The sequence below is a fragment of the Candidatus Diapherotrites archaeon genome, assembly GCA_040755695.1.
Lineage (GTDB): Archaea > Iainarchaeota > Iainarchaeia > Iainarchaeales > 1-14-0-10-31-34 > JBFMAK01.
In genome coordinates, this window is the sequence record JBFMAK010000001.1 from 502793 (window position 1) to 556933 (window position 54141).

General features: G+C 38.5%; 72 protein-coding genes, 2 tRNA genes and 1 pseudogene (2 of these 75 only partly in view). 55 read left to right on the top strand and 20 right to left on the bottom strand.

Annotation, left to right across the window (positions count from 1 at the left end; translation table 11 throughout):
• From AB1467_02940 to AB1467_03040, 21 genes are all read left to right on the top strand, one after another.
• A protein-coding gene (locus AB1467_02940) for an ABC transporter permease (GenBank protein MEW6295229.1) crosses the window boundary here: on the top strand, nt 1-114 show its 3' end. Its footprint begins 1113 nt before the window's first position; only the last 114 of its 1227 coding nucleotides appear in the window; its start codon lies off the left edge, out of view; the stop codon is at nt 112-114.
• Nucleotides 115-181: 67 nt separating this feature from the next.
• On the top strand, nt 182-766 hold the full coding sequence (gene rbr / locus AB1467_02945) for a rubrerythrin (protein MEW6295230.1): 585 nt from the start codon (nt 182-184) through the stop codon (nt 764-766).
• 83 nt (nt 767-849) lie between these two features.
• Entirely contained in the window at nt 850-990 is a 141-nt protein-coding gene (locus AB1467_02950) for a hypothetical protein (protein ID MEW6295231.1), read from the top strand.
• Between the two features lie 13 nt (nt 991-1003).
• On the top strand, nt 1004-1516 hold the full coding sequence (locus AB1467_02955) for a MarR family transcriptional regulator (protein ID MEW6295232.1): 513 nt from the start codon (nt 1004-1006) through the stop codon (nt 1514-1516).
• Between the two features lie 11 nt (nt 1517-1527).
• A complete protein-coding gene (locus tag AB1467_02960) occupies nt 1528-1881 on the top strand; it encodes a cupredoxin family copper-binding protein (protein ID MEW6295233.1) in 354 nt (117 codons plus the stop codon).
• A 7-nt stretch (nt 1882-1888) separates the two neighbouring features.
• Nucleotides 1889-2107: a hypothetical protein gene (locus AB1467_02965; GenBank protein ID MEW6295234.1), complete on the top strand. Its 219-nt coding sequence runs from the start codon at nt 1889-1891 to the stop codon at nt 2105-2107.
• Nucleotides 2108-2310: 203 nt separating this feature from the next.
• Nucleotides 2311-3078, top strand: a complete 768-nt coding sequence (locus tag AB1467_02970; protein ID MEW6295235.1) for a hypothetical protein — start codon at nt 2311-2313, stop codon at nt 3076-3078.
• A 1-nt stretch (nt 3079) separates the two neighbouring features.
• Nucleotides 3080-3328 (top strand): hypothetical protein, encoded by a 249-nt coding sequence (locus AB1467_02975; protein ID MEW6295236.1) that lies wholly within the window; start codon nt 3080-3082, stop codon nt 3326-3328.
• 28 nt (nt 3329-3356) lie between these two features.
• Nucleotides 3357-3683, top strand: a complete 327-nt coding sequence (locus AB1467_02980) for a hypothetical protein (GenBank protein ID MEW6295237.1) — start codon at nt 3357-3359, stop codon at nt 3681-3683.
• Nucleotides 3684-3798: 115 nt separating this feature from the next.
• On the top strand, nt 3799-4200 hold the full coding sequence (locus AB1467_02985; GenBank protein MEW6295238.1) for a PCYCGC motif-containing (lipo)protein: 402 nt from the start codon (nt 3799-3801) through the stop codon (nt 4198-4200).
• 12 nt (nt 4201-4212) lie between these two features.
• The gene (locus AB1467_02990) at nt 4213-4374 is read left to right on the top strand and encodes a hypothetical protein (GenBank protein MEW6295239.1); all 162 of its coding nucleotides are present in this window, start codon (nt 4213-4215) and stop codon (nt 4372-4374) included.
• Between the two features lie 15 nt (nt 4375-4389).
• Complete coding sequence (locus tag AB1467_02995) at nt 4390-4887, top strand: hypothetical protein (protein ID MEW6295240.1); 498 nt, start codon at nt 4390-4392, stop codon at nt 4885-4887.
• A gap of 7 nt (nt 4888-4894) precedes the next feature.
• Nucleotides 4895-5839 carry a hypothetical protein gene (locus AB1467_03000; GenBank protein ID MEW6295241.1) on the top strand — a complete coding sequence of 315 codons (945 nt, stop codon included), beginning with the start codon at nt 4895-4897 and terminating at the stop codon, nt 5837-5839.
• Nucleotides 5840-5849: 10 nt separating this feature from the next.
• A complete protein-coding gene (locus tag AB1467_03005) occupies nt 5850-6350 on the top strand; it encodes a hypothetical protein (protein ID MEW6295242.1) in 501 nt (166 codons plus the stop codon).
• A gap of 30 nt (nt 6351-6380) precedes the next feature.
• On the top strand, nt 6381-7001 hold the full coding sequence (locus tag AB1467_03010) for a hypothetical protein (protein MEW6295243.1): 621 nt from the start codon (nt 6381-6383) through the stop codon (nt 6999-7001).
• 36 nt (nt 7002-7037) lie between these two features.
• On the top strand, nt 7038-9479 hold the full coding sequence (locus AB1467_03015) for a copper-translocating P-type ATPase (protein MEW6295244.1): 2442 nt from the start codon (nt 7038-7040) through the stop codon (nt 9477-9479).
• Between the two features lie 25 nt (nt 9480-9504).
• On the top strand, nt 9505-10119 hold the full coding sequence (locus tag AB1467_03020) for a superoxide dismutase (protein MEW6295245.1): 615 nt from the start codon (nt 9505-9507) through the stop codon (nt 10117-10119).
• 14 nt (nt 10120-10133) lie between these two features.
• On the top strand, nt 10134-10448 hold the full coding sequence (locus AB1467_03025) for a cupin domain-containing protein (GenBank protein MEW6295246.1): 315 nt from the start codon (nt 10134-10136) through the stop codon (nt 10446-10448).
• A gap of 6 nt (nt 10449-10454) precedes the next feature.
• Entirely contained in the window at nt 10455-10670 is a 216-nt protein-coding gene (locus AB1467_03030) for an NUDIX domain-containing protein (protein MEW6295247.1), read from the top strand.
• Nucleotides 10671-10884: 214 nt separating this feature from the next.
• Nucleotides 10885-11559 (top strand): DNA alkylation repair protein, encoded by a 675-nt coding sequence (locus AB1467_03035; protein ID MEW6295248.1) that lies wholly within the window; start codon nt 10885-10887, stop codon nt 11557-11559.
• A 5-nt stretch (nt 11560-11564) separates the two neighbouring features.
• Nucleotides 11565-11747, top strand: a complete 183-nt coding sequence (locus tag AB1467_03040) for a hypothetical protein (protein ID MEW6295249.1) — start codon at nt 11565-11567, stop codon at nt 11745-11747.
• Nucleotides 11748-11771: 24 nt separating this feature from the next.
• Here the strand turns inward: AB1467_03040 and carB are convergent, their stop codons facing one another.
• The 4 genes from carB to AB1467_03060 form a co-directional block, all read right to left on the bottom strand.
• Nucleotides 11772-15137: a carbamoyl-phosphate synthase (glutamine-hydrolyzing) large subunit gene (carB, locus tag AB1467_03045; GenBank protein ID MEW6295250.1), complete on the bottom strand. Its 3366-nt coding sequence runs from the start codon at nt 15135-15137 to the stop codon at nt 11772-11774.
• Nucleotides 15134-16555, bottom strand: coding sequence for a hypothetical protein (locus tag AB1467_03050; GenBank protein MEW6295251.1), 1422 nt, complete (start codon nt 16553-16555; stop codon nt 15134-15136). Before AB1467_03050 ends, carB begins: the two co-directional genes overlap by 4 nt.
• Nucleotides 16556-16562: 7 nt before the next feature.
• Nucleotides 16563-17687, bottom strand: coding sequence for a glutamine-hydrolyzing carbamoyl-phosphate synthase small subunit (carA, locus tag AB1467_03055; GenBank protein MEW6295252.1), 1125 nt, complete (start codon nt 17685-17687; stop codon nt 16563-16565).
• 35 nt (nt 17688-17722) lie between these two features.
• Nucleotides 17723-17874, bottom strand: a tRNA-Leu gene (locus AB1467_03060).
• A gap of 61 nt (nt 17875-17935) precedes the next feature.
• Between AB1467_03060 and AB1467_03065 the strand changes: the two genes are divergently transcribed.
• A complete protein-coding gene (locus AB1467_03065) occupies nt 17936-18073 on the top strand; it encodes a hypothetical protein (GenBank protein MEW6295253.1) in 138 nt (45 codons plus the stop codon).
• Here AB1467_03065 and AB1467_03070 read toward each other — a convergent pair whose 3' ends face one another.
• The 4 genes from AB1467_03070 to AB1467_03085 form a co-directional block, all read right to left on the bottom strand.
• Entirely contained in the window at nt 18074-18631 is a 558-nt protein-coding gene (locus AB1467_03070; protein ID MEW6295254.1) for a peptidylprolyl isomerase, read from the bottom strand. It lies immediately after the preceding gene.
• A 216-nt stretch (nt 18632-18847) separates the two neighbouring features.
• Nucleotides 18848-19312 (bottom strand): hypothetical protein, encoded by a 465-nt coding sequence (locus AB1467_03075; GenBank protein MEW6295255.1) that lies wholly within the window; start codon nt 19310-19312, stop codon nt 18848-18850.
• Between the two features lie 217 nt (nt 19313-19529).
• Nucleotides 19530-19709: transfer RNA gene (locus AB1467_03080), tRNA-Ser, on the bottom strand.
• A gap of 121 nt (nt 19710-19830) precedes the next feature.
• Nucleotides 19831-20544, bottom strand: a complete 714-nt coding sequence (locus tag AB1467_03085; protein ID MEW6295256.1) for a DUF6498-containing protein — start codon at nt 20542-20544, stop codon at nt 19831-19833.
• A 54-nt stretch (nt 20545-20598) separates the two neighbouring features.
• Between AB1467_03085 and AB1467_03090 the strand changes: the two genes are divergently transcribed.
• Nucleotides 20599-20973, top strand: coding sequence for a hypothetical protein (locus AB1467_03090; protein ID MEW6295257.1), 375 nt, complete (start codon nt 20599-20601; stop codon nt 20971-20973).
• Here the strand turns inward: AB1467_03090 and thrC are convergent.
• The 4 genes from thrC to AB1467_03110 all read right to left on the bottom strand — a co-directional run bounded on the left by thrC (nt 20970) and on the right by AB1467_03110 (nt 23348).
• The gene (gene thrC, locus AB1467_03095; protein ID MEW6295258.1) at nt 20970-22085 is read right to left on the bottom strand and encodes a threonine synthase; all 1116 of its coding nucleotides are present in this window, start codon (nt 22083-22085) and stop codon (nt 20970-20972) included. The two genes, AB1467_03090 and thrC, sit on opposite strands and share 4 nt — an antisense overlap.
• Before the next feature lie 6 nt (nt 22086-22091).
• Complete coding sequence (locus tag AB1467_03100) at nt 22092-22346, bottom strand: hypothetical protein (protein ID MEW6295259.1); 255 nt, start codon at nt 22344-22346, stop codon at nt 22092-22094.
• The gene (gene tmk / locus AB1467_03105; GenBank protein ID MEW6295260.1) at nt 22343-23014 is read right to left on the bottom strand and encodes a dTMP kinase; all 672 of its coding nucleotides are present in this window, start codon (nt 23012-23014) and stop codon (nt 22343-22345) included. Before tmk ends, AB1467_03100 begins: the two co-directional genes overlap by 4 nt.
• 190 nt (nt 23015-23204) lie before the next feature.
• Nucleotides 23205-23348: a hypothetical protein gene (locus tag AB1467_03110; GenBank protein ID MEW6295261.1), complete on the bottom strand. Its 144-nt coding sequence runs from the start codon at nt 23346-23348 to the stop codon at nt 23205-23207.
• 40 nt (nt 23349-23388) lie between these two features.
• On the opposite strand from AB1467_03110, the gene AB1467_03115 reads away from it, so the two are divergent.
• The 7 genes from AB1467_03115 (at nt 23389) to AB1467_03145 (ending at nt 28340) form a co-directional block, all read left to right on the top strand.
• Nucleotides 23389-23904, top strand: a complete 516-nt coding sequence (locus AB1467_03115) for a hypothetical protein (GenBank protein MEW6295262.1) — start codon at nt 23389-23391, stop codon at nt 23902-23904.
• Between the two features lie 19 nt (nt 23905-23923).
• Entirely contained in the window at nt 23924-24634 is a 711-nt protein-coding gene (gene thyX / locus AB1467_03120; GenBank protein MEW6295263.1) for an FAD-dependent thymidylate synthase, read from the top strand.
• A 25-nt stretch (nt 24635-24659) separates the two neighbouring features.
• Entirely contained in the window at nt 24660-25958 is a 1299-nt protein-coding gene (locus AB1467_03125) for a folylpolyglutamate synthase/dihydrofolate synthase family protein (protein ID MEW6295264.1), read from the top strand.
• 69 nt (nt 25959-26027) lie between these two features.
• On the top strand, nt 26028-26972 hold the full coding sequence (locus AB1467_03130) for a sodium:calcium antiporter (protein MEW6295265.1): 945 nt from the start codon (nt 26028-26030) through the stop codon (nt 26970-26972).
• Nucleotides 26973-27040: 68 nt separating this feature from the next.
• Nucleotides 27041-27757 carry a hypothetical protein gene (locus tag AB1467_03135; GenBank protein MEW6295266.1) on the top strand — a complete coding sequence of 239 codons (717 nt, stop codon included), beginning with the start codon at nt 27041-27043 and terminating at the stop codon, nt 27755-27757.
• Between the two features lie 48 nt (nt 27758-27805).
• Nucleotides 27806-28009, top strand: coding sequence for a hypothetical protein (locus AB1467_03140; GenBank protein MEW6295267.1), 204 nt, complete (start codon nt 27806-27808; stop codon nt 28007-28009).
• Nucleotides 27990-28340, top strand: coding sequence for a type II toxin-antitoxin system PemK/MazF family toxin (locus tag AB1467_03145; GenBank protein MEW6295268.1), 351 nt, complete (start codon nt 27990-27992; stop codon nt 28338-28340). The genes AB1467_03140 and AB1467_03145 overlap by 20 nt, the downstream gene beginning before the upstream one ends.
• Before the next feature lie 12 nt (nt 28341-28352).
• Here the strand turns inward: AB1467_03145 and AB1467_03150 are convergent, their stop codons facing one another.
• A complete protein-coding gene (locus AB1467_03150) occupies nt 28353-29129 on the bottom strand; it encodes a glycosyltransferase (GenBank protein MEW6295269.1) in 777 nt (258 codons plus the stop codon).
• Between the two features lie 55 nt (nt 29130-29184).
• Here AB1467_03150 and AB1467_03155 point away from each other — a divergent pair, with 55 nt between their 5' ends.
• Nucleotides 29185-31815, top strand: coding sequence for a calcium-translocating P-type ATPase, PMCA-type (locus tag AB1467_03155; GenBank protein MEW6295270.1), 2631 nt, complete (start codon nt 29185-29187; stop codon nt 31813-31815).
• Here AB1467_03155 and AB1467_03160 read toward each other — a convergent pair.
• The gene (locus AB1467_03160) at nt 31807-32085 is read right to left on the bottom strand and encodes a hypothetical protein (GenBank protein MEW6295271.1); all 279 of its coding nucleotides are present in this window, start codon (nt 32083-32085) and stop codon (nt 31807-31809) included. The two genes, AB1467_03155 and AB1467_03160, sit on opposite strands and share 9 nt — an antisense overlap.
• A 32-nt stretch (nt 32086-32117) precedes the next feature.
• Nucleotides 32118-32345, bottom strand: coding sequence for a hypothetical protein (locus tag AB1467_03165; protein MEW6295272.1), 228 nt, complete (start codon nt 32343-32345; stop codon nt 32118-32120).
• Nucleotides 32346-32465: 120 nt separating this feature from the next.
• Between AB1467_03165 and glyA the strand changes: the two genes are divergently transcribed.
• The 13 genes and pseudogenes from glyA to AB1467_03230 all read left to right on the top strand — a co-directional run bounded on the left by glyA (nt 32466) and on the right by AB1467_03230 (nt 40156).
• Nucleotides 32466-33695: a serine hydroxymethyltransferase gene (gene glyA, locus AB1467_03170; protein ID MEW6295273.1), complete on the top strand. Its 1230-nt coding sequence runs from the start codon at nt 32466-32468 to the stop codon at nt 33693-33695.
• A gap of 61 nt (nt 33696-33756) precedes the next feature.
• Nucleotides 33757-33975 carry a DUF4258 domain-containing protein gene (locus tag AB1467_03175; GenBank protein ID MEW6295274.1) on the top strand — a complete coding sequence of 73 codons (219 nt, stop codon included), beginning with the start codon at nt 33757-33759 and terminating at the stop codon, nt 33973-33975.
• Nucleotides 33976-33981: 6 nt separating this feature from the next.
• Nucleotides 33982-34305, top strand: coding sequence for an AbrB/MazE/SpoVT family DNA-binding domain-containing protein (locus AB1467_03180; GenBank protein MEW6295275.1), 324 nt, complete (start codon nt 33982-33984; stop codon nt 34303-34305).
• 30 nt (nt 34306-34335) lie between these two features.
• Nucleotides 34336-35190: a bifunctional methylenetetrahydrofolate dehydrogenase/methenyltetrahydrofolate cyclohydrolase FolD gene (gene folD / locus AB1467_03185; protein MEW6295276.1), complete on the top strand. Its 855-nt coding sequence runs from the start codon at nt 34336-34338 to the stop codon at nt 35188-35190.
• Nucleotides 35191-35216: 26 nt separating this feature from the next.
• Nucleotides 35217-36062 carry a nucleotidyltransferase domain-containing protein gene (locus AB1467_03190; GenBank protein ID MEW6295277.1) on the top strand — a complete coding sequence of 282 codons (846 nt, stop codon included), beginning with the start codon at nt 35217-35219 and terminating at the stop codon, nt 36060-36062.
• Nucleotides 36028-36213 carry a hypothetical protein gene (locus AB1467_03195; protein MEW6295278.1) on the top strand — a complete coding sequence of 62 codons (186 nt, stop codon included), beginning with the start codon at nt 36028-36030 and terminating at the stop codon, nt 36211-36213. The genes AB1467_03190 and AB1467_03195 overlap by 35 nt, the downstream gene beginning before the upstream one ends.
• Before the next feature lie 54 nt (nt 36214-36267).
• Nucleotides 36268-36525, top strand: a complete 258-nt coding sequence (locus AB1467_03200; GenBank protein ID MEW6295279.1) for a type II toxin-antitoxin system HicB family antitoxin — start codon at nt 36268-36270, stop codon at nt 36523-36525.
• A 3-nt stretch (nt 36526-36528) separates the two neighbouring features.
• Nucleotides 36529-36756 carry a type II toxin-antitoxin system HicA family toxin gene (locus AB1467_03205; GenBank protein MEW6295280.1) on the top strand — a complete coding sequence of 76 codons (228 nt, stop codon included), beginning with the start codon at nt 36529-36531 and terminating at the stop codon, nt 36754-36756.
• Between the two features lie 4 nt (nt 36757-36760).
• Complete coding sequence (gene purN / locus AB1467_03210) at nt 36761-37381, top strand: phosphoribosylglycinamide formyltransferase (GenBank protein MEW6295281.1); 621 nt, start codon at nt 36761-36763, stop codon at nt 37379-37381.
• 4 nt (nt 37382-37385) lie between these two features.
• The gene (locus AB1467_03215; GenBank protein MEW6295282.1) at nt 37386-37901 is read left to right on the top strand and encodes a hypothetical protein; all 516 of its coding nucleotides are present in this window, start codon (nt 37386-37388) and stop codon (nt 37899-37901) included.
• Between the two features lie 21 nt (nt 37902-37922).
• On the top strand, nt 37923-39455 hold the full coding sequence (purH, locus tag AB1467_03220; protein MEW6295283.1) for a bifunctional phosphoribosylaminoimidazolecarboxamide formyltransferase/IMP cyclohydrolase: 1533 nt from the start codon (nt 37923-37925) through the stop codon (nt 39453-39455).
• Between the two features lie 55 nt (nt 39456-39510).
• Nucleotides 39511-39747, top strand: a complete 237-nt coding sequence (locus AB1467_03225) for a hypothetical protein (GenBank protein ID MEW6295284.1) — start codon at nt 39511-39513, stop codon at nt 39745-39747.
• Nucleotides 39747-40156 (top strand): annotated as a pseudogene (locus AB1467_03230) (PIN domain-containing protein). Before AB1467_03225 ends, AB1467_03230 begins: the two are co-directional and overlap by 1 nt.
• 44 nt (nt 40157-40200) lie before the next feature.
• Here the strand turns inward: AB1467_03230 and AB1467_03235 are convergent.
• Nucleotides 40201-40491, bottom strand: coding sequence for a hypothetical protein (locus AB1467_03235; GenBank protein MEW6295285.1), 291 nt, complete (start codon nt 40489-40491; stop codon nt 40201-40203).
• A 168-nt stretch (nt 40492-40659) separates the two neighbouring features.
• On the opposite strand from AB1467_03235, the gene AB1467_03240 reads away from it, so the two are divergent.
• The 5 genes from AB1467_03240 (at nt 40660) to AB1467_03260 (ending at nt 48347) form a co-directional block, all read left to right on the top strand.
• Entirely contained in the window at nt 40660-40908 is a 249-nt protein-coding gene (locus AB1467_03240; protein ID MEW6295286.1) for an AbrB/MazE/SpoVT family DNA-binding domain-containing protein, read from the top strand.
• On the top strand, nt 40909-41256 hold the full coding sequence (locus AB1467_03245) for a type II toxin-antitoxin system PemK/MazF family toxin (protein MEW6295287.1): 348 nt from the start codon (nt 40909-40911) through the stop codon (nt 41254-41256).
• A gap of 86 nt (nt 41257-41342) precedes the next feature.
• Nucleotides 41343-42344: an ATP-binding protein gene (locus AB1467_03250; GenBank protein MEW6295288.1), complete on the top strand. Its 1002-nt coding sequence runs from the start codon at nt 41343-41345 to the stop codon at nt 42342-42344.
• Between the two features lie 283 nt (nt 42345-42627).
• Nucleotides 42628-47346: a hypothetical protein gene (locus AB1467_03255; protein MEW6295289.1), complete on the top strand. Its 4719-nt coding sequence runs from the start codon at nt 42628-42630 to the stop codon at nt 47344-47346.
• Between the two features lie 134 nt (nt 47347-47480).
• On the top strand, nt 47481-48347 hold the full coding sequence (locus tag AB1467_03260) for a hypothetical protein (protein ID MEW6295290.1): 867 nt from the start codon (nt 47481-47483) through the stop codon (nt 48345-48347).
• 27 nt (nt 48348-48374) lie between these two features.
• Here AB1467_03260 and AB1467_03265 read toward each other — a convergent pair whose 3' ends face one another.
• Nucleotides 48375-48992, bottom strand: coding sequence for a hypothetical protein (locus AB1467_03265; protein MEW6295291.1), 618 nt, complete (start codon nt 48990-48992; stop codon nt 48375-48377).
• Entirely contained in the window at nt 48983-49552 is a 570-nt protein-coding gene (locus AB1467_03270; protein MEW6295292.1) for a 5-formyltetrahydrofolate cyclo-ligase, read from the bottom strand. The genes AB1467_03265 and AB1467_03270 overlap by 10 nt, the downstream gene beginning before the upstream one ends.
• 113 nt (nt 49553-49665) lie before the next feature.
• On the opposite strand from AB1467_03270, the gene AB1467_03275 reads away from it, so the two are divergent.
• Both AB1467_03275 and AB1467_03280 read left to right on the top strand, forming a co-directional pair.
• Nucleotides 49666-50256, top strand: coding sequence for a hypothetical protein (locus tag AB1467_03275; GenBank protein MEW6295293.1), 591 nt, complete (start codon nt 49666-49668; stop codon nt 50254-50256).
• 6 nt (nt 50257-50262) lie between these two features.
• On the top strand, nt 50263-51456 hold the full coding sequence (locus tag AB1467_03280) for a hypothetical protein (GenBank protein MEW6295294.1): 1194 nt from the start codon (nt 50263-50265) through the stop codon (nt 51454-51456).
• Here AB1467_03280 and AB1467_03285 read toward each other — a convergent pair whose 3' ends face one another.
• Nucleotides 51457-51987 carry a hypothetical protein gene (locus AB1467_03285; protein MEW6295295.1) on the bottom strand — a complete coding sequence of 177 codons (531 nt, stop codon included), beginning with the start codon at nt 51985-51987 and terminating at the stop codon, nt 51457-51459.
• Between the two features lie 99 nt (nt 51988-52086).
• Here AB1467_03285 and AB1467_03290 point away from each other — a divergent pair, with 99 nt between their 5' ends.
• Entirely contained in the window at nt 52087-52380 is a 294-nt protein-coding gene (locus AB1467_03290; protein MEW6295296.1) for a hypothetical protein, read from the top strand.
• Here the strand turns inward: AB1467_03290 and AB1467_03295 are convergent.
• On the bottom strand, nt 52372-53460 hold the full coding sequence (locus AB1467_03295) for a DHH family phosphoesterase (GenBank protein MEW6295297.1): 1089 nt from the start codon (nt 53458-53460) through the stop codon (nt 52372-52374). The genes AB1467_03290 and AB1467_03295 overlap by 9 nt on opposite strands.
• Nucleotides 53461-53542: 82 nt before the next feature.
• On the opposite strand from AB1467_03295, the gene AB1467_03300 reads away from it, so the two are divergent.
• The 3 genes in view from AB1467_03300 to AB1467_03310 are tightly spaced (at most 33 nt apart) and all read left to right on the top strand, a layout consistent with a single transcriptional unit that may run on beyond the window.
• Nucleotides 53543-53821, top strand: a complete 279-nt coding sequence (locus tag AB1467_03300; GenBank protein MEW6295298.1) for a hypothetical protein — start codon at nt 53543-53545, stop codon at nt 53819-53821.
• 33 nt (nt 53822-53854) lie between these two features.
• A complete protein-coding gene (locus AB1467_03305) occupies nt 53855-54019 on the top strand; it encodes a hypothetical protein (protein MEW6295299.1) in 165 nt (54 codons plus the stop codon).
• A 4-nt stretch (nt 54020-54023) separates the two neighbouring features.
• A protein-coding gene (locus AB1467_03310) for a Xaa-Pro peptidase family protein (GenBank protein ID MEW6295300.1) crosses the window boundary here: on the top strand, nt 54024-54141 show its 5' portion. The gene runs 968 nt beyond the window's last position; only the first 118 of its 1086 coding nucleotides appear in the window; it begins with the start codon at nt 54024-54026; its stop codon lies beyond the right edge, outside the window.

The following is a 54141-nucleotide window of genomic DNA, read 5'->3' on the forward strand; positions in this document are numbered from 1 at the left end:
GCACTTGCAATTGGGGCTTTAGCCTTTGCAATGCTTGTGGGGATGGCCTCAGGCTTGTATCCAGCCCGCAGGGCAGCAAGGCTTGATCCAGTAGAAGCATTAAGATACGAATAAAAAAGGAACGCAATTTAATTTTTAGTTCATAATAATTAATTATAATTTTCTAGGAGAGGATAAAAAAATGAATAAAACAATCCAAAACCTTACTAAGGCATTCATTGGAGAAAGCATGGCAAGAAACAGGTACAGCTTTTACTCAAAGGCTGCAAGAAATGAAGGATTCGAGCAGATAGCAGAAATATTCCTTTTAACAGCAGACAACGAGAGAGAGCACGCCAAAAGACTGTTTGAGGCAATAAACGAATTAAAGAAAGGGAGCAAAGAGGAATTAAATGAAATAAAAGTTGAAGCTTCAGCTCCAACAATTCTTGGCACAACAGCAGAAAACCTTAAGGCAGCAATAGCAGGCGAAAACTATGAGAACACAAAAATGTATCCAGAGTTTGCCGAGACAGCACAAAAAGAAGGCTTTCCTGCAATTACAGCAAGGCTTAAATCCATTGCAATAGCAGAAAAGCATCACGAAGAAAGATACAGGAAGCTCTTAAAAGAAGTAGAAGCAGGAACAGTATTCAAGAAAGACAAGGAAGCATGGTGGGTGTGCAGGGAATGCGGCTACATGCACTTCGGAAAAGAGCCTCCAGCAAAATGCCCTGCATGCGACCACGCAAAATCCTTCTACCAAATAAAATGCGAAGAATACTGAAAGAAAATTTGGTTGATGAAAGAAATTAATTAATAAACTTATCTGTAAATAATATACTGTGTAGTAATATACTTGGTGGGTTTGTGCATAAGGTTAAAATAATTCAGGAAGGCTTCAAGTGCGAGAGATGCGGTCATAAGTGGGTTCCAAGAATGGAAAAGGAGCTGCCCAGGGTTTGCCCTTACTGCAAGAGCCCTTACTGGGACACGCCAAAGAGGGCTTAAAGGAGATAATTTTATGAGGAACAGGGTTGTGGGAATTATAATAATTGGGATTGCATTGCTTATAGGATTCATTGTTTTTTCCTTTAATCAGGCTATGACCACCATAGTAAATTCTACCTGCGTTCACGGCCCAACATGCCCTATGTGGGGCACAATAGAATTCCAGACCAATGTTGGGATAGGGGTAATGGCTTTCATAATAATAATCGGCTTATACCTGATTTTCTTCGGGCAAGAAGAAAAAATAATCACGAGAACCAAGATCAAGACAATAAAGCAGCAGCTTGAAATGAATAACATAACCAAAGAAAATTACGAGAAGATTTTGAACGGAATGAATGCTGACGAAAAAGGCATACTTGAAAAAATAATTGAAGCCAAAGGTACAATATTCCAGTCAGACCTAGTAGAAAAAACAGGGCTCAATAAAGTAAAGGTCACAAGAGTCCTTGACAAGCTTGAAGGCCAGGGTTTAGTGGAAAGAAAAAGAAGGGGCATGACCAATGTGGTTATACTAAAACACTAAAAGTGAAAAAAATGAAAAAAATAATTTTTATAATTTCACTGCTTTTAATTGCAATTCTTACGATTGGCTGCATTCAACAGCAGGACAACCAGAATCCCCCTCCAACTCCAGCACCAGGAAACCAGGGAAGCAGTGTTTCAATCAAAGACTTTGCTTTTAATCCTTCAACCCTTACTGTTAAGGCAGGAACAACTGTTTCATGGGTTAATGAAGATTCTGTTATACACACAATTAAGTCACATAATTTTAATTCCGGAAATTTGAGTAAGGGGGATAAATTTGAATTTAAATTTAATGACAAAGGAACTTTTGATTACGTCTGTGGGCCCCATCCTTTCATGAAGGGCACAATAATTGTGGGGTAATAAAAAAATGCTTGAAAATATAACCTATTTCCCAATTTTTGGCAAGCCTTTAATAATGTACTCGGGCATTCTCACTTTGCTTTCTTTCTTGTTTACGGCATCAATAGCAATTCTAAACAAAAAAGGCATTAGAAAAATTCCTTTTAACTGGCACCCGAGAATGGCAGTAATTTCAATAATTTTGGTGGTAATCCACGGCACATTAGGAATACTGGCCTATTTTTAATTAGAATAATATAATAAAAAAAGTTTGGTTTGAAACAAACCACTGAAACTATTTCAAAGCAAAGGCTTTGAAAAATTTTAAGCAGGGCTTGAAACTAGTTTCATACCTTCTTATATAAGCTGTTTCAGCAGCATTATGTCTGTCAATTGATTAAGAATAATCAATTTAATCAATTGAAAAAAAAGAGCAGAGAGGTAAAAAAAATGACAGGAGAAAAAACCCGAGAAAAAACAGAAAATAAATCGCAATTTTCTATTTTGCTGGCGGGAATAATTGCAGTAATGCTTGTGGTAATAGTGTTCCAGGCGTTCCAGATCAATTCAATGACCTCAGCAATAACAGGCCTTAAAACCACTCAAGCAACAACAGGCCTTGTGACAGCTGCTTCTTCAACCAGTAATGCGGCAAATAGTACAGCAAACACTACATCAAACAGCACGGCCTTATTGAGCGACGTAATACCAAAAGGGGTTCCGGCAATATACGGAAAAGAATTAGGGGTTTCATTTGATGATGTAAGCGCAAGCAATGCAGCAAAAGCAGATGAAACAATAGGAAAATTAGGCGCCCTTGACAATCAAATACAGCTTTCAGGAGACCTATTGCAAAGATACATTAAAATTACAGGGCAGATATCATGCGAATACTGCTGCGGTGCACAGTCAATTATTTTCACTACAGATTCAGGCAAATACAAGGCAGGGGATGCAGCTTGCGGTTGCGCTCACAGCTTTGCAATGAGAGGCGTAGCAAAATACCTGCTCAAGAACCACGCAAGCCAGTATACTGACGACCAAATACTTGAAGAACTGGGAAAATGGAAGACTTTATTCTTCCCAGGTCAGATAACACAAAAAGCAAAGATATTGCAGGAGAAAGGAATTCAGTTGAATTACATCAATCTGGCTTCAAACAAGTACAGGGGCATTGAAAAAGGGTCTTCAGGCAGCTCAATGGTAGGAGGTTGTTAAAATGGAGAATCTGCAGATAATTCTGGTTGTAGTGCTTGTTGCAACGGCTTTTGTAATAATACTCAATGCGTTTCAAATCAGTGAATTAAACAGCAAAGTATCTTCAGGAGGCCTTGCAACAGCCCAAACATCATTGGCTTCAGCTCCAAGAACGGATAGTACAGCGCAAACCTCAAGCAGCACTTCAAGCACAGGCTCGAATAATTCACAATCTAGTACGCCAGTGCCGACAATGGTTGGAGGCTGCTGAAATTATGCTTTAAAGGAGGTGATTTCTTTTGGCAGAAAAAGAATTTTATTTTGCGGTCCTTGCATTAGGGCTTACATTCTTGCTTGCTTTAGGCATAAGTTCTGCTGCAGCAGCATTAAACAACAGCAGTACACCAAACAATTCCAGTGAAGGCAACAATAAAAATTCAGCGATGATGAATTCAAATAGCATGCCTAAAGCGTGCGGGCAGGCAATGCAGCAGGAGGGCTTAAGTGAAATGCATGAAGAGTGCGAGGAAATGATGGATTCAGGTGAATGCCCAATGCACAACAGCATGATGAATGGAACAATGAATTCAATGATGAACGGGCACATGAAAGGAATGATGGGATGAATGCTTAACCGGCAGAAAGCTGCAGGCCCAATTGTAGTACCCCTACCCTTTAGTCTGCAGCACTGCCTGTTAATTCAGGCAAAAAAATAAAATGAAAAAAATTGGAGTGAAAAAAATGAAAATAAGTAAAATTGTATTGATGGGAATTATTTTATTTTTTGCTTTTCTAATGTTAATGATTTTTTCCTCAAAAAATACTTCAGTTTCAGGTTATCTTCCTGCTTTTGCCGCAAAGAACCAAAAAATACAGGAAGCATACACCTTTGCAAAGAATTCAGGAGAAAAACTTGATGGAGTGCCATGCTTCTGCGGCTGCATGCAGCACATGCACAACGGAAGGATTCACAGCAGAGGCCTCCTGGACTGTTTTATGGAGGAAGACAATAAAACCTTTGAAGACCATGCTTCAAACTGCGATATGTGCATTAATGATGCGCTTGAAGTGAAAACCCTTTCAGCCCAAGGCTTAAGCAAGGATGCCATAAAACAGAAGATTTCTTCAAAATATATAAATTAGGAAGTGAAAAAAATGTTTGGCTTTTCAAAAAAGAAGGACCCGGTATGCGGGATGACACAAGAAAAAGGCAAAGGCATTGAAAAGCAGGGGAAATGGTTTTGCTCTCAGGCCTGCTTGGAAAAATATGGGGCAGGAACAAAAGAATCAGGCCAGAGTGGAAGTTGCTGCGGTTAATTTTAAGGTGGCAAAATGAATAAAGCTTTAATTGCGTTTGCCTCTCTTGTGCTTCTGCTTTCAATTGCGTCCTTTGCTTCTGCTCACTGCCCTTTATGCACTGGGGCAGCAGCTGGTGCAGTAGCAGCCGCAAGATTTTATGGCGTTGATGACGCAATCGTTGGAGTCTGGCTTGGGGCATTCATTATTTCCACAGCCTTGTGGTTTGACAGGATTCTTAAAAAGAGATATATTCCAATGCAGACTTTCTCAATAATAATCTTGGCTTTAGTAATGACTCTTGTCCCATTCTATTTTGCAGGATTGTTTGGTGGAATGCACAAAACATTGTTTGGAATTGACAGGCTCTTTGTAGGAATTGTTTCAGGAAGCATTCTCACTTACCTTGGATTCATTTTAAGCAATGAAATCAAAAAAGAAAACAAGAAGGTTTTGTTTCCATTCCAAAGCATAATCCTGACTTTTGCAATCCTATTGATTGCTTCGCTCATGTTCTGGCTTGTTGCAGTGTGAATTTAAAATGCAAGAAGAAACTTCAAAATCAATAATAATCGGGCTTTCCGCCTCAGTGCTCATGCTTCTGGCTTACATACTCATACTTACAGTTGCAAATTCATTCAGCCATGCAATCGAAGAATTCCTGCTGTTATGGCCTTGGATTATTCCTTTAGTAATAGGATTCGGAATTCAGATAGGATTGTATTCTTTTATTAGAAGTTCATTGCGCGAGAGAAGGCTTACTGCTGCAACAACTGAAGTTGCGGCAACGGGAGGCATTTCTACAGCCTCAATGGTTGCCTGCTGCGCCCACCACCTTACAGAAGTGCTTGTATTGTTCGGGCTTTCTGCTGCTGCATTGTTTTTGTTGAAGTACCAGATTACCTTTATAATTCTCGGAATTTTTTCTAATATTGTGGGCATTACAATAATGCTTGGCATAATCCAGAAAAACAATCTTTTCAGTAAAGAGTTATCAGGAATGCTTTTCAAATTTGACATGAAGACGGCAAGGAATGCCGCTATAGTTCTTTCTGCAATAATTGTTTCTGTGGCATTTCTTGCACCTCCCCCCACGTCAATTCCTCAAAATTTTCCAGTAAATTCAAACAACCAGAATGCATCAGCATCACAATTCAATCTTGGCACAAAAACAAACAATGAGAATGAAGTTTCAGTTGATGTAACCCCAATAGATTTCTCTTTTGGCAGTGAAGTTAGATTCAATATAGGTTTGAACACGCACACGGGCTCTCTTGATTACGACCTAACAAAAATTTCAGTTCTTCAGGACGATAAAGGAAATTCTTTCAATCCGATTAAATGGGAAGGCCCTCCTCCAGGAGGCCACCATAGGACAGGAATACTGACCTTCCCAAAGCTTGGAGAAAAAACTTCTTCCATCAAACTCGTAATAAAAGGGATTTATGATGTGCCTGAAAGGGTTTTTGTCTGGCAATTAATGTGAGGAATAAAGAATGGGAATAGAAAGCGCCGAAGAATTAGTGAGCAAAATCAATGAACTGAAAGAAAAGGAAAAGATAGACCTTTCCTCTGATGAAGACCTAAGCCTTGCGTTGATGAATTTGATTTCAATTGAAGAGCACCTGTATTTTTCCGGGATGAAGACAGAAAAAAAGAAGTATTTTGAGCTCCTGAATTCTGTCCGGGAGTTAAGGAAAAAGCTTTTGAAGGAAATTGTAAGGGAGCCTGAAGGTGAAACATGGTGCATTTCAAAGCATTTGCTTGCATCTTCCATGAGGCTTATAGAGGTAGGCAACAAGCACCTCACAAAAAAAGAGGGGGAGAAAGCGCACCAAAAATTCCAGGACGCGTTTGAGTTGTACACAATGTTCTGGAGCCTTAACTTAAAATTAATAAAAAACGAGGAATTGATTGAAGGGCCAAAAGACGCAAAAAGCTGGAGGGACAAATTCGGTTCAGTAATAAAAAAACTGATTGACTGCTGCAAGGAATAAATTATAAAATGTTTTAGGATTGAAGTTTATATGGACAAAAAAAATAAGACCTTTCTTGAAGGAATAATTTACGGATTGATTCCACACATTGGCTGCATTGCATTCATCATAGGCTCAATTCTTGGAGTGACAGTGCTCATAAATTTATTCAGGCCCCTGCTCTTGAATAAATACTTTTTTTACATTCTTTTCCTTGTTTCCATTTCTTTTGCCACAATCTCTGCATTATTGTATCTCAGAAAAAACGGCATTCTCTCCATGGCAGGAGTGAAAAGGAAATGGAAATATCTTTCAACAATGTATGGCTCAACTATTGGAGTCAACCTACTGCTATTCTTTGTGCTGTTCCCAATGCTTGCAAATGTTTCTGTGGATTCTTCGCCCAACCTTTCCTCAACAGGTGCAATTGCTTTTGCAGAGAACAAAAGCCTTGAGGCTTCACTGATAAAATTGAAGGTGGACATCCCCTGCTCAGGCCATGCAGCATTAATTTCAAGTGAATTAAAGACTTTGGATGGGGTATCAGAAGTAAAATTCTCTTCCCCCAATAACTTCGATGTGAAATGCGATCTTTCAAAGACTTCAAAGGAACAGATTTTGTCCCTTGACGTATTCAAGACTTATCCTGCCACCATTATTGAAGAAAAATAATAAGCTATAAATAATAAAACAGCAGCTAATGATATGATGAAGAAAGTAATTCCTATTTCAGGCATGCACTGCGCTTCCTGCGCTCAAAACATAGAGTCAAGGCTCAAGAAATTAAAGGGGGTGAATTCTGCCAGCGTGAATTTCGCCACAGAGAAAGCAACAGTAGAATTCAATGAAGGCATTACAAGCCAAGAAGAAATAAACAAGGTGATTGAAGAATTGGGCTACAAGCCCATAAGGCAGGAGCCACAGCCTGTTGCAGTGCAGGGAGCCAGCAAGTTAAGGCTCAAAGTAATTGGAATGGACAACCAGCACTGCATTGGCACAGTAAGCAATTCCCTAAAGATTAGGGGCGTTCTGTCCAAAGAACTCTCACAGAACGAGAGGGCAGTAATAAGATATGACCCTAAAATAATCAGCCCTGAAAAAATAAAGAAGGCAATAAAGGACGCAGGCTATGAGCCAATACAAGAAAAAGAAACAGAAGCAGAAGAAGAACTTTTTGACAGGGAGAAAGAGGCAAGAAAAAAAGAAATCAATTTACTGAAGAACTTGTTCCTGCTTTCCTTAATTCTTTCAATTCCAATATTCATCCTCTCCTTTCCTGAATGGTTTAATGTAATTATTCCATACCAGAATATTGTTCTGTTGATTCTTGCAACCCCAGTGCAATTCATTGTTGGCTGGAGATTCTACAAAGGCGCTTTCTCTGCATTAAAGGCAAGGACTGCAAGCATGGACACATTAATAGCAGTAGGAACTTCAGCAGCATACATTTACAGCGCACTCGCAATTCTTCTCCCTTACTTTGGAGATTATATTTACTTTGACACCTCTTCAGTAATAATCACTTTTATTATTTTAGGGAAATGGTTTGAGGCAATAACAAAAGGCCGAGCTTCAGAGGCAATAAAAAAATTGGTTGGCCTTCAACCAAAAATTGCGACAGTAATCAGGAACGGCAAGGAGTTGCAGATTGCAATCAGGGAGGTTGAAGTAGGAGACATTGTGTTAGTTAAGCCTGGCCAGAAAATTCCAGTGGACGGAATTGTAATTGAAGGATTTTCTTCAGTGGACGAATCAATGGTCACAGGGGAAAGCATTCCAGTAGAAAAAAATAAGGGAGACACAGTAATAGGGGCAACAATAAACAAGCATGGAAGCTTCAAGTTCAAGGCAACAAAAGTCGGCAAGGACACAGTTCTGAGCCAGATAATTAAATTAGTGGAAGAAGCCCAAGGAAGCAAGGCTCCAATCCAAAGGCTTGCAGACAAGGTCTCCTCAATCTTTGTTCCAGCAGTAATAATAATTGCAATAATTTCCTTTCTCTTATGGTTTCTTGTTTTCTCCCAGACATTTGTTTTCTCTTTAAGCATCTTTATTGCAGTCCTCATAATCGCCTGCCCGTGCGCCTTAGGCCTTGCGACTCCAACAGCAATAATGGTAGGAACAGGAAAGGCAGCAGAGAATGGAATCCTGATCAAGACTGCTGAGGCATTAGAGAACGCAAAAAGGATTACAACAATTGTATTCGACAAGACAGGCACTCTCACAAAAGGAAGCCCAAGCGTCACAGACATTATCCCAACAGGAAAAATTGAAAGGAAAGAGCTCTTAAGTTATGCTGCAATTGCAGAGAAGAATTCAGAACATCCACTCGCAGAAGCAATTATCTCAAAGGCAAAAGAAGAAAAAATAAAAGTTCCTGAAGCGCAATCATTCCAAGCAATCCCAGGCCACGGAATAATTGCAAAATACAGCAAGAAAGAAATTTTGTTTGGAAACAGGAACTTAATGAAAAAATACAGGATTAATTTCTCGGGCTCAGAAGAAAAAATAATAGCATTAGAGAACGAAGGAAAGACTGTAATGTTTCTTGCATTAAACAAAAAAATTATCGGGCTCATAGCTGTAGCTGACACCCTGAAAGAATTCTCAAAAGAAACTGTCCGGAAACTGCATGAAATGGGAAAAGAGGTAATAATGATTACAGGAGACAATAAAAGGACAGCAAACGCAATAGCAAAGCAATTAGGGCTTAATGATGTCCTTGCTGAAGTCCTGCCTCAGGAGAAAGAGAAAGAGATAGCAAAACTGCAGAAGAAAGGAAGGATTGTTGCAATGATAGGAGACGGAATAAATGATGCTCCTGCCCTCGCAAAGGCAGACATTGGAATTGCAATAGGCGCAGGAACAGATGTTGCACTAGAAACAGGCCAGATTGTCCTGATAAAAAATGATTTAAGGGATGTCATTACAGCAATAGACTTAAGCAATTACACACTCAAGAAAATAAAACAGAACCTCTTCTGGGCTTTCTTCTATAATTCAATTGGCATTCCAGTTGCTGCAGGCGCATTGTATGCTTTTGGCATTCTTCTTAATCCAATGATTGCCGGGGCTGCAATGGCTTTTTCTTCTGTTTCAGTTGTCTCAAACTCTCTTCTAATGAAAAGATATAAAAAAATTAAAATATAATTAATTAACAGGAGGCGATAAAAAAATGGAGCAAAATAAATTATTAGTTCTGCCGAAATTGAATTACGGCTTCAAGGACTTGGAGCCTTACATTTCAGAACAGCAATTGAAAATTCATTACGAGAAACACCACCAAGCTTATGTCAATGCAGCAAACGCAGTATTCGAGAAACTAGATAAAGCAAGAAAGGAAGGCACAGACCTGGACATGAAGGCCACACTCAAAGAGCTTTCATTCAACATTGGAGGGCACTTGCTGCACTCATTATTCTGGGGGAATCTTACACCAGTGGGAAAAGGAGGAGAAAAACCAACAGGCACATTGGCTGAAGCAATAGAGAAGGAATTCGGAAGCTTTGAGAGATTCAAGAAGGAATTCACTCAGGCAGCATCTTCAGTTGAAGGCTCAGGCTGGGCGGCACTCTCTTACCACAAGCAAACCCAAAGGCCAATAATAATGCAGATAGAAAAGCATAACGTGAACGTGATTCCGTCATTCAAAATTTTATTGGTCTTGGACGTCTTCGAGCACGCCTATTACTTAGACTACAAGAATGAAAGGCCGAAATTCATTGAAGCCTTCTGGAACATAGTGAACTGGAATGAAGCCAACAAGAGAATGGAAGAGCTGAAGAAATAAAAAGAGAGACCAAAATGATTAAAGGCTGGAAGAACATTAGAGATTTAATTGAATACCCGAGGGAAGGCATTCTGAGCAAGGAGTTAATTAAAGGAAAGAAGATTGATTTAACCTTATTCTGCATGGCTAAAGGCTCTCGAATTTCAGAGCACACCTCCGCAAGAGAAGGCTTTGTTTTCGTGCTTGAAGGCAAAGGTTCATTCAAGCTCAAAGCAAAAAATATTTCAATGCTTCCGGGCGTTCTGATTTTTCTTCCAAAGAATGCGGCCCACGCGCTCAAAGCCAGAGAGAATACTTCATTCTTTCTTTCGTTGTATGGAGAAAAGTGATGGAATATGCCTGAACAAAAATATCCTGAGCCAGTGGTTGGAGCGTTTATCTTTAATCCGCAGGGAAAAGTTTTCCTGATGAAATCTTTTAAGTGGAAAGGCGATTACACATTTCCAGGAGGCCACATAAAATCAGGGGAAAAACTTGAAGATGCAGTAAAGCGCGAAGTAAAAGAGGAAACAGGATTGAATGTTTATAACATTAAATTCGTTCGTTTTTGAGAATACATTTTCGAAAAGCACTTTTATAAGAAAAAGCATTTCATATTCTTTCATTTCTCATGCAAGACAAAATCCAGAAAAGTAAAATTAAGCCCTGAAGGCCAAGAACATGTTTGGATTTCATTGAAAGATTCATTGAAGCTTAATCTTACACCTCCTGCAAGGCAAACTATCAAGGAATACCTTCTGAAGAAAAAATTCAAAAGGCAATAAAATGAATTCGCCTGAAATACTGAAAAAATTAAGGTCTTTGGGCAACCCCAAGAATGTTGAGGGAATGGCTCGCTTTGGAATCAACCCAAAGAATACTTATGGTGTAACAATTCCTGATTTAAGAAAGCTGGCTAAAGAAATTGGAAGAAACCATGAATTGGCTCAAGAGCTCTGGGATTCAGGGATTCACGAAGCAAGGATTCTTGCTTCAATGATTGAAGAAAAAGAAAAACTAACAGAAAAGCAGATGGATTCTTGGGTGAAAGCATTTGATTCCTGGGATGTCTGCGACCAAGTTTGCATGAACCTCTTCGACAAAACAGAATTTGCGTTTAACAAGGCAGTCGAATGGAGTTCAAGAAAAGAGGAGTTCATAAAAAGAGCAGGATTTGCTTTAATGGCCTGCATGGCAGTGCATTGCAAACAATTAAATGATGAACACTTCATTAAATTTCTGCCATTAATCAAAAAACAGTCAACAGATGAAAGGAATTATGTAAAGAAGGCAGTCAGCTGGGCTTTAAGGCAGATAGGCAAAAGAAACAAGAAACTAAACAAGGAGGCAATAAATACTGCAAAGGAAATTCTTAAAATCAATTCCAAGAGCGCCAAATGGATTGCTTCTGATGCAATAAAAGAGTTGACTGGAAAGGCAGTGCAAAAAAGGTTGAGGTGAAGTAAATGGGATTTTTCGGTTCAGGAAAAAAAGAAGAGCAAAAAGATGAAGCAGGAGAACAAGAAGGAAAATACTCTGAAACATGCTCTCTGTGCGGAGGCACAGGAACAGACAAGAAGTGGGCAGGAAAATACTGGCACAAACGTTGTTATAGGTCTGCTAGGAAAGCCAGTAAAAAATTTATATAATTTTTTTAAATTATTTTTTTTGATTTATTTCCCTAATTCAATCTTTTTTATTACTTCGTAGTCTTTGATTATGTTTACTGTGGCTTTGGGGGAAATCCTTGCTATCTTCTGGATTTCTTTCTGCGAGAGAACCTTTCCTTCAATTTTCAGCATGTCTTTCACTCCAAATTTCTTGCTGTGAATGTTTGTAACCATGCTGATTGTAGAATTTGGATACTTTCTCTTAATGTTTAAGGCTTCAATGATGTCCAAGGCCCTGTTCTGTGCTATATGGTCTATTACTGTACCATTCTCGATCTTGTTTATTTTGTATTCTTTCTCCATTCCAGACAACCTCCAGTATTCTTTCAAGCTTTTCGGGTTAAGAGAGGGTTTTGCCTCTAAGCTCTTCACAAAGGCTTCAGCTGTATTGAATTCTGAAATTACTGGAATGCCGTACTCTGCAGCCTTCTTTCTTATAGAGCTTTCTTTCTCTAAGTCAATTACAATTTCAGGCATTCTTTCAGCATCAAATTCTTTTGTTGAATTAAAGCCAATTCCTTTAATTCTTTCAATAAATTTTTCTTCAACACCTTTTATGAACACGGTTCCTTTGGCTTTGCCTTCAAGAGAGAAAGGAAAGCTCTGCTCTATTGCAATCAATGCTTTCAGGAAGGCTTCCTCAAAGCTTTCTCCTAAGCAGGCAATTTCCCCTGTTGAATTCATTTCAACTGAAAGTTTGGGGTCTATTCCCCCTAACCTTGACCACGAAAACATTGGAACCTTGATTGAGCACACGCCTGCAATTTTAGGTTCAGTTTCATGCAGTGCTTCCCCTAACATGCATTTTGTTGCTAATTTGATTAAATTCACTCCAATTGTCTTGCTAGTGAAAGGCATTGACCTTGAAGCCCTCAAATTGCATTCAATAACAAATATTTCTCTGTCCTTCACTAAATACTGCATGTTGAATGGGCCTTTTATGCCCAAAGACTGTGCAATCCTTTTAGTGTAATCCCTTATTTTTTCTTGTATTTCCTCTGAAAGACTTTGGGGCGGAATAACCATGCTTGCATCTCCTGAATGCACTCCTGCTCTCTCTATGTGCTCTATTATTGCTCCAATGAATACATTCTTTCCGTCAGATACTCCATCAACCTCGCACTCCATTGCAGTCAAGAATTTTGAAATCACAATAGGGCAGTCTTTTGAAACAATTACAGCGCCCTTAACGTATTCTTTTAGTTCCTTCTGGTTGAATGCAACCTTCATCGCAGACCCTGAAAGGACATAGCTCGGCCTCACAATTACAGGAAAGCCTATTTTTTTCGAGAAGGCCTTGATTTCCTTTAGTGAAGCAAGGCTCTTCCACTCAGGCTGTGCAATGCCCAATTCATCAAGTAAAGAAGAAAACTTCTGCCTGTTCTCTGCTGAATCAATGTCCCTTCCAAATGTCCCAAGGATGTGGATGCCTCTCTTTGCGAGAGAGAATGCAAGGTTGTTTGATGTCTGGCCTCCAACTGAAACAACTACCCCAAAAGGATTCTCTTTTTCAATTATGTCAAGCACCCTCTCCAAAGTAATTTCCTCAAAATAAAGCTTGTCTGACATGTCATAGTCTGTGGAAACAGTCTCCGGGTTGCAGTTCAGCACGATTGCCTTCAGTCCTTTTTCTTTTAGGCCCCACACGCAGTTCATTGTGCACCAGTCGAATTCAACGCTCGAGCCAATCCTTATAGGGCCTGCACCTAACACCAATGCTTTAGCGCTGTCAGAAAAATCAATGTCGTTCTCTGTTCCATTATAAGTGAAATAAAGGTAATTGGTTTTCGCAGGCCATTCTGCTGCAAGTGTGTCAATCTGTTTTACTACAGGAATTATCCCGTAATGCTTTCTGAGCTCTCTTATCTTTTCCTGGGATGCATTCAGCATTCCTGCAATCTTTTTGTCCGAGAAACCTAATTTTTTTGCCTGTGAAAGAACTTCAGGAAAATCTTCATTGGAGAAATTCAGTTTCTTTAATTTACTGTGCATTGAAGCAATATTTTTTATTTTATGCAAAAACCATTCATCCACCCCTGATAGTTCATGGATTCTTTCAATTTTCATTCCCTGCCTTACTGCCTGAACAATTGCAAAAAGCCTTTGGTCTGTAGGATGCCTTAATTCTTCCTCCAGTTTTCTTATTTCAATTTTCTCTTCCTCAATTAATTCCCTTCCTATTTCAAGCATTCTCACTGCCTTCTGTAATGCCTCCTCGAAATTCCTGCCAATGGCCATTACCTCTCCTATTGCCTTCATCTGGCTCCCAATCCTCCTGTTCACTCCAGAAAATTTCTGGAACTCCCATCTCGGAATCTTTACTACAATGTAATCCAGTGCAGGCTCAAAGCAGGCTTTTGTTGCTCCAGTCACCTTGTTCAATAATTCAGGGAGAGTGAATCCCACTGCAAGCTTTGCTGCAATGTAAGCTAAAGGGTAACCAGTAGCCTTGCTTGCAAGAGCAGAGCTCCTGCTCAGCCTTGCATTGACTTCAATTGCATAATACTGCTGGCTTTTAGGATCCAATGCAAACTGAATATTGCACTCCCCCACAATTTTTAATGACCTTATAACCCTTATTGCAGCGCTCCTGAGCAGATGATATTCCTTGTTTGTTAAAGTCTGCGATGGAGCAACAACAATTGAGTCTCCAGTATGAATGCCTAAAGGGTCAAGGTTCTCCATATTGCAGACAGTAATGCAGTTGTCGCTCGAGTCCCTTACTACCTCGTACTCCAATTCCTTCCAGTGAAAAAGATATTTTTCTATTAGGACTTGGCCTATCATTGAATGCTTTAATCCAATCCCTGCAATCTTCTCTAATTCTTCTTCATTCCATGCAATGTCCGACCCTAACCCACCCAAAGTATAAGCAGGCCTTACAATTACCGGATACCCAATCTTTCCTGCTGCCTCCAATGCGCTCTTGACAGAAATTGCAGTCCTGCTCTCAGGGACAGAAACATCAGCTTCCTTCATTGCCTTCTTGAATTCCTCCCTGTCCTCTGTTTTCTTAATTACTTCAATCCCTGTGCCTAAAACCTTCACTCCATGCTTCTTCAGAATTCCTTTCTCCTCTAATTTCACTCCAGCATTCAATGCTGTCTGGCCTCCAAAACTCAAGAGAATTCCATCAGGCTTCTCCAATTCAATTATTTTCTCTAGAAATTCAGGGGTAATAGGCTCAAGATAAACCTTGTCTGCAAGCTCTGATGTTTGAATTGTAGCAATATTAGGGTTCACCAATACAGTCTCAATGCCTTCCTCTTTTAATGCCTTTAATGCCTGCGAGCCAGAATAATCAAATTCTGCCGCCTGGCCAATTCTAATGCCTCCAGAGCCTAAAAGTAAAACTTTGGCTGGTTTCACAGACCAAATGCCTCCTTTCTGTTTGGTAAAAATGGTTGAATTCTTTTTTTATTGTATAATCCATTTAAAAATTTAAAATTACGTTTTTTATGTAGGTTAAATAGTTTATGGTTAAAAACATTGAGTAGGTTTTGCTGACGCTGTATTTTTATTGATTTATACTTTAAGTTTGAGTTTATAGTAATGCCCAACTTTTTTAAGGCTTGTGAATACAAATCTATTTCCTTCTGGTTTTCAATTCTAATTTGTATATAATCCAAATTACTATTTGAGATTATTGGTGAGCCATCTGCTGCCAAAACTCCTTGCATAAACCATTTAGAATAATCGATCTTCTTCGTTAAAAAAAGGGTAATATTATTTAAGATACTAAACCAAACTTCTCTGAAAACAACATCTGGCAAATATAAGTGCAGAGAACCACACTCAGCAATTGGGTTACCTACAAATAACTTTGTTTTGGTGAAATTAACAAATGGAATATTAATCTGTTTGCTCCATATTTTCTTAAACTTTTTTTCTTTTTGAAGTGATTTTTTTAAGTTTGTATAAATTATTTTTGCCCTCCATTTAACTCGTGGTGCTAAAAAGTTTTCTTCAAAGCATTCCAAAAATAAATTTATTAAGTTAAAATCTGAATTTACAATTTCAACTCGCCTTAAATTGTTTTTACTTCCTTCTCCTTGAAAAAGTCCTAGTGATTGAACTAATTTTTCATTCAATTTGATATAACGTGGTAATTCAACATGGGTTCCGACTCGCCCGGACCACACCCACAACTTGCCTGCATTTAAAAATGCTTTAATTCTATTAGTGCTTTTTAATTTAAGAACATACAGGTCAATGAAAATATCGCCCCCTTTTTCAATTAAGGGCTCTAAATTCGGATTACTATAATCCTCAATTTTTTTAAGGAATATTACTTTTTCTTCTGCTTGATCAGAGTTAGATTGCAACAGCCCATATGGGATATAAAATTTAAAATAATCATTATTTCTATCTTTTCTTTCAGTTTTTTTTATTTTTGAAACAAACGTTATCCCTTTTAATTTGCAAATAATAATATCTTTATCTTTTAAGCAAACTTTTTTTGCAAGCTCAATAGGAAAATACGCAGGGCTATACCCCGCATGAATTTTTCTTTTTTTTACTTTTATATAAAAAGTAGTTTCATCAATTAGTTTTTTGGGTATCTTAAATATTTTTAATTTTTGTCTTTTTTTCTTTACACCGCCTTGAGAAAAGTTTTTATTAAATTTAATGGAAAGCTCATTAGCTATTTTTTTATCAGTCACGCCATTTTCGGACAAACATTTTAATTCTTTAATATGCTCTTCAATCCAAATATTCATCTCTGATCTAATAAATAAAAAAGTTGCTTGTATTTTAAAATCGTTTTCAAAGAGCACATCTCCCATGAACATCTTACTTCCCTCTTATAATTTTAACAAATTTGTCAAAAAGAAACTCAGTATCAGTGGGGCCAGGACAAAATTCTGGATGAAATTGCACTCCAAACAATTTCTTTTTTTTGTTCTCAATCCCTTCCACTGTCCCGTCATTTGCATTCAAGTAAGTTACCTCAGCTTTTCCTTCAAGGGATTCAGCTTTTACAGCAAAGCCGTGGTTTTGGGAAGTAATATGGCATTTTCCTCCATTCAATTCAATTACAGGATGATTCTGGCCCCTGTGCCCAAACTTTAGCTTGAAAGTGTCAGCACCCAAAGCCCTTGCAAGCACCTGGTTGCCCAAGCATATTCCAAACAAAGGCACTTTATATTCAATCAGTTTTCCCGCTGTTTCCACAACGTAATTAATTTTTTTTGGGTCTCCTGGGCCATTGGAAATTAATATTCCATCAGGATTGAAAGACAAAATTTTTTCTGCTGAAAAATTTGCAGGAACCCTAATTACCTTCACATCCCTCTTCTGCAGATTCCTGATTATATTCTCCTTGCAGCCGCAGTCAATTACCACAATCCTTTTCCCTTTGCCCTCATAAAATATTTCCTTTTTTATTGTCACTTCTGCAACCAAATCCCTTTCATTCGGGTCCTCAATTCTTGCTGCCTCTTTCAGGAGCTCTTCTTCATCCACTTCCTTTCCCGCACTTAAAATTCCAAGCATTGTGCCTTTCTCCCTTAAAGCCTTTGTTAACTGCCTTGTGTCAATGCCTTGAATTCCAGGAATTCTTTCCTTCTTCAGCCATTCACTCAAATTCATTTCAGAGGAATAATGCGACGGCCTTTCGCACAATTCTCTTACAATGTATCCGGCAATTTTTGGTGCATCAGACTCAAAGTCTTTACTGCTTACACCATAATTTCCTATTAGAGGGTAGGTCTGGCACAGAATCTGCCCGTAATATGAAGGGTCAGTTATTGCTTCAGTGTATCCTACCATTCCTGTATTGAACACTATTTCCCCTGAAGCCCTTGAATTAGAGCCGAATGCTTTCCCGTAATAAATGCTACCGTCTTCAAGAACAAGAATCGCAATTTCTTTTGCTTTCTTTCGGGCTTCCTCTCGCGAAAAAATAAAAACCCACAAGGAACTTGTAGAAAAAACTATTTAAACTTTCTGCATGCAGGGGGGAGGATTCGAACCCCCGAAGGCACTAAGCCGCCAGATCTCCCAATTCTTTTTCTTTCTTTTCATAAACGTTTTCTTTTCTTTTTCTAAAAAGAAAGAAAAGGTTTCTTGAGTCTGGTCCCGTAGGCCGCTTGGGTACCCCTGCATGGAAAAATCTTTGCAGTGAAAAGTATAAAAATATAAACCGCAAGGCAGTTAATTCTATTATGATAAAAAAACCAAAGCTTCCTGCTCCAGACCTGAATAGAATTATTTTTAGCAAGCCTGACAAAAAACACATCAATTTTCTTGCGAGAATAATAAAGAAAGGAGACCAATTAGAGAAAAGAAGAGACAAAAAATAATTATTTCTTTGCTTTTGTTATTCCAACTAATTTGATCTTGAATACCAGGGTTTTTCCTGCTAGTGCTGGATTCATGTCCACTTTGGTGATGTTTTCGTCTGTTGCAATCACTGTCCCGGGCCTTCCTTCAACCTTCAGTATCATCCCAATCTTTGGCTTTATCATTACATCATTCAATTCCTTTGTGCTGATGCTCCAAATCAAGTCAGGGTCATATTCTCCGTAAGCGTCCTTTGGCTCCAAAGTAATTGTCTTTTGTTTATTCAATTTCATTCCAATTACTGCTGCCTCAAATCCTTTTATTAGCTGGCCTGCACCTAAAACGAATTCCAAAGGCTTTCCTGGAGCGCTCTTGTCAAAGACATTCCCGTCCGGAAAACTGCCTTCATATTCCACTTTCACTGTGTCGCCAACAAAAGCCTGCGATGCAAGAGGGTCAAATTTATTTTCGTCTGTTGTTTTGTTCGCATCAGAAGGATTATTGTTTCCTTGAGTGCACCCCACTGAAAGAATCAGCAGCACCAAAGCAAGAAATACAAAATACTTTTTTTGCCTCATACAATTAATTTTGGGCATAATATATTAAAAAGAAAAGACATTTTATTAGTATGCCCCCTAAATTCAGCAGAAAATTAAACCCAACACAGATGGGCAAACTTGCAGACCACATAATCAATACAGCGCCTTCAGAAAAGCATGCAAGTGTTTTTGGTAAAATTATAAAATTGGGGAATTGGCTTCCACCTAAAAAGAAAAAATAAAGCAAAATTTTTTTCAGGCCCTCCTCTTAGCTAACTTAAACTGAAAGTAGCCGGTTACTTGAATTCTGGAATTATTTGCTGGGTATCCTATTTGAAGTTTGTTCTGCATCATGTCCAGACAACTTTGTTTCTGGATGCTGCTCACTATTTTTTCCCAGTAAGTGGAATCACCAAAGCGCTGAGCCATGTTGAGATAACAATTGTCTTTATTGCTGACATCCTTGATTTTCTCGCAGACTACAGCATCTCTTTTGTCTGTTGCGTATTGGTTATAGCATTGGTCTTCACTTAATTCTGCTTCTTTGCATACAGCTGGATCGCCTTTCACTTCAGCAACTAATGCGTAGCAGGAAAGGCGTACATCCTTGCTTACTTTTTTGCACAGAGAAGTGTCCTTAAGTTTTGCTGCAAGGCCAACAATGCACAAGTCTTCAAGTGAGCCTCCTTGAGCCGAAGGCATGCCAGTGCAAACACTCAATTGCGTCTCAACACTTAGATCTTCTGCTTTAGGTTCAGGTTCAGTAACAGGGCACAAGGCTTTATTTAGAACAACTGTCCCGTCAGAGCAGACGTACTGAAATGCAGAGCTTCCTGAGCTGTTTGCTGCTGCGTGCAGCCAAGCAAAATAATGCTCGCACCCAACAACATAGCCAAATAAAGTTTATTTATAAAAGGTTATCATAAAAAAAAGGGAACGCGGAGGGCGAGATTCGAACTCGCGCGGGCTTTCGCCCAAGAGCTAACTGCTTACCATTTTTCTTTTTTGGGCAACCTGCCGTTTCTTTTCTTCCGGCAACTTGCAGCTTCTTTTCTTTCCTAAAGAAAAGAAGGGGCAGTAGCAGGCTCTCGCCGTAACCAGACTGGGCCACCTCCGCAAATCAGAACCTTGCGGTTCCAATACCTCCCTCACGCCGGTTGACGTGCGGGCACTATCTTCGCATTCGCTCGATAGTGCTGTTTCGCTTTAGAATTATTTTGGTTGAAAATGTTTTTTATTCAGTTGGTTTGAAAGCGCTTTCTTTCTGAGATGTGGGCATAGAGGTCAAGCACGATTTTGCCTATGACAAGTATGAGGACTGGAGCGCTTATAATTGCACCGAAAATGAGCGCTGCCTGCATTACAATTATTCTCGGGTAAGGGGAAAACATTAATGTTGTTGGACTGGCTTTCTCGTATTCTTTTCTCCCCACATAATTTGTAATGAAAGAGATTCCATGGCTTATGAACAGGAAAACAAATGCAATGAGCACATTAAAGAAAATTGTTTCAAAGCCGTGAATGCTTGCCCTTAAATTGAAAAAAAAGCTGAAGAATGCCCTGAATATTACTAAAAATAATATGGCAAATAGGTGAGCTGCCATGAATATGCCGTAGTGAATGCAGAAGAAAACCACCAAAAAAATTTTAATTATGAAAGATTTTTTTTCTGCTGTTTCTTCAGGGGTTGCCCCAGCTAAGTTTATTTTTATTACAGGCTTTCCGTCTGCCTGCTGAAGATTCTGAAGGTTTATGGCACCTTTTGCTAGGAGCATTTTCAGTATTGTGTAGAAGCCGATTATTGCGCTTTCACTCCAGTACAGTAAAAGTATTTCTGTTGTATTCCAGCCGTAAAATAGCACTCCAAACAATGGAATTAGATTGAATATGATTAGGACTATGGCTGAAGGATAAAAGGAAATGTCCTTGAAGTTACTCAAATTCACATTCATTTGCTAATAATACACTTTTTCCCTTAAAAAGTTTAACCCTCTAATAGATAGTGAATGTATCTCAAAAGGCTTTTCAAGCCAAACAAGATCAAGATTGCATTGTTCATTGTGTTAATGCTTCCAATGATTGTTGCAGGCATTGAAATACTTCTTGGAGTAAATTTTGATGTCCTGCCCTTAATTGTATTTTATGTTATAGTGACTGCCCCAGGAATTGCAGCATATTACGCCCTCAAGATATTCTTCTGCGGGACAGGATTTTACTGCACTGCGGCAAGGGCTTTAGGTCTTTTTTTGATTGCATTCAATGCATACCTTCTTGCTTGCTCTTATCAAATTTACTGGGACTTCTACCAGAAATACTTCAAAAAATACTTTGACGTTGAAAAACACTTTAAGAAATTCATTGAAAAAAAAGAAAAGAATTAAGAGTATTTTTTTGTGTCTTTGAGGCCGTGGCCTGTTACAATGCAGGCAACCCTTCCCTTTAGTCCCAATTTCTTTGCTCCTGCAAAAGAGACTGCACCTGAAGGCTCTGCGTAAAGGCCTTCTTTTCCTAATTCTTTTTGGGCTGAAAGGATTTCTTTTTCTGTCACTTCTTCGGCCAAGCCTTTTGAGGCTTTTATTGCGTGCAATGCTTCTAGTCCGTCAACAGGGTTACCGCAGGCAATTGCAGTAGCAATAGTGGAGAAATTCTTTATTACTAGAATTTCTTTCAAATTGTTCTTCCATGCTTTTACTACTGGAGAGCACTTGTTCACTTGCACTCCGACAATTCTAGGAATTTTTTTTATTAGTCCTGCTTTCCTGAATTCATTCAATCCCTTGAATACTGAGTAAATTAGGGTGCCGTTTCCGATGGGAGAGACAATGAAGTCTGGAACCTCGTAATTCAATTGCTCTATTACCTCGAATGCAATGCTTTTCTCTCCTTCTCCTCTGAAGGGATAGTCTCCCATCAAATAAACATTTCTTTTTTTCTTCAATTGCTTTGTTTTCTTCACTGCGTCATCGTAAGAGCCTTTCACTCTAACAATTCTTGCTCCGTGAGCTGAAATCTGGGCAAACTTCTCTTTTGTAGCAAAGCCTGGCACAAAGATTGTTGCATTAATTCCTGCTTTCGCAGAATAAGCTGCAATTGATGCCCCCATGTTCCCTGTTGAAGCGCAAGCAATCTCTTTCACTCCCAACTCCAATGCTTTTGATACCTCAACTGTTGACCCTCGATCCTTGAAAGAGCCAGTAGGATTAGAGCCTTCAAACTTGAAGTGATAATCCCTTATTTTGTTAGAGTGAATTAATGGCGTGCCCCCCTCCTGCAGTGACACTATCTTTGACAAGTCTTTTATTGGGTAGAACATCCAGTACTTCCAGTGCCTTATTTGATCATTGAGGAATTCATATCTCTTCACCAGCTTCCTTAACTCAGAGTAATTGTATTCAATGTCCAGGGAATAATTGCAGGAAGGGCACTCAAAGAGCACGGGCTCCATTGAATACTCTCTCCCGCACTTAAAGCAGACGAAGTTTTTTGCGTGCATTAAGATTCACTTCTTTTTTCCTTTTTTTATTAGCCGATCATAATCCACAGGAATTCCTTTTTCCTGCATTTCCTTCAAGAATTCTTCTGTAAACTGTCCAGGCATTTTCCTTTTTCCTTTGCTTTCAGGCCTTTTTTGGCCTGACGAAATCAGCAGTTGTAATTCCCTTGTTGTAGTGTGCCTTAGCGCCCTGTATCTGTGCGAGCCTTTGAATTTTTTTCCTTTTATTATAGGCCTTAACTTTCTCACAATTTCTTTCACTTCAAAATCTTTTGTGCTTTCTTCCACACTTCAGAGTGGATTTCTTCCCTTGACTTCAGCTTGTTTCCTCTCACACAATTAATTCTACTCCAATTCTTTTCTTTCCTGCACAAATGCAGAAACATCGCTCGCACTTTGTTCTGGTAAGCAATATCACTTTCATAAATGTCTTTCTTTCTGCCCTTCCTGTACGCTTTTTCCCTGTCTTTTCCTTTCATGAGCTTCCGGGAAATTTGCGGGAGCACATCAAGGAAGAACACCAAGTCAGGCTGGGGCATCCTTGACTCAAGGGCCTTCATCCATTGAAAGAATTCTTCTCTCTGCTTTTTGCCCTTGAATTTTGCTGGCTGGAAGCCATAATTTGCAGTGAAGTACCTGTCAAAAACAAGAATTGTTCCTTTCTTTAATTTTTCTTGGATTTCTTTTTTTGCGTGATATCTGTCCAGAGAGTATAAAAGAGAACAGAATTCAGGAGGCAATTCTTCTTTTGAACCAAATTCTCCAGCCAAATATCTTCCTACAAGAGAGCCAAAGAATTCGTTGTAGCGCGGGAAAGAGCTTAGCTCTGCTTTCTTTCCTGCCTTTTTTATTCTCTCAAAGAATAATTTTGCTTGCGTTGCTTTGCCTGAAGCATCCACTCCCTCGAAAACCACAATCCTGCCTTTCATTCTTTCTTTCCCCTGTTCTATTAAATATTCAATCAGTTTTTTAATTTTTCTTTAGATTAATACTTTTGATTGAAATGGCTGTAAATCCTTACAAAGTTAGGTTCTGGGAATTAAAAAGGCATTTGGTGAGGGGCAGAACAAAAAAAAAGTGGCTGACAAAAAAGAAATATTGGGAGATAATTGAAAGGCTTCAAAAGTCACCTAAGTCAGGTGAGCATAAGTCAAGATTCATTGCAAGGTTTACTGTATCATATTTCTGCAATAAATACGGGATTACAGGCAGAAAAAGAGCAGAATTTGAGAAGGTTATGAAAGGATTGACAAATTGTTCCATTTTGCATCCCAAAACATTAATTGAAAAGCGAGAAAAAGAAATGAAAATGGACAAATTAGTTAGCGAGCTTAAAAAAATTCTGACAAAAGAAGAGCAACTTGCCTTTAATTTGCATACAGAAATATTTAAGAAGTGGGTTAAAAGTCCGCCCTTATTCTGGAAAGAAACAGGCATTGACAGAATAACATATAATAAAATAAAAAAAAGATTACTCAACAGGATAACACAAAAGAAAGGATTGAAAGGGATATTGACAGGTGAAGTTAATTTTATAGTTAATGATTTTATAGAACGAATTATAAAAAGAGAAGCATTCAGGAGAGCCAAGTTTCTCGCCCCTGCAGAGAAAAAAGAATTATACAAACTTGAAGTATTACATTCAAGAATGGGAAAAAAAGTTTTTCAAAAAGAGATATCAGAAGGAGAATACAATAAGTGGTTAGAAGAACTTAATGAAAAAACAAAAAAAATTGTAGGAGAAGAAAAATTTGAAAAATTAGGTCAGCTCATGGCTTTGATTCTGGAAGAAATTGAAGAGATGGGCGGAGGAAATTGAACAAAAAAAAGGTGGGGAAATGCCTGAAACAAAACTGAATGTAAAACTTTTAAGGTATACTTTTGAGCCTGAGATTGCCGCTGCCCTCGGGGCAAAGATGTGCTATAATAAGGTGGGAATAGATGAATTGGTTGAAGGAATGACAAAAGAGAAGGCAGAAAAATTATTGAATCACATTATTGACGTGGGCCATCATTCTGTCTTAGAGCACGCAAGCTTCACTTTTGCAGTTGAAGGCATCAGCAGGGCCTGCTCCCACCAATTAGTAAGGCACAGAATAGCTTCTTATTCACAGCAAAGCCAGAGATATGTCGACTTAAGTTCTTTCAATTTCATTGTGCCGCCGAGCATTAAAGGAAACCAGAAAGCATTGCAGAAATTCAATGAGGCATTAGAGAAAACAAAAGAGGCTTACGGCGAGTTAGTGAAAGATGCCCCAAAAGAGGACGCAAGATTCATTCTTCCTAATGCAATAGAAACAAAAATTGTAATCACAATGAACACGCGTTCTCTCTATAATTTCTTTGAGAAAAGGTTGTGCACTAGAGCCCAATGGGAGATTAGGGCTTTAGCGCAAAAAATGCTTGAAGAAGTAATGAAGGTTGCTCCGCTTTTATTCAAGGAGTGCGGGCCTTCCTGCAAGACAATAGGCTTGTGCAGGGAAGGAAAGAATGCCTGCAATTTGTATAAAGTATATGGCGCAAGGCTGAAGGAAATAAGGCAGCTTTAAAATAAAATTTTTCCATAAACTTTTTATGCTTGAATCAAATGCATTAAATTACCTGAATTCCCTTGACAAATTCGGCACTGTTTTTGGGCTGGAGAGAATCCAGAGGCTAACTGAATTATTGAATTTCCCCCAGAATTCCTTTTCTTCAGTTCACGTTGCAGGAACAAACGGCAAAGGCTCAACATGTTCCTTTATTGCCTCAATATTAAGGGAAGCAGGCTTCAATGCAGGGCTGTACACTTCGCCTCATCTTGTGTCCTTCACTGAAAGAATTCAGGTGAATGGAAAAAAGATTAATGAAAAGGAATTGAAGACAGGAATAAATAAAATAAGAAAATTAATTGCAGAAGAGCAGGAAAAAAACAAAAAATTCCAGCCAACCCAGTTTGAAGTGCTTACAGCTCTTGCATTCAATTATTTTGCAGAAAAGAAAATAGATTTTGCTGTAATAGAAACAGGCTTGGGAGGAAGGCTTGACGCAACAAATGTCCTAAAACCCGAGGTTGCGGTAATCACAAACATTTCCTTGGAGCACACAAAGGAGCTGGGGAACACAATAAAAAAAATTGTGCATGAGAAGGCAGGAATAATAAAGCAAAATTATGTTGTGGTGACAGCAGAGACAAAAAAAGATGCATTGAAAGAAATAAGAGAGAAGTGCGTTCAAGAGAAAGCAAAATTATTTGAATTAAGAAAGCACTGCACTTGGAAGAGAAAATCATTCAGCCTGAAAGGCCAGAAATTCCAGGCAAAAATTCTTGGAAAGAAATACAATTTATTCATTCCGTTTTTAGGAGAACACCAATTGCAGAACGCCTGCACTGCAGTCCTTGCAGTAAAACTGCTCAAACAAAAAATCCCATATAAAGCAATTACTGAAGGCCTGCAAAAAACCAGGTGGCCTGCGAGATTTGAAGTGAAAAGAAAAAATCCTTTGCTTGTGCTTGATGCAGCCCATAACCCTGCATGCTTTAAGGCTCTCGCACGAACAGTAAAAGAAGTGAAAAAGAAAATTAAAGCCCAAAAACTGATTCTTGTTTTAGGTGTTGCAGGTGACAAGGACATCAAAGGCATCTGCAGGCGCATAATCCCTCCTGCTGATAAAATAATTGTAACTCAGGCAAAGTACAGGGGCATGAAAGCAGAAAGAATTGCAGCAGAAGTAAAAAAATACAAGAAAAATTTTGTTGTAATAAGAAGTGTGCCGAAAGCAGTGAAGAAGGCAATTAATTCTGCTTCAGAAAAAGATTTTGTGCTTGTGGCAGGAAGCCATTATGTTTTAGGCGAAGCTTGCGGGCATCATTACACCAACAGCTTTAAATAGCAGATTTTATAATTATTACGCCCATCAAACAAATAAACGCTTCTTCAATTCAAGGAATAAAGTGATTAAATGGTTTTTTACCAGTTGCTCATTATTATTTTTGGTTTTGTGTTAATTGCCAAAAGCGCTAATGAAATCATAAAAAGCCTGATAAGGGTTGCAGGGTATTTGGGCTTTACAGAGTTTGCAATTAGTTTTCTTCTTGTTGGGGTTATCTCTGTAATGCCGGAGCTTGTGATTGGAGTAATGTCTGCAGTTGAAGGAACGCCTTCATTCGGGCTTGGAATAATATTTGGTTCAAATATTGCAGATCTTACATTAATAATTGGAACTGTCGCCCTGTTGTCAAAGAGCATTAAACTGCATTCTTCAACAATAAAGCAGGCAAAGTTTCTTGTTTTGCTCATTGCCTTGCCTGTGCTCTTGCTGTGGGATTCAGAGCTCTCCCGCTTGGATGGCTTAATCCTTCTGCTGGCATTCCTTTTTTACATTTATAGGGTTGTCAAGTTGCATGGCCCTTCAGTGCAGCCTTTCATAAAGAAAAAGCCTGATATCTTCTTTGAATTCACTGTTCTTTTAGTATGCCTTATAGTCGTTTTTATTTCAGGAAACATGATCACTCACGCCGGCAAAGAATTGAGTTCAATCCTTTTTCTGCCTCTCTTTTTTGTGGGAATAATTCTCGCTGTAGGCACATGCATCCCTGAGCTGGCAATGGCAGTGCAGGCCTCAAGAAAAAAGCACGCTGAACTGGGTTTCGGCGACATCATAGGCAACGTGTTTGCTGACTGCACAGGCACTATTGGAATTATTGCTTTGATTTCGCCAATAAGGCCAGAATACCCTCAATTGACAGTTCTTACAGGAATAATTATGGTAGGCTCGCTGATGGCCCTTTTATTCATATTCGGCTCAAACAAAAAGATTTCAAAGAGAGAAGGCGTTTACTTAATCTTAATGTACATTCTATTGCTGATGTTCCAGTTTATTGTGGAGAAAATGACTGTAGTGTGAATCCAGCAAAACAAATAAAAAATGTTCCTGGATTAATTAATAGAATTAAAATGGATTGGCGGAATTAAATGGATTCAAGGAAAATGATTACAAAAAAAAGAATCTTCTTTATTGGATTGTTTGTTTTATTGGTTTTAATTGCAAACCAGATAAACTTCTCCAAGGTAATAGGCTCGGACAAGCAGTACTTCACTTTCTTCCAGTTCTTTGGGCCTATCGCTGGTGCTTTTTTGGGCCCAGTATTTGGGGCAGTCTCAGTGCTTGGAGCCCAGTTAATTGAATTCACTGCATCAGGCAAAGCCTTTGATTTCATCAACTTGTTCAGGCTGGCTCCAATGATTTTCGCTGCATACTACTTTGGTAAATTTGGGGTTAAGTCATTAAAAGGAGCCTTGATTCCTATTGTCCCATTAATCTGCATGGCATTATTCATTTTGCACCCGATTGGGGGCCAGGTATGGTATTACAGCTTATACTGGTTAATTCCATTGATTGCATTCCTGTTCTTCAAGAAAAGATTGTTTGCCAGAAGCCTTGGCGCGACTTTTACAGCGCACGCAATAGGCTCGACAGTATGGCTTTACACTATCCCCATGGCTGCAAGCCAATGGCAGATGCTCATACCAATTGTAGCATATGAAAGGATTCTCTTTGCTGCAGGCATTTCAGTTTCTTTCATTGCATTCAATTCAGTGCTGGCAAAACTAGAGCGCTTGCTGCCCTCAGAAATAATAAGCATTGACGCAAGGTATGTGCTATTCAAGACAGCAAAAATCAAGGCGTAAACAATAAATATTTATATTTTACTTATTATACTTATTTAAGGTGATTTAATGGTTAATATGACTTTGGCTATCCCTGAACAATTACATAAAATCATGAAGAAGCATTCTGATATTAAATGGACTGAGGTGGCAAGAAAAGCAATTGAGAGAAAAACCAAAGAACTTGAATTAAAAAATGATTCGTGGAGAAAATATGCTTTAAAGCATGCCTTAGAAAACTGGGATGAAGCTGATGAACTCATCCGATATTAAACAAGGCGAATTAGTTGTAGCAGATATTCTTTTTGCAGAACAAATAGGGGTTAAAAGAAGATTAGCTTTGGTTGTAAGCAGCACAGAATTCAACAAAAAATCTTTGGATATTATTGTTTTAAAAGTGACATCACAAGGAAGCAAAACACAATTTGATGTTAAACTTTTAAACGAAAACACTTTTGGCAAAACATTAAATAAAGAAAGCTCAATAATGGTTGATTTCCCGGTAGTTATTATGAAAGAAAAAATTATAGCAAGGCCTGATAAAATCAAAGACGAAAAACTGAAAGAAATAAAACAAAAAATAAAGCAGTTGTATGAACTGTGAATTCCTTTCAATTCACCTGAAGAAACGGAATTTCTTTTTTTGCCTTTTAAGAAGGAATTTGGCTTCAGCTTTCTTTCCTTCGCTGCGCAAGTCCCTTATCCTGCGCGCCAGTTTTCCTCTTTGTTCAAGGATTGCTTGAGCCCTGAACCTTTCCCTGGCTTGTTTTAAGGGGTCCTTCCTGTAAGGCTTTTCAGTATTAAACATAAGGTTTGAATAGCCCTTTTCACGGATTAATTTGTTTAATGCTTCTTCCAAGCCAAAGCCTTTCACTGCCTCAATCCATTTTGCTTTTCTTCTGAACAAGGGCTCTAAAGCCTGAATCCTGAATGCCCTCTGCTCGCTGGACTCCCTTATATAGAATTGCATGCCTTCATTTTGTAATGCGGTAAGCATGTTCACCTTTCTTTCCTTTAATTCCAAGGCAAGCCTTGTTACCTGTATCGGTTTAAGCCTTATTATGTCTGCGTCTAGGGTGACAAGAATTGAGGAATTGTTCTGCTTTGCGTGAATTGCCCCTGCAAGGAATGCCTGGCCTTTTCCTAAATGTTTTCCTTTTATTGGGTCTGAGTGAATAACTTTCACTCCAGTTCTTCCTGCAATCTCTCTTGTCCTGTCCTTGCTGCCGTCATCTATTTCATCTATTAATACAACCTCCCTTCTTGCAGGGTCCTGTTTCTGCCATGACTTCAAAGGATTTAATACTCTGCCAATTAATTTTTCTTCGTTCCAGGCGGGAACAATTACAGTAATTTTTTCTGACCTTAAATTTTCAGGTGTTCTTGCAGGCATACAGAAATTAATATTAAAATAAATCATTATTAATTTATTCTTCCATCTATTTAGCATGCCTGAATTTTATGAGGTTCCAGCAGAAAAGGCTGTAAGCGAGCTGAATTCCAGTGAAGCAGAGGGATTGAGCGAGAGAGAAGCAGCAGCAAGGCTGCAGGAATACGGCTTCAACAGGCTCAAGGAAGAAAAACCCAAGTCAAAGCTTTACATCTTCCTGTCCCAGTTCAATAACGTTCTCATCTGGGTCTTGATTGCTGCAACAGTAATTGCACTCCTCTTGAACGAAACAATTGATGCAATTGCAATTACTGCAATAATCCTCTTGAATGCTTTCATTGGCTTCTACCAGGAAAACAAGGCAGACAAATCAATCCAGGAATTAAAGAAGTTAATGAGCTTAAAGGCAACAGTGATAAGGGAAGGCAAAAGAAAGCATATTGAATCAGAGCTTTTGGTGCCAGGAGACATTGTATTAATACAGGAAGGAGAAAGAATTCCAGCAGACATAAGGCTCTTGGAAGCATTCGAGCTCAAAACACAAGAGGCATCGCTTACGGGGGAAAGCACTCCAGTAAAAAAGAAGGCAGAAGCAATTAAAGGAAAAACCATAATTGCAGACCAATCAAACATGCTTTTCTCAGGCACTGTTATTGTGACAGGGGAAGGCAAGGGCATTATAGCAAGAACAGGAATGAACACTGAAATAGGAAAGATTGCAGGATTAATTGAAACAATAAAAGAAGAGCCTACCCCACTGCAATTAAAATTGAATGAGCTAGCAAAAAAGATTGCAGTATTTATACTGCTCATCTGCGCTTTTATTTTCTTCATGCAGTTCTTCTTCCTGAGAATTGAAAGCACTTCATTAATTCAGAGAATAACTGACTCATTGCTTGAATCCATAAGCCTTGCTGTAGCAGCAATACCTGAAGGACTGCCTGCAGTAGTGACAATTTCTTTGGCTTTAAGCATAAGGAGAATGATTAAAAGGAATGCATTAATAAGAAGGCTGCCTGCAGTAGAAACCTTAGGCTCAATTACTGTAATCTGCTCTGACAAGACAGGCACCTTAACAAAAAACGAAATGAATATAACTAACATTTATTATAACGGCAAATTCTTTGGCGTAACAGAAAAAGGATTCAAAGAAAAAAACACTGAAGTAAACCCCCAAGAATTTGAACTGCTTTTCAGGACAGCAGTATTATGCAACAACGCCTCAATAGAAGAGGGCACTCTATTAGGAGACCCAACTGAAACAGCCTTGCTTTCGGTTGCATTAAAGGCAGGCACTAATGAAAAAAAGCTTAAGGCAGAATGGAAGAGATTGAATGAAGTGCCATTCTCTTCAGAGAAGAAGTTCATGGTCACACTAAACCAGTTTGAAGGAAGAAAATATGCTTTCATGAAAGGTGCAGCAGAAAAAGTTCTTGAAAAATGCTCCAAGATTTACTTGAATGACAGCACAAGGCTTATCTCCTATGGAGACAAGCAGGAAATAACCAGGGCAGAAGAAGAAATGGCGTCAAACGCCCTTCGCGTATTGGGCTTTGCCTTCAAAGAGATGTCAACTGAAAAAGAAGGCATTGAAGAAGGCTTTACTTTCTTGGGCCTGCAGGGAATGATTGATGCCCCAAGGCCTGAAGCATTCAAGTCAATCCAGTTATGCAAGAAAGCAGGAATAAAGGTGATAATGATTACTGGGGACCATCTCCTTACAGCACAGGCAATAGCAAAACAGCTTGACTTAGAGGGAATTGCTGTAACAGGAAAGGAATTGGATGAAATGAACGAGGAGAAATTAAAGGAAATAATTGCTGAAGCAACTGTTTTTGCTAGAGTTAATCCAGAGCACAAGCTCAGAATAATTAATGCATTGAAAGAGAAAGGCCATATTGTTGCAATGACAGGAGACGGAGTAAATGACGCTCCCGCCCTCAAAAAGGCAGACATTGGAATTGCAATGGGCATTACAGGAACAGACGTAGCCAAAGAGTCAAGCGAAATAATTCTAACAGACGACAACTTTGCAAGCATTGTTTCTGCAGTAGAAGAAGGAAGAGGAATTTACGACAACATAGTGAAATCAATTGCATATCTTCTCTCAGGAAACATTGCAGAAGTTCTAATAATCCTGATTGCAGTGCTCTTATTCAAGCCCTTGCCATTGCTTGCAACCCAACTGCTGTGGATCAATATTGTATCTGACGGCCTTCCTGCTTTGGCCCTGTCATTTGACCCAGCAGAAAGAGGCATAATGCACAAGAAGCCTCGCAATCCAAAAGAAGGCATAATGTCAAAAAACATAATTTTCACAATTGCTGCAATGAACATACTGATTGCAGCTTCAGTGCTTTTATTGTTCAATTCTTATTTGAATGAAAGCACCCAGAAAGCCCAGACAGTAGCATTCACTGCCGTAGTGCTTTACGAGCTGTTGATGGCCTACATTATAAGGACACAGTATAAGCTGAACCTTTTCTCCAATAAATGGCTGCAGACTGCAGTGGCAACAGCATTCCTGCTGCAGTTAATAATAATTTATTCTCCATTGAACATATTCTTCCATTCAGTGCCATTGAATTTAATTGACTGGGCGAAGATAGCAGCCTGCGGTGCAGTAATATTCATTGGAGGCATTGCATTAAACAAGACCGGAATGAAAATAAAAAAAGAATTACCTTAACAGAATTTTCAGGCAGTCTTTTTCTTTGAGCATTAAGGCATGTTTTCCTGGAATTATGCCTAATCCTTTGCCCAAGGTTTTTGGGATTCTCACTGCAATGGAATTTCCCCATTTGGAGAACTTCACCTTCTCTGCCTTTTTGAGTTCGCGATATTTTTCAGCTAATTCATTCAGCTGCTTCATGTCCATTAGTTCTTCCCCGCATTTAGGGCACTTGAAGGTCCGGAATTTAATTCCATCCTCTTCCATAAGCCTTTCTTCTTCAACCATTTTGTTCTTGCATTTCTGGCACTTCATAAAAATCAATGCTTCCATTCAATTGTTTTAATTATAATGCACTCCTTTTCTTCAACTCCAATGCACACAACCTTTCCTTTCCTGTAATCTTTAACAAATCTGATTTGATTGCAGCCAAACCTTTCAATTCTTCCCCCGTCAATTGATGCTTTGACCATGTCAGGGAAAATTCTCCTCTGCCTTGCCCTAACAACTGCATGCGTGCTGAACAAAATTCTCTTGTTCAAACCCAATCCAACCCTCTCAGATATACATGTATATCCATAAGATATTAAAATCTTTCTCTACGTCAATCGCCAGAACAAAAAGCAAAACAATTAATTTAATAATAATTTCTTTATCCTTTACTTATCATGTTCCTAGAAAAAACTGATTCTGAAATAACAAGGGCTTTAGAGAACGAGAAGAAGAGGCAGATGGAAGGCCTTGAACTCATAGCCTCAGAGAATTATGTTTCTAAGGCAGTATTAGAAGCAATGGGCTCAATCTTCACCAACAAATATTCTGAGGGATATCCCCACAAGAGATATTATGGAGGCAATGAATTCATAGATGTAATAGAAGACCTGGCAATTGAGAGAGCAAAAAAATTATTCAATGCAGAACACGTGAATGTACAGCCTTATTCTGGCTCTCCAGCAAACCACGCAGTATTCTTTGCGCTCCTTGAATTGAAAGACAAGTTCATGGGCATGAGCCTTGCAATGGGAGGCCACCTAACCCACGGAAGCGCAGTCAATTTCTCAGGAAAGCATTATACTGCAGTGCCTTACGGAGTCTCAAAAGAAGATGAAAGAATAGACTATGACGAAATAAGAAAGATTGCCCTGCAGGAAAAACCCAAATTAATCCTTTCAGGCTATACAGCCTATCCAAGGGAAATAGACTTCAAGGAATTCAAGAAGATTGCAGAAGAGGTTGGGGCAATAAGCTTTGCTGACATTTCTCATATTTCAGGCTTGTGCGCTGCAGGAGTGCACGAAAACCCTGTCCCATACTTTGACGTTGTTTCTACTACCACCCATAAAACCTTAAGGGGCCCAAGAGGCGCAATAATAATGTGCAAAGAGGGATTAGCACAAAAAATTGATAAGGCTGTCTTCCCAGGCCTGCAGGGAGGCCCTCACGACCATATCAACGCAGCAAAAGCCGTTGCATTCAGGGAAGCACTCAAGCCTGAATTCAAGGAATACGCAAGACAGATTGAAAGGAATGCAAAAGCCTTGGGAGAAGAACTTCAAGCCCAAGGCTTCAGGCTTGTTTCAGGAGGCACAGACAACCATTTGCTGCTCGTTGACCTGACACCAAAAAATATTACTGGAAAAGAAGCAGAAACCCTATTGGATGAAGCAGGCATTTACTGCAACAAGAACATGATTCCCTTTGATTCAAGAAAGCCAATGGACCCTTCAGGGATAAGGATAGGCACGCCTGCCCTTACAACAAGAGGAATGAAAGAAAAAGAAATGAAGGAAGTTGGAATGCTCATAGCAAAAACAATTGAACACAGAACAGACGAGGCAATGAAGAAAAAGATAAGGGAAGAAGTAAAAGAGCTCTGCAAAGGCTTTGTGATATACTAAGTAGCTAATTTTTTATAAAAGGATAATTTTAAATATACTTCCTTGTATATATTGGTATATTATGGTAAGTCCTGAGAAATGCAAGTTTCGCCCTTCAGCTCACGCAAAAGACAAGATGATTGAAACAGGAATATCTAAGTTTGAAATTTTTGATGCTATTTTAAGGGGGGCAAAAAGAGCTTTCGGAAACAAAATATTATCCACGTTTGGCGGATTTGAAGTAATCTACAAGCAGTTTCCTTGCAATTATTTTATTATAACAGTTTACTGGAAAAGGTGATAAAAAATGAAGTGTCCGGTATGCAATGGAGAAATGAAAAAATCAAGAGAACCATATTGTTTTGGCGAGGTAAAAATCGGGGAATTTGAAGCAGAAAAATGCACTAAATGCAAAGAAGTATTCTTTACAGAAGAATCTTCAGACAAAATTGACAAAAAAGCAAAACAGTTGGGCTTATGGGGCATAGGGCAAGAGGGAACTTTAGGTTATAGCGGGAACAGCATAATAGTAAGAGTGCCAAAGAAGATAGTGGAATTCCTGAACTTCAAAGAAGGAAAAAAAGTCTTCATTCGTCCAGAAGGCAAGAAAAAATTGGTTATAGAAGCATAAAAAATTATAATAAAATGGAGTTAATTATTCATGCCCGCGAAAATCCTTTCAGGCGAAGAATTAGCAAAAAAAATAAGGGAAAAAGTAAAAAAGGAAATTTCAGAATTAAAGATTGCCCCAGCCCTTGCCATTGTAATGGTCGGAGATAATGAAGCATCAAAGCTTTACGTGAAAAAGAAAGAGGACGCCTGCAGTGAAACAGGAATTAAAACAAAAAACCATTTCCTGGAAGAAAAAACAAGCCAAAAACAATTAATTGAATTAATACAAAAATTGAACGAAGACAGGGAGGTTAACGGAATTCTGGTTCAATTGCCTCTCCCAAAACACCTTAATATATTACATATAATGAATAATATAGCACTGGAAAAGGACGTTGACGGCTTTCACCCGCAAAATTTCGGTTCAATAGCCTTGGGATTGAAAGGATTTGAGTGCTGCACACCAAAAGGCGTAATGCTATTGCTCAAAGAAACTGGAATTGAATTGAAAGGAAAGAATGCGGTCCTTGTAGGGGCAAGCAATATTGTAGGAAAACCATTAGGATTAATGCTATTGAATGAAGGCTGCACTGTAACCTACTGCCACAAGCACACAAAAAACCTGAGTGAACACACAAAGAAAGCAGACATACTGATTTCTGCTGCAGGAAAACCGAATTTAATCACAAAAGAAATGGTGAAAGAAGGCGCAATAGTAATAGACGTAGGCACCAACCGCTTAGAGAGCGGAAAACTTGTTGGGGATGTAATATTTGAAGAAGTAAAAGAGATTGCTTCTTATATTACTCCAGTCCCACACGGGGTAGGCCCAATGACAGTTGCCTGCCTTCTTGAAAACACTCTGCAGGCAGCAAAAAACCAATTGAAAGGGCAAAGCTTTTAATTTTTTGTATATACATTGTATATACTATGAATTATTCAAATATTGAAGTTAAAGAGCAGTTGGTGAAGAGGGCTATGGCTTTCGGCAACGGAAGCATTGTGTTTACACCCAAAGCCTGGAGGGGGCGGGAGGTAATTGTAATCCTGCCTAAAAGGAGCCTTTCGGTTGAGGAAAGCGCTCTGCAGCTAATCCAGCCTTCCCTGAAAAATATTGTGGGGGCATTTTTTGTCGGCTCTTATGCAAGGAACGAGATGGAGAAAGACTCTGATGTCGACCTTATAATTGTATCAGACAAAAAAATGAAAATAAAAGAAAAAGAGAACTTTCATGTTCAATGCATTGAATTACAGCAGTTAAAGAATTCACTGAAAGAAAACCCTATTGAGTTCTACCCAATGCTTTTGGAGGCAAAATCTTTAATCAATGAAAAATTGCTGCAGGAATTGAAAGAAACAGAAATCAATTTCAAAAAATTCAATTGGTTCATTGAAACAACTGAAAGCGCTTTAAAGGTTGTAAGAGAATTAATTAAAATGGAAAAAACTGAGGGGAAAAAGTTTTCCGATAGTACGGCAAGCGTTTACTCTTTAATTCTAAGGCTCAGAGGCATCTATCTCATTAAATGCATTCTGAACAAAAGACCTTACTCAAACAAGTCTTTCAAGGAATTCATCAAAAAGGAAAGCGGAATAAAAGAAAATTCAGTGAAACAATTCTATGAGGTTTACAGAAAGGAGAGAGACGAAAAGAAAGCCAAGGCATTAATTTCAATAGAAGAATTAGAAAAACTTTTTTATTTTGCCCAAAAAAAATTAATGGAATTAAAGGAGAAACTGCATGAAAGACAAGAAAAAACTAAAGAAGAGCATTGAATCATTTGAACGCCTTCTCAAAGAACACGAAGAAAAACTAAGGAAAGCGCAAAAGAACGGCAGATGGGATTTAACGGCCTATTACCCCAAAGAAATAAGCAAATTCAGGAAAGAAATGCAAAAGAAAGCCAAAAAGCTGGAAAAGAATTAAAAACAGCTTAAATTTTAAAGCAGTTTGTTTTATTAATACATTCAGTGATTGTGTGTGGATAAAGAATTATTTTTGACTGCAGTATTCAAAGAAGAGAAGAAGGGTTATTCTGTTTTCTGCCCAGAGCTTGGAATTGCTTCACAAGGAGAAACTTTTGAAGAAGCAAAAAAGAACATCAAGGAAGCTGCAGAATTGTACCTAGAAACAGCAAAAGAAATTCAGGAAGCAAAAGAAATTGTTGGCCTCCTTAAGGGGTCAAAAAAGCGCTCCAAAATTGTAGCAACAAATATCCCAATCAAATTGAAGGCATAAGGCATGAAGTTGCCTGTTGTTTCAGGAAAAGAAATGATTAAATTCCTTCAATCCAAAGGCTTCTCTATTGCAAGGCAAAAAGGAAGCCATGTATCATTATACAAAAAAACAAGTGAAGGAAACCTGATTGTAGTTGTTCCGATAAAAAAAGCAATAAAGCCGGGAACATTATTGAGCATACTGAAACAATCAAAAACAATAAGAAAAGAATTAATTGAACACCTGAGATGAAAAGATGAAAACCTTAAGCATTGCGGTCCTGGCCTCCACCCGTGCAACAGACTTAACTGGAATAATGCAGGCAATAAAAAAGAAAGAATTGAATGCTCAAGTGAAGCTCCTAATCTCAGACAGGGAAGACGCAGGCGCCCTAGAAAAAGCAAAAGCCTATGGGATTCCTTCACTTTACCTGAACCCGAAAGATTTCCCCTCAAAAGAAGCCTTTGACGAAAGGATTGCCGAAGCATTAGAAAAAGAAGAAATTGAATTAGTCCTGCTCATAGGATTCATGCGCTTCCTGAGCAAGGAATTCGTGCATAAATTCGAGAACAAGATAATGAACATTCATCCCTCCCTCCTCCCGGCTTTTGCCGGAGGCATGGACAAGAATGTCCATCAGGCAGTATTAGACTCAGGAGTGAAAGTAACAGGCTGCACACTGCACTTTGCAACAGAAGACATTGACTCAGGCCCAATAATAATGCAGAAGGCAGTGGAAATTTCAGAGAATGAAAGCGTTGACTCGCTCAAAGAGAAAGTGCAGGAAGCAGAACAGAGGGTTTTAGTGAAAGCAATTAAATTGTTTTCTAAAGGAAAAATTAAAGTAGAAGGAAAGAAAGTAAAGATAATGGATTGATTTTATGGGCAGAGCTAAAAAATTTAAGGTTGAAAAAGGCAGTCCAGTTAGTTTTACTGTAGCAAAAACTCAAATTGGAAGAAAAGCAAAAGGTGCTCATGGCTATATAACGAAAGGAAAGGTTTATTTTGGTAAAACCCCTGTTCTTTATGTTGCAAAAATTTATTATAAAAGGCATCCGCCAGACCAGGCAGTAAAAGATTTCAGAATGCTTTCAAGACTAAAAGCAATTGGCTGCAAGGTAATTCCAGCATTTATGGTCGTCAGACCTGAGGGAAGAAATCCAATCCTGCTTTTAACTGACTTGAGGAGAGAAGGAAGATTTGAAGTTCAGAAAATGGTTGAAATGAAAAATGTTGCAAACAAAGAAGAAATAAGGAAAATTGTCGAAGAAAACTTTAAATTGGCTGCAAAACACAAAATATTTCTTCCAAGAGACTCATGGATTGTGGCAATAGACAAAAAGACAAGAATTGGAAAACCTTACATTTCAGACGTAGTTTTGTGCTTTGAACATTAAGGGGGCATAAAATTGAATGAAATAAAAAATGCATTGATTTCTGTTTCAGACAAGAAAGGAATAGAAGAATTCGCGCTGGAATTAACTGAACTGGGAATCAAAATTATTTCAACTGGAGGCACCTACAAGAAACTAAAGGAAGCAGGCATAAAGGTAATTCCAATAGAAGAATTCACAGGCTTCCCTGAAATAATGGATGGAAGAGTGAAGACACTGCACCCCAAAATACATGGAGGCATTCTTGCAGTAAGAAAGAACGCCCTCCACCAAAAGCAAATGAAAGAAAACTCAATTGAAGGAATAGACATAGTGGCAGTAAACCTTTATCCCTTCAAGGAAACAATTGAAAGAAATGCTCCCTTGGAGGAATGCATTGAAAACATTGACATTGGGGGGCCTACATTAATAAGGGCCGCAGCAAAAAACTATGAAGACGTAACAGTAATAGTTGACCCGCAGGATTACGGAAAAGTATTAAGCGAACTTAAAGACAAAAGAATGGTGTCAATCGAATTAAAGAAAGAATTAGCAGCAAAAGCCTTCCAGCTCATAGCAGAATACGATGCACTGATTGCACAATACCTGAACAGGGAATTCCTGCAAGAGCAATTCCCTGAAAGGATTGCCTTAAGCTATGAGAAAATGCAGGAGTGCAGGTACGGCGAAAACCCGCACCAGAAAGGATTTGTATACAAAGAGCCCATCACAATAGAATCAGACATAGTGAACGCAAAAATCTTGTGGGGCAAAGAAATGTCCTTCAACAACTTTTTGGACGCGCACTCTTCGGTTGAATTGCTCAAAGAATTTGAAGAGCCCACAGCAGTAATAGTAAAACACAATAACCCGTGTGGGGTTGCATCCTCAAAAGAATTAAGCGAGGCATTCCAGAAAGCATACGAATGCGACCCAGTATCGGCTTTTGGAGGAATAATTGCATTGAACAGGCCTTTGGACTTAAAGACAGCAGAAAAGATTGTTTCATTCTTCAACGAAGCAGTAATTGCCCCTTCCTTTGAAGAAAAAGCACTCGAACTAATAAAAACAAAAAAGAATTTGAGGATACTGGAACTAAAATTGAATGCAGAAAAAAAGAAAGGAATGGAGTTCAAGAAGATTTCAGGAGGCCTTCTGCTCGAAGAAAAAGACGAACACGAAATGAGAAGAGAAGAACTTCAATTCGTCTCAGAGAAAAAGCCTTCAGAGAAAGAAATTGATGAACTTCTCTATGCATGGAAGATAGTAAAGCACATTAAAAGCAATGCAATTGTAGTCACAAAAGACAAGGCAGCAATAGGCATTGGAATAGGCCAGACAAACAGGGTTTTATCAGCAAGGATTGCACTAGAGCAGGCAGGAGAGAAAGCAAGGAATGCAGTCATAGCATCTGACGGCTTCTTCCCCTTCAAGGACTCAATTGAACTGGCAGGAAAGTTTGGAATTAAAGCAGTAATAGAGCCTGGAGGCTCATTGAACGACAATGAAGTAATAGAAGAATCAAACAAGCAAGGCATAGCATTAGTGTTCACAGGCATAAGGCACTTCAAGCACTGAATTTAAATATATTATGTGCATTAAATATATTAAATACATTTAGTGAGGTGATTTAATGCCGACGATAACTTTGTCTGTGCCGCAGGATTTAAAGCAGGAAATGGATAAGGCCAAGTTTATAAACTGGTCTGAGGTTGCCAGAACTGCAATTAAGGAGAAAATCTCCCAGTTGAAGATACTTAGTTTAATAACCTCCAAGTCGAAGTTGACTGAGAAAGATTCTTTGGAATTAGGCAGGGAAATAAACAAGTCACTGCATGAAAAGCACAAAAAAAGTAATGGTGCCTGCTGATGGAGCTTGTTGTAGACTCAAATGTCTTGATTTCAGCATTGATTGCAGGGGAAGGCAAAACCAGAATTCTAATATTTTTAGATGATATAACTTTGTATGCCCAGAGTTTTTATTGGAAGAAATTGAGAAACACAAGCAGGAAATTCTCAGAAAATCAAAACTTTCTGGAGCAGGGTTTGATTTGGCTGTTTCTTTAATAGCTTCAAGAATAAAACTTGTTCCACTGCAAGAATTCAGGCGGTTTATTCCAAAAGCAGAAAAAATTACGCCGGACATTAATGACACAGAATTTTTTGCCTTGGCTTTATCAAAAAACATTCCTATTTGGTCCAATGATAAAGCATTAAAGCAACAGGCAATAGTAAAAATAATTTCTACAGCGGAATTACTTAAAAAAATTGAGCAATAAGCAAGGTGACCACAAGAAAATAAGCGGTGGTCACCTAGCAAACATCAAAAATATTTTTTCCTGATTTCTGCAAGAATTCCTTCAATCATTTTTTTTCTATTCTTGTAAAGTCTAAGCAGGTGCTTTGTTTCTTCCATTAACTTCAAGTTCTCAGGGTTCTTCAAAGAACTCAATTTATCCTCGTAATAAACTATTCTTCCCGTTGCTTCCCCGAGCTGCGCGCGGAAATACCTGTATTTTTTGGTTTGCCTCATGCTTTTCTTTGATCTTTTAAGCCTTTTCTCGGTGTGCCTGACTTTTCTGGCGTACTTCTGCGGCGGCTTTTTTTTTGTCATAACACAAAAAGAATGCAAAAAATTTAAAGACCTTCTGGCAATCGACGAACGAAAAAGAATTAAAGCATTTCTATTTTCAATCTGCTTTAATGAATGAAACAAAAAAACTTAAATATGTTTTGGGTATGAATTAGTATGAATAAAGTATGTAATGTTTTAGGTGGTCTTATGTATGAAAGTATTAGCGTTGTAGGGGAGAGGGGCCAGATAACTATACCCAAATTGATAAGGAAGCTCAACGGCTTGAAGGCAAAAGACAAGGTTATAGTGAAAATTGAAGACAGCCGGATTGTTATCGAGAAGGCCTTAAACAAAAAGCAGAAAGAAGAGCTAATGAGGGAATACTACACAAAGTACTCCAAAGAAAATGAAGAGCTCAGCGAAGAAATGATTTCTGCAAGCTCTGAAGTGGTTTGAATGATTATTAAAAGAGGGGACATTCTTTTAGTTGACTTTAATCCAGTGAAGGGTTCAGAGCAGGGAAAAATAAGGCCTGCTGTTGTAGTGCAGAATGATGTTGGAAACATTTATGCTGGCACTACAATAGTTGTTCCAATAACAAGCAGCAAGCCTGAAAAAATTTATCCGACAGATGTTTTTGCTTCAGCAGAAGAATTAGGCCTTAAAAAAGAGTGGTCAATCAATTGTTCCCAGATTGCAACAGTTTCAATAAAACACAGGGTAATCAAAAAGCTTGGTTCACTCAATCCCGAAACAAGGAATAAAGTAAATGAAGCCCTCAAGACAAGCCTTGCATTAGACTGATTTTTTTGTTTTACTTAGACAATTGACGGACGCAAACCCTTTTATTTAATTCTGTTTTTTTAGTTTGCTTTAGAGGGCTGGTTTAATTGAAGGTTTCAGACGAATTGAATGACGGGGAAGGTTTTGACGAATTATTGTGTGAAAACTTTTCCATTGAAAGAGACTTGAATAAAGAGAAGTTGAAGGATTTCTTGCTTAAAGCCGGAATGCCTTTGGATTTAATTGCTGAAGAAGCCTTGTGGCAGTTGGGATTAATTAAAGAATTCAATAAAGAAATGCACGTAAACAATGCATACATCCTATTCTTTGCCTTAGAACCCCAAAAGTTTGTTGAGCAATCCTGTATTACTTGCGTTCGCTATCAAGGAAATTCAATGGCTTCAGTTATTGATAGGAAAGCCTTGCAGGGAGACCTTCTCGCTTTAGTGGATGAAGCTGAATCATTCGTTAAAAGGCACACTCGCTTGGCTTACAGGTTCAACGGATTTAAGAGGATTGATGTTGAAGAGTATCCTTTTAATGCAGTGAGAGAAGCAATAATTAATGCTGTCTGCCACAGAAAATATTTCTTGAAGAATAATGTTTTCGTTAACGTTTTTGATGACAGAATTGAAGTGATTTCCCCTGGAAGTATTCCAAACAATCTGAGCTTAAAAGAGGTTTATGGGACAAGCAATCCAAGAAACTTTAAGGTAGTGGAATTATTCAAGAAAGTTCATTACATTGAAAGGCTTGGCTCTGGACTGAAAAGAATGGATGAATTAATGTTATTGCATGGACTAAAGAAACCTTTATATGAAGCAAACAAGGCTTTTTTTAAGGCAACCTTTTTTGGACCAAAAGAAAAAATTTTGGGGTTAGTGAAGTCTTCTAATGAAACAGACTTAAGAGAACTTGGCTTGAATGAAAGGCAAATCAAGGCATTGAATTACCTGCAAAAACAAGCCTTTACCACAAGAAGCGATTACCAAAAACAATTCAAGGTTTCAAAAATGACTGCCTTCAGAGACTTGCTGTTCTTGATTGAAAAAGGCATGATAAAATCCGAAGGCAAAAGCGTTTCAGCAAAATACTTTCTGAGCAAATGATACGTGTTCAGAGAAAAAGATACGTTCTTGATACTGATTTCTCGCCAAACAAAGAAGGGCAAGCAGGTACGATAAAACAAAAAATGATACGCAAATGAAACGCAAAAAACAAACATTTTCCTTTTGTTTCCACCCAATTCTTTTTTTGTTCCTCTCCAATGACAATTCCTTGCTACATAATCGAACTTAAGTTTTTAAAGATTTCTGCTTCCAAGATGACTTACATCTAATAATTTTACTCAGATTTACTTGAATAAATAAAAAATTGGGGGGTAGTGGTAAAATGAGTATAAATAATAACGTAATAAAATTCACTCTAATTCTCTTTTTATTCACCATCTTTGCTTCAACTGCTTCTGCTTTGCATACAAGCACTGCTGAACTTCAACCTGAATGGTCTCCGGCAGGAGAACCCGTTAATTACACTGTTACTTTTTGTAATGATGGAACTAGTACACATGACGTAGATGAAGTTAGAATCTACAGAAACATGTCTTACACGAATTTTGTGTGTGATGATAAAGCAGGATGGGAAAAATATTTTATTTCTGCAAAGCAGGCTTGCCAATATGTTGCAATTGATAGCAGTTCTGGCAATTATATAAGCCCTGGCGAATGTGAAGACTTTACTTTTTCCGCAACAACCCCTCAAAGTGGATGTGAATTTACTTGGGACTTTGAAACAAGAGATTTAACTTTCCCTAACACTGGTTCAATACAGTATCTTAGTGATACAACTAGTGTTGATGACATGAAGCCCATGTTAATCAAAACATTGGGCGACCCGAAAATTCAAAACGAAGAAACTTGGATTACACAACAAACCCCCATACACATAGAAGCATATGATCAAGGAGAGTGTGGTATCAGCGGCCTGAATTATTGTGAATACAGATATGATGTTGATGGAGTGGAAGTATTGCCTTGGACACAAATTCAATGGCAAAAAGTTCAACTCGGGCAACCACCTCATTATCATTACACTTTCAACTATCAAGAAGATTCAAATCACTATTTAGAAATAAGATGTTATGATATTGCAGGGAATATGGCTTACCATGAACAATGGGAAAAGGTAGATGACACCCCCCCAGTAACAACAAAGCAATTTACTGGCCCCCAAAAAATTGATGGTTTAGTTGAATGGATTGACGGAATAACTACTGTAACTTTAAATCCTACAGACCCAGACCCAACAACTTATGACTGTAATATTGGGGTGGACAAGACCTGGTATAGAAATGACTGGTATGTAGAAGGCGAAGGAACAGCTGGTTGTTATGACCCACAAAATTATTGTAATGAACAATGGTATAGTATAGTAAGCCCTTACACAATGGAAGAATATCCTGGCTGTATTGATTATTGGCAAGAACAATGTCTTGAAGCAGGTTCCCATGGTTCAACTGAATGGTTTGATTGTATGGACTATTGGTTGTACGAGGACTGTAGCATCACAAACTGGAAACTTTACAGAGGCAACCCAATCCAAAAAGAAGAAGAATCTTGCCATATCATGTCATTTTTCAGTGTAGATTACTTGGGAAATAAAGAAGACCTTAATATGAATTGCTTCTTTGTTGACAAAACGCCTCCAATGGTTATTAAAGACAATGGAAATGCAATTCCAGGCACTGGAGAAAAAATGTTTGTAACAGACGATAATCCAAACGGAGACTTCCACTGGATTACCACAGAAATGCCTGTAACCTTCACTTGTGATGACAGCTGGGGTAAAGAAGCACCACATCCATCAGGAGACGAAGAACTTTGCTATAAGGTTTCATATGATTATCCTGAATGGGATTACATTACAGAGGATTATTGTAGCACTGAATTAAATAAAGACGGCTACTGCTGTGTTCCGGCAACAGTAAAAGACCCATTCGAATTTTATTTCAATGAAGAATCAATGCACAATCTGGAGTACTACTGTATTGATGCAGTAGAAAAGAAGAGCGATGTACATGTACAATATTATAAAGTAGATGACACGCCCCCACTCATAGAAAAATATATGATTGGTGATTATAATGGAGATTGTCCTTATGGAACAGATTTAGAACACGGGGACTGTTTTGTTGCGGATAATGGTTCAAGTGGTGTAGAGATTTATGCATATGATCCGGAGCCACACCCAGTAGGTGTCGATGTAGAAAAATGCAGATATGCACTTTGGTGGCACACAACTGAACAAGAATGTTATGATGCGGGTTATAACGAATATGATCCAATAAATGGAAGATGTGCAGTTGAAGCAGGCTCTATTGATGGTTCCCAAGAGATATTCTTCCAAGAAGATTCTACGCATGACTTAGTCATTTATTGTTATGACAGGTTAGGAAACCTAGCTCAGGATGAAGAAGTATTTCTCGTTGACTCAACTCCTCCAGTTACAACCAAATGGTATGAAGGACCACAATACCCAAATCCAATACTTGAAGGCGAAACACCTTACCCTCACTGGATTAATTCTTCAACTTTAGTGCACTTAGAAGCAGAAGACGAAAAAGTTGGAGTGGGCAAGATTTACTGGAGAAACACACTTGTGGACAACATATATTGTTTCACTGAATTCAGTGGATGCCAAAACGCAGAAGGCTTAGGATTATTCCAGGAATACCTTGAGCCATTCAATAAGCCAGAGGAATCATGCCACCTAATAGAATATTATGCAGTAGACAAGTTAGGGAACGAAGAGCAAATAAAGAAACAGTGTGTATTCGTTGATAATACAGAGCCAATTGTTTCAAAAACAGTTGGAGACCCAAAAGTTGAATGCGGTGGAACAATTGTGCTGGACTTTGAGGACCTCCCTGGTCAAGGACAACTGCCATCAAACTATGCTGGTCTTACATGGAGTCCAGATTGGTGGCACTATGATTGGCCGCAACCACCTTACACACCGCATTCAGGAGTGGTAATATTATATGACTTCGACCCTAACGCATATATAATTTTCCCACAACCAACCACATTCGAAGGCGCATGGTTTGCAGGGGGATATAACCCAGACTATTTTGTAATGGATGACTTCACATATAAAACGGGTGGTAATGCAGAATGCGATTACTATGTAACGCAGCAGACCCCAATATACTTGAACTGTGAGGACACAGGAAATCATCCAGTGAACAATGTAAAGGCATTTTACAGAACTTATTTCTGCGATCAGGAACCGCCAGCAGAATGGACTGAATACCCAATTGACACAATATACTTCGGAGAAGACTCATGCCACAAGTTGGACTACTATTGTGAGGATGCATTAGGCAACAAGACAGATACCTACACAGAAACAGACTTTGTTGATAGTGTGGCACCAGACATAAATAAAATAATAATTGGACCACAATACGGACAGTGCCCGCCAAGACCAGATAGCGATGATGAATGCTATATTGACACAGCAACAGAAATTCACGTGAATGCAATTGACCCAGAATCACACCCAGTAAATGATGTTACATGCAATTGGAGTTATGAGGTAATAGATGATGACAAGAGTGACGGAGAGCAAGGAGTAAAACCTCCTTTCATAATAAAATTGCCTGAAGAATCAAGGCACGCTCTCTACATTGAGTGCTGGGATGCTTTAGGCAATAGAGCAAGAGACTACGAAGAGTTTATAGTAGACAAGACTCCCCCAGTGACAACAAAGAGATATGGAGAACCATTTTACCCAAACCAGATAAGTGACTGGATTAGTTCTCTAACACCAATATACTTCAGTGCCTATGACCCAGAACCTCATCCATCAGGAGTTAAAGCAACGTATTACAGGATAAGCCTTGTAGACGACACCTATTGTGACGGCATAAACGAAGATAAAAACTATGACCTGTCATGTGAAGACGCTCCAACACCAGACAGCTTCTTTGATGTCTTTATTGAACTAAGCCCGCCAACAATACCAGAGGAGTCATGCCATCTAATAGAATACTACAGTGTTGATAACGTTGACAAGACAGAAGAACCAAAAAGGCAGTGTGTCTTTGTGGACAATACTGCTCCAATTCCAGACAAGAATGTAGGAGAGCCAAAATCAAAGTGGGATGGCAGTGATTCAGTCTATTATCCAGAAGAAACAGAATACTGTTGGGCAACAGAGAATGGCATTGAGTGCTGGAAGATAACCTTGCTTACGCCAGTAAAACTTGGCTGCGTTGACCAAGCGCCGCATCCAGTAGACAATGAAGGCGTATGCTTTAGGGTTGAATGGGATAAAGAAGATATGACAGAAAATTATTGTGAACAGTACCAAGGAGACATGAAAGAAAACGGTTTCTGTTGCGTGAACAAGGAAATAGAATTCATGTTCAATAAGACAAGCGAGCATGAATTAGAATACTACTGCGTTGACGCGTTAGGCAATAGTAACGAACAGAATTTAGATGTAGAGAAATTCAAGGTAGAAGACACTAAGTTTGAAATACAGATAAACAAGAAATGGAATTTAATTTCAGTGCCTGTAGTGCTTTTGGATGACGATCCAGAAGTAGTGTTCAGTAATATAAGTGAATGTATTGAATCAGTGTGGGCATATGATGGCGAGAGCGAAGAATGGTATGTCTTCACTCCAAATGATGCGCCAGATAACCTAGAAAGCATTACTCCGGGCTGGGGCTACTGGGTATTAGGAAAAGATGATTGTACTTTAGTCATTGGAGGAAGCCTAATGAATCCAGGTCCAACACCTCAAGCAAGCAAGAAAATTGTTTCAGGGTGGAACTTGATTGGATACTATGGAGCAGATGGAATGGAAGGCTATTATGGGCCATATGGTAATGGAGGACAATCATATTGTGAACTTTATTCTCTTGGAGAAGATTTATGGGATAAGGAGTTCACTGGATTATGGACTTATTGGGAGCCAGACAATCCAAATCAATGGAAGCCGTTAAGCAGATATAATAATATGGACCCAGGAGCAGGCTACTGGTTGGCAACACCACAAGAAGGCCTTTACACGTCATCAACTGACTGCGGATGGTGGGATTAAAAAAAATAATTTGGAGAAGTAATTTTTTCTCCTTTTTTTTCTTTTTTTTTTTTTTTGAAAAAGCATTTGAATTAAAAACTTAACTCAACACAAAATTAATTCAACATAACAGAATTCGGGGGGAATGAAATAAAATGAATTTGAAGATTTTACTTTTAGCTTGTTTTATTTTATTGTTTTCTGGAACTATTTTTGCTGCTGCTCCAGTGCCTCCACATCAATTTTATGGAACTGTTTCAATTGGAGGCAGTCCAGCAGCAAACGGAATCCCAATAATTGCAAAAATTACTGGAACAATGGTTGCAAGCACTGTTACTTCTAATGGAAGATATGGTTATGATCCAGTATTTTTTGTATATGACCCTAACGGCGATAGAGCAGGAAAAAAAATTGAATTCTATATTCTTGAAATTAAAGTAGGAGAACAAACATTCATAAATGGCGGCATAACTCAATTGAATTTCACTATTGCAAATGCTGTTTGCAGTGATACTTTCTGTGACCCAAACGAAGAAACGTGTTCTAGTTGTTCACAAGACTGCGGCAATTGTCCTCCTTCCGACACCGGCGGTGGTGGCGGAGGTGGAGGAGGTGACGGCGGTGGCGGAGGCGGAAGCCCTCCTTGCACTCCAACATGGGAATGCACTGACTGGGGTGAATGCACTCTAGAAGGAAAACAAAGCAGGACATGCGTTAAATCAAATAAATGCTCAAGCAATACAGGAAAGCCCATTGAAGTACAGTTATGCACTTATGTGCCCCCAGAGCCAGTGAAGGAAACAGAAGAAACAGCAAGCGGGACAGGAAATGAGAATGGGACAACAGGAGTAAACATTCCTTCAAATGATACAGGGAATAAGTCAACTTCAGCGAATTACATTGCAACAGGATTCTTCGGCTTGCCTCAGTTATGGTCTAATTTATTGATTGCAGCAATAGTCATAATAGTAATAATTGCAATAATTGCGTTCGCTTTGATTGCAAGGAAAAAGAAGAAGTAATTTTTTTTTCTTTTTTTTCTTTTTTTTTTATTTTATTGATTTCATTGCTTGCTGCACTATCTGCCTTCTCATTCTGTCATAATATGTGAATTCTGTTTTCAGGTTTGCTCTCAGGACTTTTTCGTTCAAAAGATCCAATGTTTTTATCAATTGCAGAAAATTAGGGCTGAATTCTCCGATTATATCTTTTAATCTTGATACAGATTCAGCTATATCATTAAAGTCTCTTCCCAGTTTTGCATAAAAATCGCTGTGGTCTTTGTCAAGCCCTGATTTTTTTATGAATTCTAGCTGGCTTTGCCCTGCATTGATTACTTTAATTAGAATATCCTTTTCTATTTTCCGCTTGTTCATCATTTCAGATTCAAGTTGGCTTATGTAAAGGCTTTGGGCCGTAAGCTCTGCAATCCTGCGCCTTTTTCTTTCAGGGACTTTAAGCAATTTTATCATGTCGCCAATAGCGCAGCTTATTACAAACAGTCTTTTTTTCTGGAGGCCTATCCCTTCTGGGGCTTTGCCTGCCCATTTTTTTACAAATTCAGGAAGCAGGGCTTCCCTTGCTATTTCTTTATTTTGTTTTTTAAGCATTCTTTTGGTTTTTTTCCGGGAACGCCTTCCTTCAGGTCCCTTTCTTTTCATCGGCATTCAACCACCCTTTCTTCTGTTATTATTTTTTCTACTTTCATGTCGTGGCATTCGCAGGGAATTTCTTTTGTTAACTGGGACTCAAAAGCCAGGGCAATCACAGGAATCTTTTTGGGCAGTTCGGAAAGAAACTTGTCGAAGAATCCTTTCCCTGAGCCTATCCTGTTGCCTTTTTCGTCAAAGGCAATGCCTGGAATGATGATTAAATCTAGTTCTTTTGCGTTCACAGGCCTCAGGAATTCTTTTTTGGGCTGGAACAATCCAATTAAAGTAGGTTCTAATTCTTTCTCGAAGTTTTTGATTTCGGACAAAAATATTTTGTTCTTCTTAAAGTCTGTGATTGGGATTACAACCCTCTTCTTTTTCTTTAATGCCTCTTTTATTAGTTCATGAGTCCTTACCTCGCTCTTAAAGCTGATGTAAGAAAATAATGTTTTTGCTTTCCTGAATTCCTGCAACTCAAATAAATTCTTCTTTATTTCATTGCTTTTCTCTATTAGTTCCTCTTTTGAGAGCAGGTCTCTTTTGGCTTTGAATTCCTTGCGTAGCTTCTTCTTCATAACATCTAACTTTAAGAAAAGAAAAGCATTAAAAGCTAATCTTTGGCAAAAAAAAGGGTTTTTTATGCAAAGCTTTTTATTAGTTTAAAATTATTTATTTAACGTGAATTAGAATGGAAGGAAACAAGCTGGTTCTTTCTCTATCCAAGATGATAGACGAGGAAATAGGCAGGGTGTTCAATGAAATAAAGCTGAACATAAAAGACATAGGCTTCTGCCCTCCAAGCGAAATAGTGAAAAAGGAGTTCAGTTCATTAAAGCCTGTTGTAGGCATTTACTGTGATGTAAGCTCAAGCGCTTTCACTGGAAAATCAGGAGACTTAAAGGGAAGCCTTGTTGCAGCAATGCAGTCAAACCACGCATTCCTTCTTGTTGATTTAATTGAAGGAAAGGAGCTCAATTCAACCAAATTCATTTCCGAAAGGGAAGGCCTTAAAGTAAAAAACTTGTACGGCAACCTGTTCAAGGCATTCATTGACGCCTTAAGCGATTTCTTTAATGAAAAGCTTTCTTTCTCTGAACCCCAGATTTTTGTAACCTTGGGCGATTACATTTATGAGTTCTGCGCAAAAGACTTTATGTCAAACAAGGACGGCTTATGCATTAAAGGGGAGATAGAGGTGAGCGGCACTCCAATTAAAGGAGAGGTATTGCTTTATCTTTCAAGCGAGCAGCCTGAACTCCTGTACGAAAAAATAAAGTGATTTTTTATGGGCATACAGCAGGAACTAGAAAGGATGATAAACGAAATAAAGGCCTTGAAGAGGGATGTGGAGGCAGCCTCTGCGCCGCAGGAGCCAATAGAAAAAAAAGAGGAAAAACCAATTGAAGAAACAGGAGAGAAGATTGAAGAAAGATCAAAGCCTGCAAAGCAGATGAATTTCTCTTTGATTTCTGTTTCAGTTAAACAGTACAGGAACGCCCTGCCTTTAATAATAAAGGAGGCAATGGAAAGAAACAATAAAGCCTGCCTTGTGAATTTATTGAGGCTTAATGAATTCCTGAAAAAGGAACTGAAAGCGAATAAAGTTGGAACAGAAGAAATGTTTTTTGTTGACGGCATTACAAGGCCTCTCTCAAAATCAGTTGAATTCGACCAGAAAACAGAATTCATGCTGTCCCAGCGCTCTTTAGGCGAGCTCATAGATGCAATAGAAAGGACAGTGGAAGAAAACAGTTTGAATGCAATTGTTTTTGACTCAATTTCAATCCTCACAATCTACTTCAAGAAAGAAGACCTGAATGAATTCCTCTTCAAGCTCAAAGAGAAACTGAATGAATTAGGCTGCAACGGCTTCTTTATTGTATTAGAAGAGGAAACAAGCCTGGAGTTCTACAACCAGTTAATGGAGATATTAGGAGAAAAAATTACTGCAGAAACTTTTGTCCACAAGATGATTCCAGCGAAGGCAATAAAAGAATTAATTGAAGAAAAGCCTCCTGAAATAAAGCCTGCTGGAGAAGAAATTGCAATGGAGGAACTGCCCAAGCCTGAAATAAAAAAAGGAATAGAGGAATTAAAGGCCATAGCCCTTGAAACACTCAAAGAGGAAAAAGAAGAGAAAGATAAAATTAGAGCCCCAAAGCCAGCAAAATTAAGGCACATCAAAAAAATAAAAATCAAGAGGAAATTGAAGCCAAAACCAAAGAAAATTAGATTGAAAGCAAAAAAGGTTTCCAAGAAAAGGATTGCATTAAAGCCCAAGAAAACTGCCAAGAAAATTGCAATAAAGAAAGAAGCCAGAAAGCCAGTGAAAATAAGAAAGCCCAAATTGGGCGATGAAGAAAGACTGAAGCTAATAAAAAAGCTTTCCCTGCTTGAAAGGTCCCTTGACTTGGGCATTATAAGCAGGGATTCCTTCATTGCAGGCAAAAAAGAAATAGAGAAATTAATGAAAAAATAATTATAAGAACTTCTCCAATTCCTTCACTGAAGGAATATATGTTATTGGGATTTCCTCTTCTATCTCTTCAGGAATTTTTCTGGATAAAGTGTTCTTAAACCAGAGCACTTTTGTTTTGCATTTAAGGTACTTGTAATGGTATTTGAGGACAGCAATTTCCCTTATTACCCCAGGAGACAACCCGAACACAATGCACAACTTTCCTGCTGCGGCTATTTCGCCGTCAACGTCATACCAATGATCTAACTCAATTCTCTCATCCACCAAGTAAAGGAAAGGCTTCAAGTGTTTTACTCCAAATTTTTTGTCTTTCACTGGAACAAGGCCGTAAACCTTTCTTCCTCCTTTTTCTTTGTAGATTCTTGCGACCTCAGAAGGAATGCCTTTGTCAGGCACTATAACTAATTCATGGCCTTTGCGTGCAATCAATTCCGCTGTGCCCTTAATCAATTCCCTTAATTCTCTTTCTTTTATTTTCGTATGCCTTGGAATTTTGGTTATATCGCCAGTACCCAAAACGCTTACTCTCATTTGCAATCCGCTCTGCTATAATACAATAAAAAAACATTAAATTTATAAACGAGAACAATTATACTATTTCATTAATGCAATAAATCTGAGGTGAACTTATTGGCTGAAGGGAAACAGAAGGTTCTGTCTGCTGCACTCAAAGAAATAGAAAGCGAAATAAAGAAATTGAAGACAACAAAAGACGACTTGGAGAGAAAGCTTTCAAGGCTGGCTAAAACCTTGACTGACACGCAGAACATGGAAGTAATACTCAGAAACAAGATTTCTGCTTTATTAGAGAAAGAGACAAACCTCAACTCAAGAAGAGAGAAAATAAAAGAAGAATTAATTCAACTGAAAGAAAAGCTCTCAAAGGTCTCAAGGATAGATGCAGAAATGAAGGAATTAGACTGAATAATTTTTCTTTATGAAGTTCATTGCATTCTGCTTGAACTTCCCTAAATCTTTTTTTCTTATCCTGCCTCCTGCGGCAGGGATATGGCCTCCACCCAATGCTTGTGGAAGGTCTTTGGTTGCATGTTCAAGCATTTCATTCACTGGCAGCCTGAAGTCCTGCCTCCTGGCGCTCAATTCAAGGAAATTCTTTTTCTCCTGCAATACAATTATTGTATTGTGCGGGAATTTTTGTGCCATTAAATTAATGAGATGGCTTTTCACAGGATATAAAGGCTTGAACACGTAAAATATTAATTCAAGTTCAGGAAAAAATTCTGCCCTGCTTTTTGCCTTCTTCTCCCAAAATCTTACCTCCCCCCTGAATTCCTTTACAAGGGCATGGAATTTTGATTTCAGTAATTCATTTGGATTCCTTGTTTCAGCCGAAATTTTAACCAGCTCAGGAATCTTTTTTGGCTTTATTGTTTCAACTGCACCAAAGAGTTCCTTTGCCTCAACAAAGAATTTACTGCAGTCCCTTATGCGGTTTTCCTTGCATGTCTTCCTTATGAAAGGCCTCCATGAGCCTTGCGCGAAGTCGCCGTACAATCCAATGCACGCAATCCATTTCTCTTTCCTTAAATCAATTACTTCAGAAAAAAGGTCAAAGCAGAGCTTTGCTGTTGGGTACTTGCTTCCGTCAATCTTCTTCAGGAACTGGCTTTTAATGAATAATATTTTCTTTGAATTTGAGTCCTTGAATATTTTATGGTGGTCCAAAATCAGGATTGATTGCACGCCCTTCAATTTCTTGAGCTTGTAAGAATGCTGGTCTATGTTCAAATCCAAAATGATTAGCTTGTTTACCTTTTTTCTCTTTAGGAATTTAAGGACCTTTTTTCCCAGCATGGATTCACCGTAATTCTGCTGCAAAAGGAAAGGCCTTCTTCCAGTGAGCTTCTGTATTGCCTTGAATGCGATTGCTGCAGAGCTTATGCCGTCAGCGTCAGTATGATGGATTACTGCAATACTGTCCTTTGAATTCAAATTCAAGGCGAATTCCCTGAATTTCTTCTTTAATTGAGGGCCTGAAATCATGCAATTCACGATATTAATGTATTATTTGTTAAATCAAAAAGCTTAAAAATAAGCTAAACATTTATTATGGTGGAAGATATTTATGGGATTGGAAGGGGCAATGCTGAGTTTTTTTCTTCCAGGATTAGGGCAGACCTATTACGGGAAATACTTAAAAGGCATAATATTCTTTACTTCTGCTGTAATTGTAGGAGTTATAGGAGAAGTTTTTTTTAAGTTTCCCTACATTGTATTGATTGTAACCCTCACAGCAGTAATTGATGCTTTTTCTTACGACAGAAAAAATGAAGAATTCAAGAAACACCAAGAAGAACACAGGAGTGAATTAAGCGAGGCAATGAAGAAGGCTGGCTATACTTAAATTTTTATAAAAATAAAAAAGGAAGTGATTGCAATGGTTTACTCCCATAAAAACAGCAAAGGTGACACCTATTACCTGCACAGCAGAGGTCACCTAAGGTATTTCTCGAAGGACCCGAAAGGAGCAATAGATTTGCCTCCAGAATTAACTGTAATAGAGAACGATAGGACAAAGCTGCCGATAGTCAAAAAAAAGTGAAAAAATGATTGAAGGCAGAAAATTAAAGGAATTGTTTGAAGAAGCAAAAGCTGACTCAATCCTGCTGAGAAACTTCCCCTCTTTTTCAGACCAGAATTTTTATTACTTCACAGGATTGTACA

Excerpts from the sequence above, each read along its gene's own strand:
- rbr (MEW6295230.1), top strand. The coding sequence starts at position 182 with ATGAATAAAACAATCCAAAACCTTACTAAGGCATTCATTGGAGAAAGC.
- AB1467_02955 (MEW6295232.1), top strand. The coding sequence starts at position 1,004 with ATGAGGAACAGGGTTGTGGGAATTATAATAATTGGGATTGCATTGCTT.
- AB1467_02960 (MEW6295233.1), top strand. The coding sequence starts at position 1,528 with ATGAAAAAAATAATTTTTATAATTTCACTGCTTTTAATTGCAATTCTT.
- AB1467_02965 (MEW6295234.1), top strand. The coding sequence starts at position 1,889 with ATGCTTGAAAATATAACCTATTTCCCAATTTTTGGCAAGCCTTTAATA.
- AB1467_02970 (MEW6295235.1), top strand. The coding sequence starts at position 2,311 with ATGACAGGAGAAAAAACCCGAGAAAAAACAGAAAATAAATCGCAATTT.
- AB1467_02975 (MEW6295236.1), top strand. The coding sequence starts at position 3,080 with ATGGAGAATCTGCAGATAATTCTGGTTGTAGTGCTTGTTGCAACGGCT.
- AB1467_02985 (MEW6295238.1), top strand. The coding sequence starts at position 3,799 with ATGAAAATAAGTAAAATTGTATTGATGGGAATTATTTTATTTTTTGCT.
- AB1467_02990 (MEW6295239.1), top strand. The coding sequence starts at position 4,213 with ATGTTTGGCTTTTCAAAAAAGAAGGACCCGGTATGCGGGATGACACAA.
- AB1467_02995 (MEW6295240.1), top strand. The coding sequence starts at position 4,390 with ATGAATAAAGCTTTAATTGCGTTTGCCTCTCTTGTGCTTCTGCTTTCA.
- AB1467_03000 (MEW6295241.1), top strand. The coding sequence starts at position 4,895 with ATGCAAGAAGAAACTTCAAAATCAATAATAATCGGGCTTTCCGCCTCA.
- AB1467_03005 (MEW6295242.1), top strand. The coding sequence starts at position 5,850 with ATGGGAATAGAAAGCGCCGAAGAATTAGTGAGCAAAATCAATGAACTG.
- AB1467_03010 (MEW6295243.1), top strand. The coding sequence starts at position 6,381 with ATGGACAAAAAAAATAAGACCTTTCTTGAAGGAATAATTTACGGATTG.
- AB1467_03015 (MEW6295244.1), top strand. The coding sequence starts at position 7,038 with ATGAAGAAAGTAATTCCTATTTCAGGCATGCACTGCGCTTCCTGCGCT.
- AB1467_03020 (MEW6295245.1), top strand. The coding sequence starts at position 9,505 with ATGGAGCAAAATAAATTATTAGTTCTGCCGAAATTGAATTACGGCTTC.
- AB1467_03025 (MEW6295246.1), top strand. The coding sequence starts at position 10,134 with ATGATTAAAGGCTGGAAGAACATTAGAGATTTAATTGAATACCCGAGG.
- AB1467_03030 (MEW6295247.1), top strand. The coding sequence starts at position 10,455 with ATGCCTGAACAAAAATATCCTGAGCCAGTGGTTGGAGCGTTTATCTTT.
- AB1467_03035 (MEW6295248.1), top strand. The coding sequence starts at position 10,885 with ATGAATTCGCCTGAAATACTGAAAAAATTAAGGTCTTTGGGCAACCCC.
- AB1467_03040 (MEW6295249.1), top strand. The coding sequence starts at position 11,565 with ATGGGATTTTTCGGTTCAGGAAAAAAAGAAGAGCAAAAAGATGAAGCA.
- AB1467_03050 (MEW6295251.1), bottom strand. The coding sequence starts at position 16,555 with ATGGGAGATGTGCTCTTTGAAAACGATTTTAAAATACAAGCAACTTTT.
- AB1467_03065 (MEW6295253.1), top strand. The coding sequence starts at position 17,936 with ATGATAAAAAAACCAAAGCTTCCTGCTCCAGACCTGAATAGAATTATT.
- AB1467_03070 (MEW6295254.1), bottom strand. The coding sequence starts at position 18,631 with ATGAGGCAAAAAAAGTATTTTGTATTTCTTGCTTTGGTGCTGCTGATT.
- AB1467_03085 (MEW6295256.1), bottom strand. The coding sequence starts at position 20,544 with ATGAATGTGAATTTGAGTAACTTCAAGGACATTTCCTTTTATCCTTCA.
- AB1467_03090 (MEW6295257.1), top strand. The coding sequence starts at position 20,599 with ATGTATCTCAAAAGGCTTTTCAAGCCAAACAAGATCAAGATTGCATTG.
- thrC (MEW6295258.1), bottom strand. The coding sequence starts at position 22,085 with ATGCACGCAAAAAACTTCGTCTGCTTTAAGTGCGGGAGAGAGTATTCA.
- tmk (MEW6295260.1), bottom strand. The coding sequence starts at position 23,014 with ATGAAAGGCAGGATTGTGGTTTTCGAGGGAGTGGATGCTTCAGGCAAA.
- AB1467_03110 (MEW6295261.1), bottom strand. The coding sequence starts at position 23,348 with ATGGAACAATTTGTCAATCCTTTCATAACCTTCTCAAATTCTGCTCTT.
- AB1467_03115 (MEW6295262.1), top strand. The coding sequence starts at position 23,389 with ATGAAAATGGACAAATTAGTTAGCGAGCTTAAAAAAATTCTGACAAAA.
- thyX (MEW6295263.1), top strand. The coding sequence starts at position 23,924 with ATGCCTGAAACAAAACTGAATGTAAAACTTTTAAGGTATACTTTTGAG.
- AB1467_03125 (MEW6295264.1), top strand. The coding sequence starts at position 24,660 with ATGCTTGAATCAAATGCATTAAATTACCTGAATTCCCTTGACAAATTC.
- AB1467_03130 (MEW6295265.1), top strand. The coding sequence starts at position 26,028 with ATGGTTTTTTACCAGTTGCTCATTATTATTTTTGGTTTTGTGTTAATT.
- AB1467_03135 (MEW6295266.1), top strand. The coding sequence starts at position 27,041 with ATGGATTCAAGGAAAATGATTACAAAAAAAAGAATCTTCTTTATTGGA.
- AB1467_03140 (MEW6295267.1), top strand. The coding sequence starts at position 27,806 with ATGGTTAATATGACTTTGGCTATCCCTGAACAATTACATAAAATCATG.
- AB1467_03145 (MEW6295268.1), top strand. The coding sequence starts at position 27,990 with ATGAACTCATCCGATATTAAACAAGGCGAATTAGTTGTAGCAGATATT.
- AB1467_03150 (MEW6295269.1), bottom strand. The coding sequence starts at position 29,129 with ATGCCTGCAAGAACACCTGAAAATTTAAGGTCAGAAAAAATTACTGTA.
- AB1467_03155 (MEW6295270.1), top strand. The coding sequence starts at position 29,185 with ATGCCTGAATTTTATGAGGTTCCAGCAGAAAAGGCTGTAAGCGAGCTG.
- AB1467_03160 (MEW6295271.1), bottom strand. The coding sequence starts at position 32,085 with ATGGTTGAAGAAGAAAGGCTTATGGAAGAGGATGGAATTAAATTCCGG.
- glyA (MEW6295273.1), top strand. The coding sequence starts at position 32,466 with ATGTTCCTAGAAAAAACTGATTCTGAAATAACAAGGGCTTTAGAGAAC.
- AB1467_03175 (MEW6295274.1), top strand. The coding sequence starts at position 33,757 with ATGGTAAGTCCTGAGAAATGCAAGTTTCGCCCTTCAGCTCACGCAAAA.
- AB1467_03180 (MEW6295275.1), top strand. The coding sequence starts at position 33,982 with ATGAAGTGTCCGGTATGCAATGGAGAAATGAAAAAATCAAGAGAACCA.
- folD (MEW6295276.1), top strand. The coding sequence starts at position 34,336 with ATGCCCGCGAAAATCCTTTCAGGCGAAGAATTAGCAAAAAAAATAAGG.
- AB1467_03190 (MEW6295277.1), top strand. The coding sequence starts at position 35,217 with ATGAATTATTCAAATATTGAAGTTAAAGAGCAGTTGGTGAAGAGGGCT.
- AB1467_03195 (MEW6295278.1), top strand. The coding sequence starts at position 36,028 with ATGAAAGACAAGAAAAAACTAAAGAAGAGCATTGAATCATTTGAACGC.
- AB1467_03205 (MEW6295280.1), top strand. The coding sequence starts at position 36,529 with ATGAAGTTGCCTGTTGTTTCAGGAAAAGAAATGATTAAATTCCTTCAA.
- purN (MEW6295281.1), top strand. The coding sequence starts at position 36,761 with ATGAAAACCTTAAGCATTGCGGTCCTGGCCTCCACCCGTGCAACAGAC.
- AB1467_03215 (MEW6295282.1), top strand. The coding sequence starts at position 37,386 with ATGGGCAGAGCTAAAAAATTTAAGGTTGAAAAAGGCAGTCCAGTTAGT.
- AB1467_03225 (MEW6295284.1), top strand. The coding sequence starts at position 39,511 with ATGCCGACGATAACTTTGTCTGTGCCGCAGGATTTAAAGCAGGAAATG.
- AB1467_03235 (MEW6295285.1), bottom strand. The coding sequence starts at position 40,491 with ATGACAAAAAAAAAGCCGCCGCAGAAGTACGCCAGAAAAGTCAGGCAC.
- AB1467_03240 (MEW6295286.1), top strand. The coding sequence starts at position 40,660 with ATGTATGAAAGTATTAGCGTTGTAGGGGAGAGGGGCCAGATAACTATA.
- AB1467_03245 (MEW6295287.1), top strand. The coding sequence starts at position 40,909 with ATGATTATTAAAAGAGGGGACATTCTTTTAGTTGACTTTAATCCAGTG.
- AB1467_03255 (MEW6295289.1), top strand. The coding sequence starts at position 42,628 with ATGAGTATAAATAATAACGTAATAAAATTCACTCTAATTCTCTTTTTA.
- AB1467_03260 (MEW6295290.1), top strand. The coding sequence starts at position 47,481 with ATGAATTTGAAGATTTTACTTTTAGCTTGTTTTATTTTATTGTTTTCT.
- AB1467_03265 (MEW6295291.1), bottom strand. The coding sequence starts at position 48,992 with ATGCCGATGAAAAGAAAGGGACCTGAAGGAAGGCGTTCCCGGAAAAAA.
- AB1467_03270 (MEW6295292.1), bottom strand. The coding sequence starts at position 49,552 with ATGAAGAAGAAGCTACGCAAGGAATTCAAAGCCAAAAGAGACCTGCTC.
- AB1467_03275 (MEW6295293.1), top strand. The coding sequence starts at position 49,666 with ATGGAAGGAAACAAGCTGGTTCTTTCTCTATCCAAGATGATAGACGAG.
- AB1467_03280 (MEW6295294.1), top strand. The coding sequence starts at position 50,263 with ATGGGCATACAGCAGGAACTAGAAAGGATGATAAACGAAATAAAGGCC.
- AB1467_03285 (MEW6295295.1), bottom strand. The coding sequence starts at position 51,987 with ATGAGAGTAAGCGTTTTGGGTACTGGCGATATAACCAAAATTCCAAGG.
- AB1467_03295 (MEW6295297.1), bottom strand. The coding sequence starts at position 53,460 with ATGATTTCAGGCCCTCAATTAAAGAAGAAATTCAGGGAATTCGCCTTG.
- AB1467_03300 (MEW6295298.1), top strand. The coding sequence starts at position 53,543 with ATGGGATTGGAAGGGGCAATGCTGAGTTTTTTTCTTCCAGGATTAGGG.
- AB1467_03305 (MEW6295299.1), top strand. The coding sequence starts at position 53,855 with ATGGTTTACTCCCATAAAAACAGCAAAGGTGACACCTATTACCTGCAC.